At 63.2% G+C, this 47,723-nt stretch carries 37 protein-coding genes, 4 pseudogenes and 1 riboswitch; of the genes and pseudogenes, 17 read left to right on the top strand and 24 right to left on the bottom strand.

The window, feature by feature from the left end; genetic code table 11:
* Nucleotides 1-74: 74 nt before the first annotated feature.
* Together LPA37_RS04470 and LPA37_RS04465 are read right to left on the bottom strand one after the other, a co-directional pair.
* Nucleotides 75-1,133: an aldo/keto reductase gene (locus tag LPA37_RS04470; protein WP_229011742.1), complete on the bottom strand. Its 1,059-nt coding sequence runs from the start codon at nt 1,131-1,133 to the stop codon at nt 75-77.
* 259 nt (nt 1,134-1,392) lie between these two features.
* Entirely contained in the window at nt 1,393-1,641 is a 249-nt protein-coding gene (locus LPA37_RS04465) for a hypothetical protein (protein ID WP_228982624.1), read from the bottom strand.
* Here LPA37_RS04465 and LPA37_RS04460 point away from each other — a divergent pair.
* The 3 genes from LPA37_RS04460 (at nt 1,640) to pdeR (ending at nt 11,624) form a co-directional block, all read left to right on the top strand.
* Complete coding sequence (locus tag LPA37_RS04460; RefSeq protein WP_229011740.1) at nt 1,640-4,690, top strand: autotransporter family protein; 3,051 nt, start codon at nt 1,640-1,642, stop codon at nt 4,688-4,690. The genes LPA37_RS04465 and LPA37_RS04460 overlap by 2 nt on opposite strands.
* A 200-nt stretch (nt 4,691-4,890) precedes the next feature.
* A complete protein-coding gene (locus LPA37_RS04455; RefSeq protein ID WP_229011738.1) occupies nt 4,891-9,390 on the top strand; it encodes a DEAD/DEAH box helicase in 4,500 nt (1,499 codons plus the stop codon).
* Between the two features lie 230 nt (nt 9,391-9,620).
* Nucleotides 9,621-11,624 (top strand): cyclic di-GMP phosphodiesterase, encoded by a 2,004-nt coding sequence (gene pdeR, locus LPA37_RS04450; protein ID WP_228982632.1) that lies wholly within the window; start codon nt 9,621-9,623, stop codon nt 11,622-11,624.
* Nucleotides 11,625-11,732: 108 nt separating this feature from the next.
* Here the strand turns inward: pdeR and LPA37_RS04445 are convergent, their stop codons facing one another.
* A complete protein-coding gene (locus tag LPA37_RS04445) occupies nt 11,733-12,620 on the bottom strand; it encodes a crotonase/enoyl-CoA hydratase family protein (RefSeq protein WP_228982617.1) in 888 nt (295 codons plus the stop codon).
* 120 nt (nt 12,621-12,740) lie between these two features.
* Between LPA37_RS04445 and LPA37_RS04440 the strand changes: the two genes are divergently transcribed.
* Entirely contained in the window at nt 12,741-12,926 is a 186-nt protein-coding gene (locus LPA37_RS04440; protein WP_228982615.1) for a hypothetical protein, read from the top strand.
* 194 nt (nt 12,927-13,120) lie between these two features.
* Here the strand turns inward: LPA37_RS04440 and LPA37_RS04435 are convergent, their stop codons facing one another.
* A complete protein-coding gene (locus LPA37_RS04435) occupies nt 13,121-14,227 on the bottom strand; it encodes a malate/lactate/ureidoglycolate dehydrogenase (protein ID WP_229011736.1) in 1,107 nt (368 codons plus the stop codon).
* Nucleotides 14,228-14,287: 60 nt separating this feature from the next.
* Complete coding sequence (locus tag LPA37_RS04430; protein ID WP_229011734.1) at nt 14,288-15,751, bottom strand: M20 family metallopeptidase; 1,464 nt, start codon at nt 15,749-15,751, stop codon at nt 14,288-14,290.
* A 153-nt stretch (nt 15,752-15,904) separates the two neighbouring features.
* Between LPA37_RS04430 and LPA37_RS04425 the strand changes: the two genes are divergently transcribed.
* From LPA37_RS04425 to LPA37_RS04415, 3 genes are all read left to right on the top strand, one after another.
* Nucleotides 15,905-16,225, top strand: a complete 321-nt coding sequence (locus tag LPA37_RS04425) for a superinfection immunity protein (RefSeq protein ID WP_228982612.1) — start codon at nt 15,905-15,907, stop codon at nt 16,223-16,225.
* 27 nt (nt 16,226-16,252) lie between these two features.
* Nucleotides 16,253-17,407 (top strand): epoxide hydrolase family protein, encoded by a 1,155-nt coding sequence (locus LPA37_RS04420; protein ID WP_228982611.1) that lies wholly within the window; start codon nt 16,253-16,255, stop codon nt 17,405-17,407.
* A gap of 75 nt (nt 17,408-17,482) precedes the next feature.
* Nucleotides 17,483-17,597, top strand: a riboswitch (ZMP/ZTP riboswitch).
* Nucleotides 17,598-17,646: 49 nt separating this feature from the next.
* Entirely contained in the window at nt 17,647-18,279 is a 633-nt protein-coding gene (locus LPA37_RS04415; protein ID WP_228982609.1) for a LysE family translocator, read from the top strand.
* 179 nt (nt 18,280-18,458) lie between these two features.
* Here the strand turns inward: LPA37_RS04415 and LPA37_RS04410 are convergent, their stop codons facing one another.
* The 5 genes and pseudogenes from LPA37_RS04410 to LPA37_RS04390 all read right to left on the bottom strand — a co-directional run bounded on the left by LPA37_RS04410 (nt 18,459) and on the right by LPA37_RS04390 (nt 23,139).
* A complete protein-coding gene (locus LPA37_RS04410; RefSeq protein ID WP_228982607.1) occupies nt 18,459-18,743 on the bottom strand; it encodes a YodC family protein in 285 nt (94 codons plus the stop codon).
* A gap of 880 nt (nt 18,744-19,623) precedes the next feature.
* Nucleotides 19,624-21,123 carry an MFS transporter gene (locus tag LPA37_RS04405; RefSeq protein ID WP_229011732.1) on the bottom strand — a complete coding sequence of 500 codons (1,500 nt, stop codon included), beginning with the start codon at nt 21,121-21,123 and terminating at the stop codon, nt 19,624-19,626.
* 32 nt (nt 21,124-21,155) lie between these two features.
* Nucleotides 21,156-21,782: a TetR/AcrR family transcriptional regulator gene (locus LPA37_RS04400; protein ID WP_228982600.1), complete on the bottom strand. Its 627-nt coding sequence runs from the start codon at nt 21,780-21,782 to the stop codon at nt 21,156-21,158.
* 112 nt (nt 21,783-21,894) lie between these two features.
* A pseudogene (locus LPA37_RS04395) lies at nt 21,895-22,508 on the bottom strand (isocitrate lyase/PEP mutase family protein).
* 205 nt (nt 22,509-22,713) lie between these two features.
* Complete coding sequence (locus LPA37_RS04390; RefSeq protein ID WP_228982598.1) at nt 22,714-23,139, bottom strand: OsmC family protein; 426 nt, start codon at nt 23,137-23,139, stop codon at nt 22,714-22,716.
* A gap of 340 nt (nt 23,140-23,479) precedes the next feature.
* Here LPA37_RS04390 and LPA37_RS04385 point away from each other — a divergent pair, with 340 nt between their 5' ends.
* On the top strand, nt 23,480-23,791 hold the full coding sequence (locus tag LPA37_RS04385) for a DUF4148 domain-containing protein (protein WP_228982597.1): 312 nt from the start codon (nt 23,480-23,482) through the stop codon (nt 23,789-23,791).
* A 137-nt stretch (nt 23,792-23,928) separates the two neighbouring features.
* Here the strand turns inward: LPA37_RS04385 and LPA37_RS04380 are convergent, their stop codons facing one another.
* The 6 genes from LPA37_RS04380 to mreB form a co-directional block, all read right to left on the bottom strand.
* Entirely contained in the window at nt 23,929-24,483 is a 555-nt protein-coding gene (locus LPA37_RS04380) for a carboxymuconolactone decarboxylase family protein (RefSeq protein ID WP_229011729.1), read from the bottom strand.
* A 46-nt stretch (nt 24,484-24,529) separates the two neighbouring features.
* Entirely contained in the window at nt 24,530-25,855 is a 1,326-nt protein-coding gene (locus tag LPA37_RS04375; RefSeq protein WP_229011727.1) for an aspartate aminotransferase family protein, read from the bottom strand.
* 129 nt (nt 25,856-25,984) lie between these two features.
* Nucleotides 25,985-26,845, bottom strand: coding sequence for a MurR/RpiR family transcriptional regulator (locus LPA37_RS04370; RefSeq protein WP_228982594.1), 861 nt, complete (start codon nt 26,843-26,845; stop codon nt 25,985-25,987).
* A gap of 67 nt (nt 26,846-26,912) precedes the next feature.
* A complete protein-coding gene (locus tag LPA37_RS04365) occupies nt 26,913-29,195 on the bottom strand; it encodes an amylo-alpha-1,6-glucosidase (protein ID WP_228982592.1) in 2,283 nt (760 codons plus the stop codon).
* A gap of 181 nt (nt 29,196-29,376) precedes the next feature.
* A complete protein-coding gene (locus LPA37_RS04360) occupies nt 29,377-30,174 on the bottom strand; it encodes an alpha/beta fold hydrolase (RefSeq protein ID WP_229011725.1) in 798 nt (265 codons plus the stop codon).
* A gap of 121 nt (nt 30,175-30,295) precedes the next feature.
* Nucleotides 30,296-31,342 (bottom strand): rod shape-determining protein, encoded by a 1,047-nt coding sequence (mreB, locus tag LPA37_RS04355; protein WP_228982589.1) that lies wholly within the window; start codon nt 31,340-31,342, stop codon nt 30,296-30,298.
* A 608-nt stretch (nt 31,343-31,950) separates the two neighbouring features.
* Here mreB and LPA37_RS04350 point away from each other — a divergent pair.
* Nucleotides 31,951-33,456, top strand: coding sequence for a DHA2 family efflux MFS transporter permease subunit (locus tag LPA37_RS04350; RefSeq protein ID WP_267478092.1), 1,506 nt, complete (start codon nt 31,951-31,953; stop codon nt 33,454-33,456).
* A gap of 66 nt (nt 33,457-33,522) precedes the next feature.
* Here the strand turns inward: LPA37_RS04350 and LPA37_RS04345 are convergent, their stop codons facing one another.
* Entirely contained in the window at nt 33,523-34,275 is a 753-nt protein-coding gene (locus LPA37_RS04345; RefSeq protein WP_229011720.1) for an AraC family transcriptional regulator, read from the bottom strand.
* Between the two features lie 135 nt (nt 34,276-34,410).
* Here LPA37_RS04345 and LPA37_RS04340 point away from each other — a divergent pair, with 135 nt between their 5' ends.
* The 3 genes from LPA37_RS04340 (at nt 34,411) to LPA37_RS04330 (ending at nt 37,054) form a co-directional block, all read left to right on the top strand.
* Complete coding sequence (locus LPA37_RS04340; RefSeq protein WP_229011717.1) at nt 34,411-35,325, top strand: glutaminase; 915 nt, start codon at nt 34,411-34,413, stop codon at nt 35,323-35,325.
* Nucleotides 35,326-35,486: 161 nt separating this feature from the next.
* On the top strand, nt 35,487-36,197 hold the full coding sequence (locus LPA37_RS04335; protein WP_229011715.1) for a PadR family transcriptional regulator: 711 nt from the start codon (nt 35,487-35,489) through the stop codon (nt 36,195-36,197).
* Between the two features lie 38 nt (nt 36,198-36,235).
* On the top strand, nt 36,236-37,054 hold the full coding sequence (locus tag LPA37_RS04330; protein ID WP_229011713.1) for a siderophore-interacting protein: 819 nt from the start codon (nt 36,236-36,238) through the stop codon (nt 37,052-37,054).
* Nucleotides 37,055-37,233: 179 nt separating this feature from the next.
* Here LPA37_RS04330 and LPA37_RS04325 read toward each other — a convergent pair.
* The 5 genes and pseudogenes from LPA37_RS04325 to LPA37_RS04305 form a co-directional block, all read right to left on the bottom strand.
* Nucleotides 37,234-37,547 (bottom strand): annotated as a pseudogene (locus LPA37_RS04325) (thiolase family protein); the annotation flags it as partial.
* 64 nt (nt 37,548-37,611) lie between these two features.
* Nucleotides 37,612-38,017: pseudogene (locus LPA37_RS04320) on the bottom strand (4Fe-4S dicluster domain-containing protein); the annotation flags it as partial.
* Nucleotides 38,018-38,078: 61 nt separating this feature from the next.
* Nucleotides 38,079-38,450: a BON domain-containing protein gene (locus LPA37_RS04315; protein WP_229011707.1), complete on the bottom strand. Its 372-nt coding sequence runs from the start codon at nt 38,448-38,450 to the stop codon at nt 38,079-38,081.
* A 32-nt stretch (nt 38,451-38,482) separates the two neighbouring features.
* A complete protein-coding gene (locus LPA37_RS04310; RefSeq protein ID WP_229011754.1) occupies nt 38,483-39,646 on the bottom strand; it encodes a porin in 1,164 nt (387 codons plus the stop codon).
* A 96-nt stretch (nt 39,647-39,742) separates the two neighbouring features.
* Entirely contained in the window at nt 39,743-40,039 is a 297-nt protein-coding gene (locus LPA37_RS04305; protein WP_229011705.1) for a hypothetical protein, read from the bottom strand.
* 6 nt (nt 40,040-40,045) lie between these two features.
* On the opposite strand from LPA37_RS04305, the pseudogene LPA37_RS27960 reads away from it, so the two are divergent.
* A pseudogene (locus LPA37_RS27960) lies at nt 40,046-40,363 on the top strand (DDE-type integrase/transposase/recombinase); the annotation flags it as partial.
* 33 nt (nt 40,364-40,396) lie between these two features.
* Here LPA37_RS27960 and LPA37_RS04295 read toward each other — a convergent pair.
* Both LPA37_RS04295 and LPA37_RS04290 read right to left on the bottom strand, forming a co-directional pair.
* Entirely contained in the window at nt 40,397-41,698 is a 1,302-nt protein-coding gene (locus LPA37_RS04295) for an MFS transporter (protein WP_229011702.1), read from the bottom strand.
* Nucleotides 41,699-41,909: 211 nt separating this feature from the next.
* A complete protein-coding gene (locus LPA37_RS04290; RefSeq protein ID WP_229011699.1) occupies nt 41,910-42,950 on the bottom strand; it encodes an alpha/beta fold hydrolase in 1,041 nt (346 codons plus the stop codon).
* A gap of 108 nt (nt 42,951-43,058) precedes the next feature.
* On the opposite strand from LPA37_RS04290, the gene LPA37_RS04285 reads away from it, so the two are divergent.
* The 4 genes from LPA37_RS04285 to LPA37_RS04270 all read left to right on the top strand — a co-directional run bounded on the left by LPA37_RS04285 (nt 43,059) and on the right by LPA37_RS04270 (nt 47,598).
* Nucleotides 43,059-44,093, top strand: a complete 1,035-nt coding sequence (locus LPA37_RS04285) for an AraC family transcriptional regulator (protein ID WP_229011696.1) — start codon at nt 43,059-43,061, stop codon at nt 44,091-44,093.
* A gap of 449 nt (nt 44,094-44,542) precedes the next feature.
* Nucleotides 44,543-45,673 (top strand): AraC family transcriptional regulator, encoded by a 1,131-nt coding sequence (locus tag LPA37_RS04280; RefSeq protein ID WP_229011694.1) that lies wholly within the window; start codon nt 44,543-44,545, stop codon nt 45,671-45,673.
* 379 nt (nt 45,674-46,052) lie between these two features.
* Nucleotides 46,053-47,012, top strand: coding sequence for a TauD/TfdA dioxygenase family protein (locus LPA37_RS04275; protein ID WP_229011692.1), 960 nt, complete (start codon nt 46,053-46,055; stop codon nt 47,010-47,012).
* A gap of 106 nt (nt 47,013-47,118) precedes the next feature.
* Nucleotides 47,119-47,598: a 2,4'-dihydroxyacetophenone dioxygenase family protein gene (locus LPA37_RS04270; protein WP_228934658.1), complete on the top strand. Its 480-nt coding sequence runs from the start codon at nt 47,119-47,121 to the stop codon at nt 47,596-47,598.
* Nucleotides 47,599-47,723: the final 125 nt, after the last annotated feature.

Below are 47,723 nucleotides of genomic sequence, written 5' to 3'. Positions count from 1 at the left end.
GCTTTTGCGCTGGAGTCGCGGCCCGCGGCCCCCCTCGGTGTAGCGGCGGACCAATCCGGCAGGCAACGCCGCTTTTATTTTGCCCGCACGGCGGTACCCGACTGCGCCAGCTGTTCGCGACGCTGCTCGCCCTGCCGCGCAAGCATCCAGCCGGGATACTCCGACGGCAGTGTGCTCACTTCGTCGAGCTTCGCCAGTTCATCGGCGGATAGCGTGACCTGCGTCGCCGCGATGTTGTCGTCAAGCTGCTCGATCTTTTTGGCGCCGACAATCACCGTCGTGACCGCGCGCTGATGCAGCAGCCACGCAAGCGCGATCTGCGCAACCGACACGCCTTTGGCCTCTGCAATGCCACGCATCGCGTCGATGCAGTCGAACGCGCGGTCCCGATTGACTGGCGGAAAATCGAACGTCGTGCGCCGGCTGCCTGCTTCGCCTGGCTGGTCGCGCCCATACTTGCCGCTCAGCAGGCCGCCCGCCAGCGGGCTCCACACCATGAGCCCGAGCCCTTCGCCTTGCAGCATCGGAACCAGTTCGCGCTCGAGATCGCGGCCGGCAAGCGTGTAATACGCCTGCAGCGTCTCGAAGCGCGCGAGGCCCAGACGTTCCGCGATACCGAGCGCCTTCACGATCTGCCACGCAGCCCAGTTCGACACGCCGACGTAACGCACGTGTCCATGCTGCACGAGCGTATCGAGTGCGCGCACGGTTTCCTCGACGGGCGTAGCCGGATCGAAACCGTGGATCTGGTACAGGTCGACGTGATCGAGTTGCAGACGCTTCAAGCTCGCCTTCACGCCGTCGATGATGTGAAACCGCGATGCACCCCGCGCATTCGGAAACTCGCCGGTTTGCCCGAACACCTTCGTCGCGACGACGACACTGTCGCGCGGCACCTTGAGATTCTTCAGCGCCTGTCCGGTGATCTGCTCGGAAAGACCTTCTGAGTAGACGTCGGCGGTATCGATGAAATTGATGCCGGCATCGAGCGCGCGACCTACAAGACGCTCGGCATCGGCCTGCTGCAGATCGCCAATCTGTTTCCATATGCCCCCGCCGCCGCCAAACGTCATCGTGCCCAGGCACAGCTCGGAAATGAACACGCCGGTACGGCCCATCTGGTTGTATCGCATCTCAACGCTCCGTGAGTGAAGAAGGCAACGTATGAGAATACTGCACACGTCGAAAGTCTTCATGACGGCCATTGCGCTGAAAGCTTATGGTCAGGAAAGTCTGCCGCGATTGCGTCTGACCCGCGTCTGAACCGGAAACCTGAACATTGAACCGGGCATGCCCGGCATTCAATCGTCATGCTATTAAACGGATTTTGAATTTTCCTGGAATAAACCTATAACTCACTGAACCCGTGGTTGATGCCGCCCTCGCTGTCATTTAACGGAAGGACGTATCAATGAAGCGATCGTTTGAAATCGGTGTCGGCAGCGTTGTCATGCTTGTCGAAATCATCTTCCAGCCCAATGCCGATGCGGCATGCTCGACCACTTCCCCACCCAGCAACACCACCGTCACCTGCAGCGGCGCCAACACGCCTTCCGTCATCACCCCAATCACCAGCACCGGCGTTACGATCAATCTCGATCCGACCACCGCCGCAAGCTTCGTACGCTCGGCGACCGCCATGGGTTTCAGCGTCGATCACGCCAGCACGATCACGAGTAACGGCAATTTCTCGCTGACTGGCAGCGGCGGCACCGGTACAGCGCGTGGCGCGGTACTGCTGGGCGCCACGAACAACAACCAGTTGACGAATACAGCGACAGGCGTGATCAGCACGACGGGGGCATTCAACGACGGCATGGCGGCCAATGGCAGCGGCAACACGCTGACCAACAACGGACGGATCACGACGGCCGGCCCCAACGCCTACGGCATGACTGCGGCGTGGGGGCAAACGAATTCAGGGCAGTTGAATAACACGATCGTGAATACAGGCAGCGTATCGACGTCGGGCAGCAACGCGCGGGCGGCTTCGATTCTCGGCGGCAACGGGATGATCAACAACAGCGGCACGCTTTCGACGACGGGCGCCGGGAGCCCCGCCGCGTACATGCAGGGCAACAACGATAGTCTGATCAACACCGGCACGATCTCGGCGAGCGGCAGCGCCTCGGACGCCGTGTTCTCCAACACAGTTGGATCGAGCTTCACGGCGCAGATCGAAAACCGCGCGGGCGGCAGCATCATCAGCCAGAACGGGTCGGCTATCCGCACGCTCAACGGCAACACGACGATCATCAACGCGGGGTTGCTACAAAGCGGCATCGGCACGGCGATCACGATGGGCAACGGCAGCAACGCGCTGATCCTGCAAACCGGCTCGGTGATCAACGGCAGCGCCGATGGCGGTGCCGGCAGCAATACGGTGACGCTGCAGGGAACCGGCACCGCCGCGAACGCATTCACGAACTTCCAGACGCTGCTGATGCAGGGCACGCAATGGGACTGGACAGGCACCGGCACGTTCACGACAGCGCGTGTGCAAAGCGGCACGCTGAATCTGACCGGCACGCTCGGCAGCACGACGAGCGCGTTCGTCGACGCGGGCGCGACATTGCAGGCAACCTCGCAGAACCTGCCTCTGAACGTGACGGACAATGGGCTCGTGCGCTTCGCGCAGAGCGCTACCGGTACTTACGCGGGTCTGATCGGCGGCACGGGTGTCGTCGAGAAAAGCGGCCCGGGCACATTGACGCTCGCGCCCACGGCAGCCGGCGGCAACACGTATTCGGGCGGCACCCTGATCGACGGCGGCACGCTCGCGGTCGGCGCGGACAACGCACTCGGCGCCGGCACGGGCGGTGTGACGTTCGATGGCGGCACGTTGCAGCTGGCCCAGACGTTCGATCTCGCGGGCACGCGCGCCATCACGTTGAACGGCGGTGGCGGCACGATCGATACGCAGTCGTTTTCATCGACGCTCGCACAGCCCGTGACCGGCGCAGGCGGCCTGACGAAAGCCGGCAGCGGTTCGCTCGTGATGAACGGCACAAGCACCTACAGCGGCGCGACGAACGTCGCGGCGGGCACGCTCGCTCTGGGCGACGCGGCGCACGCCAGCGCGGCGCTGACGGGCGGCGGCAACACAACGGTGGCGGCGGGCGCGACGCTCGGCGGATATGGCAGCGTCACCGGCGCGGTTTCGAACAGCGGCACCATCGCGGTCGCGAACGCACTGCCCGCCTTTGCCGATGCTGCAAACGGCAACTTCACGGTCAATGGATCGCTCGTGAATGCGGGACTCGTGCAGATCGGCGGCAACGGCGTGGGCAACCAGCTGGTCGTCAACGGCAACTACACCGGCCAGAGCGGTGTGGTCGCGCTGAACACGGTCGTCGAATCCGACAATGCCGCCTCGGACAGGCTCGTGCTGAATGGCGGCGCAGGGAGCGGGACCACCAGCCTGAAGGTCACGAACGTCGGCGGCAACGGTGCGCAGACGGTCGCGAACGGCATCGAAATCGTCTCGACAGCGCAGGGCGCGAGCACCACGCCCGACGCCTTCACGCTTGCGGCGCCAGTGAAGGCCGGCGCGTATTCGTACTTTCTCGCGAAAGGCGGCGTGACGGGCGGCACCAGCGACAACTGGTATCTGCGCAATACCGTCGCGCCCCTCCCCTCGGTCGCGGCGCCCGACGACGACACCGGCATACCGGTCGCGGCCGCAGGCACACCGCCGCTGCCCGCCCCGCCGCCGGCGGGATCGGATCCCGTGCCGCTGTATCGCCCCGAAGTGCCGGTCTACGCGGTCATGCCCGCCGTCGCGCGGCAACTCGGCGTGCTGCAGGTCGACACGTTCCACGAACGTGAAGGCGAGCAGTCGTTGCTCACGGAGACAGGCACGGTGCCGGCTGCCTGGGGACGCGTCTGGGGCGGTCACAGCGATTTTCGCGAGGACGGCACCGCCAGCCCCGGTTTCGATGGTTCGGTCTTCGGCGCGCAGGCGGGCCACGATCTCTACGCCGACTCGAACGCGAGCGGTCATCGCAACCACTACGGCCTGTTCGCCGGCTTCGCGCGCGCCACGGGCGACGTCGAGGGTTTCGCGCTTGGCACGCCGAATCTCGACGCCGGGCATCTCTCGGTCGACGCTTACAGTCTCGGCGGCTACTGGACGCATATCGGACCAGGCGGCTGGTACACGGACGCCGTGCTGATGGGCAGTTCGCTCACGATGACCCCGGTCTCGCGCGACAACGTGGGCGCGACGACACACGGCACGGCGGTGACGGGATCGCTCGAAGGCGGGCTGCCGGTTCCGCTCACCACAGGCCTGACGGTCGAACCGCAGGCGCAGCTGATCTGGCAGCACCTGTCGGTGAACGACCTGAACGACGGCATCTCCACAGTCAGCTTCAACAACGGCAACACCTTCCTTGGACGGATCGGCGTGCGTCTGCAGGGGCACTTCGATGCAATGGGTGCGAACTGGCAGCCGTGGCTGCGTGTGAACGTGCTGCGCTCGTTCGGATCGGACGACAAGGCGACGTTCGCGGGCACAACCGTGATCGGCACGACCGTCGGGCAGACCGCCGGCCAGATTGGCGCGGGCGTGGTCGCAAGGATCAGCCGGTCGGCGAACCTCTTCGCGACGGCAAGCTGGCTTACCAACCTCGGCGGCCCCCATCAACGGACCGTGCTCGGCGACGCAGGCGTGCGCTGGGCCTGGTAGGCACGTGGTTGCGTGGTTGCGCGGTTGCGTTTGCCTGCACGCGTGATGAAGCCAGACGGCAGCGCATAAGCCGCTTTTTTCTCGGGCACGATGCCGATACCCGACCCGCACCCGTTTTCGCGGCGCTGGCACGGGTTGCGAAAACCTGCCAGACTTTCAGTTCGACCACCGAAACGGACGGTGCCCGCCGCCCTCTGGAAATGGCACGTCGCGCCCCTACCTACGGCTCCATGACACCTGGCTCTTTCGCAACAGATGCGCTGGCAGGATTTCATCCGGCGCTCGCCAGCTGGTTTCTCAAGACGTTCCCCGCGCCCACCGACGCCCAGGCGGCCGCCTGGCCGCAGATCCGCGGCGGCCGCTCGACGCTCGTCGCCGCGCCAACCGGTTCCGGCAAGACGCTGACCGCGTTTCTGTCGGCCATCGACGAACTCGTCAGGGAAGGCATCGCGAACAATGGCGAGCTGCCCGATGAAACGCTCGTCGTCTATGTGTCGCCGCTAAAGGCGCTGTCGAACGATATCCGCATCAATCTGCAAACGCCGCTCGAAGGCATCGCGAACGAACTGGCCGCGCTCGGCCTGCCCCCGCTCGATATCCGTACCGCCGTGCGCACCGGCGACACCACGCAGCAGGAGCGCACCGCGCTGCGCAAACGCGCGCCGCACATTCTCGTCACCACGCCCGAATCGCTTTACGTGCTGCTCGGTTCCGGTTCAGGCCGTCGCATGCTGTCGACGACGCGCACGGTCATCGTCGACGAAATTCATGCGATTGCCGGCGGAAAGCGTGGCAGCCATCTTTCGCTCAGTCTCGAACGGCTCGATGCGTTGTGCGGACGGCGTCTGCCGCGCATCGGCCTCTCCGCGACGCAAAAGCCGGTTATGGCGGTCGCGCGCTTTCTGACCGGTGGCGCCGTGATCGACGACCCCGCGCCTGCCGACTGCGCGATCATCGACGTCGGTCACGTTCGCGCGCGCGACCTCGCGCTGGAGCTGCCACCGGTGCAACTCGAAGCGGTGATGGCGAACGAAGTGTGGGAACGCGTCTATGACCGTCTCGCGGAACTCGTCGCGCTGCATCGCACGACGCTCGTCTTCGTCAACACGCGACGCATGGCGGAGCGCGCGGCGCGGCATCTGACCGGGCGGCTCGGCAAGGAAGCGGTGGCCGCGCATCACGGCAGCATGTCGAAGGAACACCGGTTCGACGCGGAGCAGCGCCTGAAGCGCGGCGACCTGCGCGTGCTGATCGCGACGGCTTCGCTCGAACTCGGCATCGATATCGGCGACGTCGATCTGGTCTGCCAGATGGGCTCGCCGCGCGGCATCGCGCCGTTTCTGCAGCGCGTGGGCCGCTCGGGGCACCAGGTGGGCGGCATGCCTAAAGGGCGGCTCTTTCCCACCTCGCGCGACGACCTGATCGAATGCGCGGCATTGCTCGACTGCGTGCGGCGCGGCGAACTCGATACGCTCACCATCCCACGCGCGCCGCTTGATGTGCTGGCGCAACAGATCACCGCGGAAGTCGCGAACGAGGAATGGAGCGAAGAGGCGCTCTTCGAACTCTTTCGCCGCGCGGCGCCGTACGCAACCCTCGCGCGCGAGCAGTTCGACGCCGTGCTGCGCATGCTCGCCGAAGGCTATACCACGCGTCACGGCGCACGCGGCGCGCACCTCCATCGCGACGCGGTGAACGGCATGCTGCGCGGCCGGCGCGGCAGCAGGCTCGTCGCGGTCACGTCAGGCGGCACGATTCCCGAGAACGCCGATTACGCGGTGATTCTCGAACCGCAGGGCGTCAACATCGGCACCGTGAACGAAGACTTCGCGGTTGAAAGTCTCGCGGGCGACGTGTTTCAGCTCGGCAATACGTCGTACCGCATCCTGCGCGTCGAAACCGGCCGCGTGCGCGTGGAGGATGCGCACGGGCAGTCGCCGAACATTCCGTTCTGGCTCGGCGAAGCGCCTGGGCGTAGCGACGAACTGTCGATGGGCGTCGCGCGGTTGCGCGGCGAGATCGACCGTCTCCTCGCACCCACACCCGAAACGTCGGACGTTGCACGCGCAACCAGTGTGTTGGCGAGCGATGGCGATGGCGATGGCATCGTCCTCGCCGAAGCCGAAGCCGAAACCGAAACCGCGACGCTCGCGCCGCGGATCGACCACGCGATCGACTGGCTGACCGGACATGTCGGCATCGATGAATCCGCCGCGCGGCAGATCGTCGAATATCTCGCGCGGGCGCGCTCGGCGTTACGCGTTTTGCCGTCGCAGGATACGCTCGTGATGGAGCGCTTCTTCGACGAATCGGGTGGCACGCAGCTTGTCATTCATGCGCCGTTTGGCAGCCGCCTGAACCGCGCGTGGGGTCTGGCGCTGCGCAAACGCTTTTGCCGCACGTTCAATTTCGAACTGCAGGCCGCCGCCACCGAGGACGCGATCATTCTTTCGCTGACCGGCAGCCACAGTTTCGTACTCGATGATGTGTGGCGCTATCTGCATTCGAATACCGCTGAACACCTGCTGATCCAGGCGCTGCTCGACGCGCCGCTCTTCGGCGTGCGCTGGCGCTGGAACGCGACGACCGCCCTTGCGTTGCCGCGCTACAGCGGCGGTCGCAAGACGGCACCGCAAATCCAGCGCATGCGCAGCGACGATCTGCTCGCCGCCGTGTTTCCGGACCAGGCCGCGTGCCTCGAAAACATCGTCGGTGAACGCGACGTGCCCGCGCATCCGCTCGTCGAGCAGACCATCGACGACTGTCTGCATGAAGCGATGGATACCGATGGCTGGCTCGCGCTGTTGCGACGTATCGAAGCGGGCACGTTGACGCTCGTCACGCGCGATCTGCCGGCCCCCTCGCCGCTCGCCGCCGAAATTCTCACGGCGAAGCCCTACGCCTTTCTCGACGATGCGCCGCTCGAGGAACGCCGCACCCAGGCCGTGCTGAACCGCCGATATACCGATCCCGCATCCGCCGACGATCTCGGCGCGCTCGACCCCGAGGCGATCGAAAGCGTGCGTCGTGAAGCGTGGCCGGAAGCGCGCAACGTGGATGAAATGCATGAAGCGCTGACGGGTCTCGCCTGCATCGGCGAAGCGGAAGCACAGCGCAACGAGGGCTGGCCTGGCTGGCTCGATGCGCTCGCCGCGGGCGGACGCGCGACGCGCATGCCGCTGGATCAGGGCGACGCGTTATGGTGGCCCGCCGAACGCCTCACGTGTCTGCGCGCGATCTATCCCGATGCGCCGCTTCATCCGGCGCTCAAGGCACCGAGGGGCTATACCGAAGCGTGGACTGAAGACGACGCCATCGTCGACGTCGTGCGCGCACGCATGACTGGATCGGGGCCGCTGCCCGTCACGCGGATCGCGGGTCCGCTTGCGTTGCCCGCATCGCGCGTGGCCCAGGCGCTGGTGCGGCTCGAAGCAGAAGGCTACGTGATGCGCGGCCGTTTCACGCCTGGCGCAAGCGAGGAAGAATGGTGCGAACGGCATCTGCTCGCGCGTATCAACCGCTATACGGTGAAGCGGCTGCGTCGCGAAATCGAGCCGGTGGAGCGGCACGATTTCATGCGCTTTCTGTTTGCGTGGCAGCACCTGACACCCGATACGCGCGGCGAGGGACGCGACGCGCTGGCGGCGGTGGTCGATCAGCTCGAAGGATTCCAGGCCGCTGCCGGCGCGTGGGAAGAAGACATCCTGCCCGCGCGTCTCAAGGACTATTCGATCACGGCGCTCGACGAACTGTGCCGTTCCGGCAAGGTGGTGTGGACGCGCCTGACCGGACGCACGAAGGTAGCGAGCGCGCCGGTGCGCAGCACGCCGGTCGTGTTGTTGCCGCGCCGGAACATGAACATCTGGAGCGCGCTCGTCGATACGTCGAAGCCACTGACATTGTCGGCGCGCGCGCAGCACGTGTACGACGCGCTAAAGGAACACGGCGCGATGTTCTTCGACGAGTTGTTAAACGACGTCCATGGCCTCAAGATCGAACTGGAAAACGCGCTCGGCGAACTGGTCGCCGCCGGTCTTGCGAACTCCGACAGCTTCGCGGGTTTGCGCGCGCTGCTCAAACCGGTCGCGAAACGCAACGCCTACTACGGTAGCCGCCGTCCGCGCGGCGCGGGCGCGCTGATCGGCGGCATGGACGACGCGGGTCGCTGGGCGCTGGTGCGGCGGCGCGTAACGCAGCCCACCGCGGAGATTTCCACCCCACCAGGCCGCACGCCGCCCACCGATCCCGAGGTGCTCGAACATATCGCGATGACGCTGCTGTGCCGCTATGGCATCGTGTTCTGGCGTCTGCTCGAACGCGAGGCCGACTGGCTGCCGCCATGGCGCGAACTGCTGCGCACGCTGCAAAAGCTCGAAGCGCGCGGACTCGTGCGCGGCGGGCGTTTCGTCAACGGACTCGCGGGCGAGCAGTTCGCGCTGCCCGAAGCGATTCCCGTGCTTCGCGAAATACGCCGCCATGCGAACGATGGTGCTTTTATCTGCGTATCGGGCACCGATCCGCTGAATCTCGCCGGTACGTTGTTGCCAGGCGACAAGGTGCCTGCGGTGAGCGGCAACCGTCTGCTGTATCGCGATGGGGTGCCGGTGGCGACGCTTGTCGCGGGTTCGTTCGGCTATCTCGCCGATTTCGACGCGCAAACACGCGATCGCATGCGAATTGCGCTGATACAGCGCGGCTAGTGCCGCGCATCGCATCGCACCTCAAGCCGCGCAGCCGCATCCCCATACCTGGCTTTAAACCTGCAAATCTGTTAAAGAAAAGGGATTCGCGCGTCGTTAACCCGTTACGAACCCCGTCATTCGGCCACCTGGATACAATGAAGCCAATCTTCGACGGAAGACCGTTTGCCGCCCGACCGCTCGCCAGCGTGAATAACGAGCCGGATGGCGGAGCCTGTCCGGGGGACTCAATGCAGGACGACCAGGATCATCAGGTGCTTTTTGCACACTTCGGCACGACCAGCCCATGCTGGCGCCTGTCGAAAGACAGCAACGCGCTGGAGTTGACCGCGGAAACCGGAGCCGGCCCCGCCGACGTCGCCATCGCCCTCACCGTCCAGCAGGCCGCGCAGATCCGCCGCCTGACCGGCATTACCTCGAACCTGATCCTCGATATTCGTCTGTTCGGCGAACCGTTGCGCCTGCATCTGGTTGGCCGGAAGCTGAACGGCTCCTCGTGGGCCGGCACGGCGTCCGCCTATTCCGATACCGAATCCGTCGCGCGCGATCTGGTGCATGGCCTGTCGTTTGCCGAACAGGTCGTGTCGGAAGTCAATTCGCTCGTCGTGATTCTCGACCAGGCGGGACGCATCCAGCGCTTCAATCGTCTCGGCGAAGAACTGTCCGGCATGAAGGAAGAAGACGTTATCGGCAAAAACGTCTGGGCGCTCTTCATGTCTTCCGAGGACGGCGCGGCGTCGAGCTTCAATATCAGCGGATTTTTCAACCGCGGCGTGTCGTACGAAGTCGAGCGGCTCGTGAAAACCGTCCACGGCGAGCGTCTGTTCCTGTTTCGCAACAAGTTCGTGAAAAGCGGCAGCGGTGTCGACGAGCAGTTCCTGATCTGCTCGGGCACCGACATCACCGAGGAACGCCGCGCCCAGGCACGCCTTTCGGAGCTGGCCAATACCGATTCGCTCACGGGCCTGCCGAACCGCAACGCGATCCAGGACCGCATCCGCCTGGCGATCGAATCCGCGAAGGAAGGCGAATCGACCGGCATTCTTTTTCTCGATCTCGACAACTTCAAGAAGGTCAACGACCACTATGGACATGTGTTCGGCGACCGGCTGATCCAGGACGTGTCGTCGGCGATCCGCGGCTGCCTCGATGCGGGCGATACGCTCGCGCGGCTCGGCGGCGACGAATTCATCGTGCTCGCGGTCGACGCGACCCGCTCCGCACTCGAAGCGACCGCGCAGCGCATCCTCGAACGGTTGCGCACGCCGTTCAGCCTCGGGCTCGTCGAGGTCTACACGGGCTGCTCGATCGGTATCGCGCTGTGCCCGGAGCATGGCGACAGTCTCGAATCGGTGATCCGCTCCGCCGACACCGCGATGTACGTTGCGAAAGACGAAGGCAAGCGCACCTGCCGCGTGTTTTCTCCGGAGATGGACCACAAGGTCGCCGAGTACATGTGGCTCGATACGAACCTGCGGCGCGGCCTCGAGGAAGGCCAGCTCACCCTGCTCTACCAGCCGAAGCTGGAGCTCGCCACGGGCGTCGTCAGGAGCGTCGAGGCGCTGGTGCGCTGGAATTCGCCGGAGCGCGGCCAGATCCAGCCAAACGAGTTCATCGGTTATGCCGAGGAATCCGGCCTGATCGGACCGCTCGGCCGCTGGGTCATGCAGACCGCGGCGCTGCAGGCGGCCGCGTGGAAAGCGCAGGGGCTGGATCTGCGCGTGGCGATCAACGTCTCGGCGCGGCAACTGGTGGATACCGCCGTGGTGCGACATTTCCGCGAAGCGCTCGAACGCGCGGATCTCGAAAGCTGTCTCGTCGATCTGGAGCTGACGGAAAGTTGCCTGATCGAAGACGAAGCCGCCGCGATCGACCTGATCACACAATTCCGCGAACTGGGCGCGCAGGTGCATCTGGACGATTTCGGCACGGGTTATTCGTCGCTGTCGCAACTGGGCCGGATTCCGCTCGACATGATCAAGCTCGACCGCAGTTTCGTGCGCTCGATCGACGCCGACAAGAAGGCGCAGGCGCTGGTGCGCTCGATGGTGGCCGTGGCGCAGGAACTGGAACTGAAAGTGGTCGCCGAAGGGATCGAAACTGAAGCCGAAGAAGTCTTCATGAAGGGGCTCGGCGTCGAATACGTGCAGGGGTTCCGTTATGCCCGCCCGATGCCCGTCGCGGAATTCGAGGCGTGGTTGCGCGACAGACAGAAAATCAGGCTCATCGCCTGACAGCCTGCTGTCGCGCTTACTGCTACTGCCATTACCGGTTACCGTTTTCTGTTGTTGCCGGCCGTGCTGGTTCGGATCCGGGTGCGGCCATGGCTGACGGGATGAGCACTACGCCACGTTCGCGCTCGGCGCCGGGCTCGCGCGCAGATTCGACGTGCGGCGGTTCTGCACCATCACGAGACGTTCCATGAACGCGAGATCCTTTTCCTCGATCGTGAACGCCGCCTCGACCCAATCCTCCGTGATCTCCATCAGCTCGGCTCGCGAGAGCTGCAGCACGCGTTGACGCGCCCGCATCATCGCGCGAATGCCGTTCAGCTTCGGGCGCATCGTATCGATGAAGGTGCGCGTGGCGATATATGCCTCGCCCGGTTCGAACAGCTGGTCGACGAGCCCGCGCGCCGAATGCCATTCCGCCGTGTGCGATTCGCCGACACCGATCAGTTCCTCCGCAAGGCGCATGCCCGCCTTGCGCGCGACGAGCGAATAGCCACCCATGCCCGGGAACAGATTGAACGCGATTTCGGGGAAGCCCATGCGCGCGTCGTTCTGGGCGAGCAGGAAATGGTGTGCGAGCGCCGCCTCGAAGCCACCGCCGAGCGCCGTGCCCTCCACCATCGCGATCGAGATCGCGCCGGTGTCGAAACCGCGCGCCGCCGCATGCACACAATCGACGCAGGAACGCGCATAGGCCAACAGCTCCTCGCGCTTGCCGGTACGGATCGCATCGGAAAAAAAGTCGAGATCGCCGCCGACGTTGAATATCGACGGAATCAGCGAGCCGGTCACCCAGAAGTCGATCGGCAGCTTCGACTCACGCGCGGAACGCGCGAGGCTCAGGATGTCATGCACCAGCTCAATGTTGAAACACGGACGTGGTTGAGCACGCAACATCATCCACATGATGTTGCGGCCTTCTTCGTAGTAGGCGGAAATTTGCGACAGATTGCCAGCTTCCAGGAAAGGACGGCAGGCGTGATGGTTACGGAGATTCATTTTTTGGTCCTCATCAGGTATTTTAAATACGGGTAAAGCAATGGGAGCCTAAAACAGACCGGAATCCCGTGGGGAGCGGGGGCGAACAGAACATGGCAAATCCCTATATGGATTTCATGCTTGCTAAAGGAAGAAACGGATGCGTGTCGAACTGAGCCGCCCCGTCGGCACACGATTTCACGCGTACCGTGGCGCCTTGGCGACGCCTGCGGCACGCTGGAGGAAAACTTCCAGACGCGCGATGAAATAAAGCTGATTGAAAGAATTCAGCGAGATGATGGTGGCAAGGCCCACATTTTTTATTGAATTTGCATAGGTAAAAATTCCGCTTTTCGACAATATGTGGCGAATTAAGGAATTGGTACGCAAAAAGACGCGTTTGTCCTCATTGCAGACAATGCGCTTTATAGATATGGGAATAGACGGGGAAGCGGACGGCCCGGCCGCGCAATCCGGCGGATTGCGCTTTCATCAAAAGCCGACGGTGCCCGCGGTGGCGTTCAGTAGAGTTTTTGCGCCCACGTCTCGACGTCGGACGCCGGCATGCCGGCGTCGCGCGCGGCATCGAGGATCTGTTGCCACGTAGCCGGATCGACCGGCACACCCTGGGCGCTACGCTCGCCGCGCGTGGCACGTTCCGGCTCACCCGGCACGAAAATACGCCCGGTGCCGGCTGCGAGCGGCGACGCTTTTACCCATTCGACGAACGCGTCCGCTTCTGCTTCGGCGTTTGGCGCATCGAACGCGTTGGGGTCGAGGATCACCGACAACATGCAGTTGACGATCGCGTTCGTCGTGCCGAGCGTATCGGCGTGCGTGGTAAAGCCGCCGGACAGCGCGCCGCCGAATATCTCGCACATCGCCGCAAGACCAAAGCCCTTGTGGCCGCCCATCGGCGTCAGCGATCCGAACGGCGCTTCCATCATCACCCGGGGTTCGACGCTCGGACGCCCTTCGTGATCGATCAGCGAGCCCGGCGGCGTCTCCTTGCCCTGGTTGAACGCCACGCGCGCCTTGCCATACGCGATCGCGCTGGTGGCGAAGTCGAGCACGAGCGGCGGCTTGCCCGCGCGCGGGAACGCAGCGCAAAACGGATTCGTGCCGATGCGCCGGTCCGTGCCGCCGAACGGTGCGACAAGCGGATCGCCCGCCACGTTGACAAAGTGAAACGACACCAGCCCGGCTGCGGCGCACTGTTCGGCCCAGTGGCCGATGCGCCCGATGTGATGCGCACCGCGCAACCCCACTGCGCAGACGCCCAGCTTTTTCGCGCGCGCGACGCCGAGTTCCATCGCCTCGAACGCAACGACCTGGCCGAAGCCCCTGTTACCTTCGACGGTGAGGACCGCGCCCGCGTCGCGCACGACCTGCGCATGCAGGTTCAGCTTGAGCTCGTTATCGCGCATCGACGCCACGTAACGCGGAATCATGCCGACGCCGTGCGAATCGTGCCCGGTCAGGCTGGCCGCAACCAGATGGTCGGCGACCAATGCGGCTTCGCGCGGCGCACTGCCCGCCGTCTCCCAGATCGCACATACGAACGCGTGCAGTTGAGCGGCATCGATACGCAGCGGCATCGGTTGTTTCGTAGCGTGCGGGGCGTTCATCTCGTTGCGCCGTTAGTGGTCTGAATAGTCTGGATGGCCTGAAAAATTGCTGGCACGTTATCAGGGGGCCGCCGCGATCACTTCGGCGACGGTGGCCGTCAGCTTCTTCGCATACGGCACGTGCAGGAATTCGTTCGGGCCGTGTGCGTTGGATTTCGGGCCAAGCACGCCGCACACCATGAACTGCGACTGCGGAAAGCCTTCCTTCAACACGTTCATCAGCGGGATCGTGCCGCCCTGCCCGATGTACGCGCAGTCCGCGCCGTAGTGCTGCTGCGATGCGCCATTGAGCGCGGACGCGAGCCACGGCGCGAGGTCCGGCGCGCTCCAGCCGGTGGCCGCACCCTGATCCGGCCTGAACGTGACCTTCGCGTTGTACGGCGGATCGAATTCGAACAACGCCTTCAGGGTGGTCACGGCCTGCGCGGCGTCGATGAGCGGCGGCAACCGCAGCGACAGCTTGAATGCCGTGCGCGGGCGCAGCACGTTGCCCGCATCGGCAAGCGAAGGCAGGCCGGCCGCGCCCGTCACCGAGAGCGACGGACGCCACGTCGAATTCAGCAGTGCTTCCTGCGGATCGGTCGTGGTGGGCAGTACCTGACGGCCATCCTGGCCGCAGGCCCATGGGATCTTCTTCCATACGTCGTCGCCGAGAATCCGCGCGGTGGCTTGCGCTTCGCGCAGCCGCCCAGCCGGAATCGCGCAATGAAAACCCTTCGGCAGCAGATTGCCGGTCGACGCGTCTTCGAGACGTTCGAACAGCTGGCGCATGATGCGAAAGCTCGATGGCGTGATGCCGCCATAGCCGCCCGAATGAATGCCTTCGTCGAGCACCTGCACTTCCAGGTCGCCCGCGACGAGACCGCGCAGCGACGTGGTCAGCCACAACTGGTCGTAATTGCCCGCACCCGAATCGAGGCAGACCACGAGTCCGACCTTGCCGAGTCGCTCGCGAAGCGCATCGACGTACGGCAGCAGATCGTAGCTGCCCGATTCCTCGCAGGTTTCGATGATGCCGACGCAACGCGAACGCTCGACACCCTGCGCATCGAGCGCTGCCAGCGCGGTCAGGCTTGCGTAGATCGCGTAGCCGTCGTCGGCGCCGCCGCGGCCGTACAGCTTGCCGTCCTCGAGTTTCGGCGTCCACGGGCCGAGGTCGTTGCGCCAGCCTGAGAATTCCGGCTGTTTGTCGAGGTGACCGTACAGCACGATGGTCTCGGTGCTGCCTGAGCGCGTCGCCGCTGTTTCGAAGAAGATCACCGGCGTGCGGCCCGGCAGGCGCACGATTTCCAGCGTGAGACCGCGTACCGGCTGCTGTTCGGCCCATTGCGCGGCGTCGGTCACGACGCGTTCGATATAGCCGTTTCCGACCCAGTCCGGATCGAACGCGGGGCTTTTGGCCGGTACCGCGATGTAGTCCGTCAACGCGGGCACGATCTCGTCGTTCCATTTGCGCTCGACGAACTCCCGAAGCGCCTGGTGATCGACCTGCTGAGCCTGCTGGGTGGTGTCGTCAGAAATCATGATGGCCCTCCGCGCGTGCAAAACGCCAATCATAGTCCTCGCACGACGATCATGAAACGCTTCATGACGCGCGCCATCCGTTCGACAGGCGCGATGCACGATCACCGCGTTCGCGCGACAATCGCCAGACACGCCACGCGCCCAGGAGCCGTCATGGGAGTCAGCCTGATTGTTCAGGCCATTGGAGCCGCGATCGCGCTTGCGGTCTATTTCCTGCCGGCGATTCTCGCGGACCGTCGCAAGCGCCGCGACGTGCTCGTGATCGCGCTCTTCAACGCCGTGCTCGGATGGACGGTGTTCGGCTGGGGGCTCGCGCTCTACTGGGCGCTGCAGCCGAATCCACCCGTCAACGTCGCCGGTGAAGTGGTCGCGACGCGGCGTAGCGCGGCGATGCGCGGATTTTCGAAGCAACTGGTCGAGCGTGTACGGATGCGCGCGTCGCGCGCCGCGACGCGCGACCGGCCCATGAAGTAGCCACACGACACTCACCAGAGAGACTGGATGGAAACGACACCGTTCCTCATTGCGATTCCCGAAACGCAGGTACTCGCGCTCAGCGCGCGGCTGGAGCATACGCGCTGGCCCGATCACTACGACGGCTCGCCGTGGGCGCTCGGTGTCGATCCTGCGTATGTGCGCGAACTCGCGCAGTACTGGGCGAAAGGCTACGACTGGCGCGGCGCCGAGCAGCGCCTGAACCGCGAACCGCAGTTCGTCGCGCAGGTGGGCGGCCTCAATATTCATTATGTGCATCGGCGGGGCGTCGGACCGAGGCCCTATCCGCTCGTGCTCACACACGGCTGGCCGGGGTCGTTCATCGAGTTCATGGAACTGCTGCCGCATCTGTGCGATCCGGCGTCGGTCGGCGCGGACCCGGCCGATGCGTTCGACGTCGTAGTGCCCTCGCTGCCCGGCTTCGGCTTTTCGGAGCGGCCGGCGAAACCGGGCACGTCAGCATTCGCGACGGCGGACCTGTGGGCCGGACTGATGCACGGGCTTGGCTATGAACGCTTCGGCGCGCAGGGTGGCGATCTCGGCGCGGCGGTTTCGATTGCGCTTGCGTTACGGCATCCGCAACACGTCGACGGCATCCATCTGAATTACCTGCCCGGTTCATACGAGCCCCCGCTTACCGCCGGCGATCCGCCCATCACACCGCGCGAACAGACCTTCCTCGACGCGAAGGCGACGTGGGCCGCGCTCGAAGGCGGCTACGCGCACGTGCACAGCACGAAGCCGCAGACTCTCGCCACTTCGCTGAACGATTCGCCTGCGGGCCTGGCCGCATGGATCGTCGAAAAATTCCGCACGTGGAGCGACTGCAACGGCGACATCGAAAGCGTGTTCTCCAGGGATGAGCTGCTGACGAACCTGTCGCTCTACTGGTATACGCAGACGATCGCGTCGTCGATGCGCTTTTACTGGGAGATGCGCCTGAAGCCGCTGCGTTTCACGCACGGAGAACGGGTGCGTCCGCCGCTTGGCTTTGCGCGCTTTCCCAGGGAAATCAGCCGGCCGCCGCAATCGTGGATCGAACGCGTGTTCGATCTCACGCAATGGGCCGACATGCCGCGCGGCGGGCACTTCGCCGCGATGGAGCAGCCCGCGCTGCTGGCCGGGGAGATCCGCCGGTTTTTCAGGCCGCTGCGGCGCTGACAGCGTGCCGGGCACCGCGCGATGCTTCTGTTGCGCGCCGCTTCTCGCGCGATTCGTTCACACGTGAAATAATGCCGTGATCCGCGCGACTGGCGCTGAAAGATGGAGACACCATCGGGAAACGCGGACCGTGAGCACGGTGATGTCGTTACGTGCGCTCTCGTTCTAGCCGCGCGCCTGGGCATTGCCTGATCGTTGTGGATCACTCCGCTACCGATAACTTTTCACGGAGCCATGCAATGCCGCATCTTTCCAGTCTCCTGGCCTTCGGACTCGTCTCCCTCGGGATGGCGCTCACGCCCGGCCCGAACATGCTCTACCTGATCTCGCGGTCCATCTGCCAGGGCCGCACGGCGGGCCTGATTTCACTTGGCGGCGTCGCGCTCGGCTTCGTGTTTTACATGCTGTCCGCGGCACTTGGTATTACCGCGCTGCTGCTCGCGGTGCCGTTCGCGTACGACGCGCTGCGCTTCGGCGGTGCGCTCTATCTGCTGTGGCTCGCGTGGCAGGCCGTGAAACCGGGTGGCCGCTCGCCGTTCCAGGTGCGCGATCTTCCCGCTGACGGGCCCCGCAAACTCTTCGCGATGGGCTTCGTCACGAACATGTTGAATCCGAAAATCGCCGTGCTGTATCTGTCGCTGCTGCCGCAGTTCATCGATCCGCAGCACGGCAGCGTGCTCGCGCAATCGCTGACACTCGGCTCGGTGCAGATCATGATGAGCCTGAGTATCAATGCGATCGTCGCAATCATGGCGGGATCGATCGCGGTGTTCCTCGCGAAACGTCCGGCGTGGATTGTCGTTCAGCGCTGGCTGATGGGGACGGTGCTCACCGGGCTCGCCGTGAAAATGGCGACCGAGGCGCGTCGCTAGCGAGCCTGACGTACGTTATTACGTCAAGACGCGCGTGAAGCGGAACAACGTTGAGCGGCCGCGCGGAAGCGGCCGTTTCAGGAACGTCTCACGATGCAGCAGCCCGACGCGGACGGGCGCGCCGGCGTGAGCGGATGAAAAGAATGACGAAAGCGCGGACAGACGGCGTCGACGCGCAATCAGCGTCCGTAACCGAATCGCACGAACCGCTGCTGTAACTGCACGGAGCCGGCGGAGATGGAGCGCGGCTCGGGCCGCACGCGGTCGAGCGCAAACACGTCCTGGCGCAATTCGCCATGCTCGTCGAACCACTGGCAGACGAGCCAGCTCCCTTCCGCCAGCGCAACGGGCCCCACATGGGTCACGGTCATGCGCGCGCCGCCTGATTTCAGTGTCACCACGTCACCGACGCGGTAGGTGTCGGGTTGCGGCGTATCGGCAGTGTCGAGGGTAGCAGTCAACATAAGTATCCCCGGTACGAATAGATCAATTGCGCCCAGCTGTCGATGCCGCGATGCGTGAACCTGAAACAGGCCACCTGGCGCTGTGTACGACGGGACGCCCCCCACTGACGGGCTCCGTTCATTCAGCAGCAGGAACGACAGTCTGGTCTGGAACGTCAAATCAGGCTTTTCGGCGATACAGCGAGCGATGCGAAGGAATATGCAAAGCGTGAAACTTGCATGAAACACAGGACATGGTCGAAGCGGAACTGCCGTGGCTATCCCGAGGTCCGGAATTCATGCAACGCGCAGACAACACTTAAGCAGATTTTGAATGTGAACCGCGATTCAAGCACTGTCGTTCACAAAATCGGACTTCGCCTTCAATCCAGACCTTCGAATCCCGATCGCCGGACTGACGTTAAATTCAAAATGCCCGCCAAGATTAACAATCGAATTTTATCCAGGCAAGTGTTTTTTCAATCAATACGGTTTATTACTTTCAGGAACAGATTGAAACATACTGCTGCGCAGGCGGAACGTAACATGCCAGTCAGTGATGCGCCGCCGCAAAAGTCTTGCGGGCAGGCGCACACAGGTTTTCGCAGTCGCGCGCAATTTACATGAAATTCCGGCTGACGGCCTTCTCGTGTCGCAACGATTCCCGGATTCCGTGTCTATTATTAATAAAATTACCACCATGGCTTTCGCGAAGCAGGGTTTTTAATCATCCCTGAACACGCGATGCATACGTGGATTTCTTAAATCCATTAAATATTCACATGAAATCTGGAAATCGTTTTCGCGTCGCAGTAAATGACCCTGACGATTTTGTCATCCGTATGTCAATCAGACGGCTCATCTTTAATTAAAGCGTCATTGCAATCCGGGTTCATCCGGATCACGCATGCCGCGCCGCGATCCGCTGATGCCGGACCAGCAGCATGCTCAAGGCAATGCAGATGAACAGCAGCACGGTAGTGATGCCAATACAGACCTGGAACGCGTGCGAATACGCAGCGGCCATCGTCTGATGCCCGAGTACGCCGAAGAACACCCCGCTGATCGCGGCCGTGCCGAATGCGGCGCCGATCTGCAACGTCGATGAAACGATGCCGGAGGCGAGGCCCGCCTTTTCCGGCACGACCTCGGCGAGCACGATGCGCATCAGCGAAGGCAACACGAGCCCCTGGCCGATCCCCACACAGACGAGACCCAGATAGAAAACCGGTTGCGGAGTCGCGCTCTGGCCGGCGGCCCATGTGACGACCGAAAAGCCCGCCGCCAGCATTGTGAACCCGAGTGTCAGCACATGGCTGCCGATGCGCCGCACGATCGCCGGCGACATGAACGGGCCCACGATAAAGCCCGTCGCGAACGGCATGATGGCGATACCGGAAGCGAACGGCGTCCAGTGCAGGCCGGTCTGCAGATAAATGCCGTAGGTTAGAAAGAACGCGCTTTCACAGTAAAACAGGAACGCCAGCACAAGCCCCGTTGCGAATGCTGGATTGCGGAACAGCTTCAGGTCGACGAGCGGATGGCCGCCCGCGCGTTCGATCCGCCGCTCGACGGCGATAAAGAGCGCGAGCACCGGCACGCTGAGCGCGAACATCACGAAGGTCCATGCGGGCCAGCCGGCTTCGCGCCCATGCGTCATCGGATAGATGACCAGCATCAGCAGCAGCGACAGCAGCCCGACGCCCTTCAGATCGACACCGGTGCTTTCGGCCGGCTGGCTCTCAGGCACGAACCGCCATGTGCCGAGAAACGCCAGGATACCGACTGGAATGTTGAGCAGAAAGATGATTCGCCAGTCGAGGCCGAACGGATGATAGGTAATCAGCGCACCACCGCCGAGCTGCCCGACGATCGACGAGAGCCCGAAAACAAAGCCGTAAAAGCTCATCACCCTGGTTTGCTGGTGCGTCGGCACGACGGCGCGGATCGTCGCGAGCACCTGAGGCGCCATCACGGCGGCGGCGATGCCCTGCACGATGCGCGAAAGCACGAGCATATGGCCGCTCGTCGCGAAGCCGCACAGCGCCGACGCGAGTACAAAGGCCGCCATGCCGCCCATGAACATGCGCTTGCGGCCAAACAGATCGCCGAGGCGGCCGCCGGTGATCAGCAGCACCGCGTAGGCCGACGCATACGCCGACACGATCAGCTGCAACTGGGCGTCGGTGGCCTGCAGGCCGGTATGGATCGACGGCAGCGCGAGATTGACGATGAAGTAGTCGAGCGGCGCGAGAAAGGCGCCGATGAACAGCACGGTCAGCGCGGGCCCCTGTCGCTCGAACCGCTGCGGCGCAGCCGCCGCACGGGAACCGGGTGCGCCGGCCCCTGCCGGGCACACCGCCACACCCGATGCAGAAGGCTTCAAGGATTGATTATTCATGACCGATCGTTCAAAAATTAGCGAAAAAAAAATCAGACGAGCGCGCGCATGGCGAGATCGACGATGGAGGTCAGTTGCTGCTCGTCGCGCGGCGTTTTGCCGAGCACGCGCAGCCCTTGCGTGATGCATAACAGGAATTCACCGACGGATTTTTCATCGAGCGTGGCGTTAAAGGCGCCGCTTGCCTGCCCGCGGATCACCGCCGCCGATAGCAGCGTGATGGTACGTCGCTGAATGGATTCGATACGCTCGCGCAACGCGATGTCGTCGGCCGACATCTCGAGTGTGGCGTTGGTAATGAAACAGCTGCGTTGCGCATTCAGCGCCGACGCGGCGCGCGCGTGGTGCATCAAGGCGTTGCGCAGCGCTTCTTCGGGCGGCACGTTCGCGCTCAGACGCTCGGCGAGCCGGGCAATCGAGCCGTCCGCGTAATGGTCGAGCGCGGCCAGCAGCAACCCGTGCTTGTCGCCGAACACGCCGTACAGGCTGCCACGCAGCACACCGGTCGCCTTGCAGAGATCGTCGACCGACGTGGCGTGATAACCGTGGTTCCAGAAAACCTCGCTGGCGCAGGCGAGCACCGTCTGCGTATCGAACTCGCGCGGGCGGCCACGGCCGGGTGAGGCAGACGGTTTTCGGGAGATGACGGGCTTACTCATGGCCCGTATATTATGACTGGTTGTTCAATAATTCAAGGGCTCTGGTCGCGGAGCCGGCATGCAGCCATACGCCAGGGGTGCGCGGCGGCGTGCGGATCGCCGCGCGTCGTCCCTACTTCGCACCCCACGTATGCGACGCTTTCGCGAAAAGCGCGTTGATATCGGCGTTGCTGGCCGCGTCGCTGGAATACGTAAACGTGCCGTGCTCCATGATTTCCCCGGCCGCCCGCACCAACGCGCCGAGCGCCGCGCGCGCCAGCGATCCGCCCACACTGATACGCCGCACGCCGAGCGCGGCGAGATCCTCGACGCTCAGTAGCGCGCCCTGCAATCCCATCAGCACATTGACCGGACGGTCGACGGACCGGACGACTTCCGCGATGTCCTCGCGGCTCTTCAGGCCTGGCGCGTACAGCACGTCGGCGCCGGCTTCCTGGTACGCCTGCAGGCGCCGGATCGTATCGGCGAGGTCCGCGCGGCCGACCAGATAGTTCTCGGCGCGGGCGGTCAACGTGAAGGGAAACGGCAGCGCGCGTGCCGCTTCGACTGCGGCGCGCACGCGTTCAGTGGCGAAATCGATCGCGTACAGCTCGTCGCGAGCGCCTTGAAGCCCGCGAGCGCGAGCAGCCGGGCGCTGCCGATGTCCCACGGGTTGGGAATGACGAACGTCTCCTTGTTCTCGTGATACGTCCTGAGAAGCTGGGCTTTTTCTGACTGTGATTTCATCGCGGATTCCGTTGAAGTTCGACGGGCGGATTCATGCAACCGTGCATCACGGTCGCCGCATACGGCGCGTGTTCACACGAATCCGGAAAGACGCTGTCGGGCCGGAGGTTCAGCGGCCCGGCGGGCGCGGACGGACCGGAACCGGTCCGGATGTCCGCGCCGCCCTGACGTCCGGTCACTACGCAAACAGGCCTGCAACCCGCACTCAACTTTCGAGCGTCGCGTTCATCGAGACCTTGGCGTTCAGGACCTTCGAGATCGGGCAGCCCTTTTCCGCGTCGCCCGCGGCTTTGTCGAACGCTGCCTTGTCGGCGCCCGGAATCCTGACCTTCACGTCGAGGTGAGATGACGTGATCGCGAAACCGCCGTCCACCTTGTCGAGCGTGACCGTCGCCGTCGTGTCGATGCGTTCGGCCTTGAGATTCGCCTTGCCCAGTTCCGCCGACAGCGCCATCGAGAAGCAGCCCGCATGCGCAGCCGCGATCAGTTCTTCAGGATTGGTGCCGACGCCGTTTTCGAAGCGCGTCGAGAAAGAGTATTGCGTCTCCTTGAGAACCGTACTTTCGGTGGAGATCGAGCCCTTGCCGTCCTGCAGGCCGCCTTGCCAGACTGCTGATGCCTTGCGCTTCATCGCTTCTCTCCAGTAATGCGCTGCCTGCACAGCCGCGATTCCCTTTCCATCCTTCCGCAGCGGTTTCGCCCTGGGGTTCTGCGGATCGGCGGAATGTCATGTGCGCCGTGCGTCGGACAGGCGTGGGCGTAGACCGCTCTTCATGATAGGCGCTTCCCGATGTAAGCGCCGTGACGTGATCCTCTCACCCACAGTGGCGCCGCCATTATTTCAAGCTTCGTAACAATGCTTATCCCAATTCGCGCTTTTTCACACGGAGACTGCGGAATAGACTTGATTCAACGGTTCAGGCAGGGCAATTAAGCCACAAAGAACCCATAATCAAACCCTGGAGGTTGTCATGAAATCCCTTCTTTCCGCAGCACTGATTGCATCCGTTCTCGCTGTTCCTGCCGTCTCGTTCGCTCAGCAGTCCAACGCGCCGCTGACCCGCGCACAGGTTCGCGCAGAACTGGTAGCCGCGCAGAAAGCGGGCTTGCTCAACCAGAATGACACGAACTATCCGAAGCTGTATTCGGCCCAGACCGCCACGCCCGCTTCGGTGACGCCGCAACAGAATGAGGCAGTGGGCGGCGTGAAGACTTCGACGTCGCAATCGGGCAGCCGCCCGGAGCTCGAAAACGGCATCTTCGCGACGTATCGCGGTAACTAAACGCGGTAGCTGAGCGAGCGGCTGGCGTAACAGCCAGCAAGCGTCGAGCAGTAAAAGAGACGCCCCGACTGGCCATGCCAGTCGGGGCGTTTTCGCATTCCACATTCTGCATTCCGCGCCGGTTTGTGCGGTAAGGCTTATTCCGCGAACGGCAGGCTCTCCTGCCCCTCTGCACGCATGCCGAACACGTTGAGCGTCATCGCGACCAGTGCGTAATAGCCGAGCAGACCGACGAGATTGATCGTCACCGTGTGTCCAAAGCGCCCGACGGTCTTCGTATAAGTTGCGTCGGATACACGTTTCGTCTCGTACAGTTCGCTGGCGAAATCGAAGATGAGCGCGTCGTCGGTGTTGTCGAACGACGGACGCTGGCCGTTGCGGATCGCTTCGGCGACGGCTTCCGGCACGCCCGCTCCCAGCGCGACCGGATGATGGATGTACCACTCGGCCTGTGCCTGCCAGCGTTGTGCGGTCACCAGGATCGCGAGTTCGGAGAGGCGCAGCGGCAGCCCCGTCTGGTAACGGCAGAACGCGCCCAGCCGTTGCGCATGCTGCGCGAGTTCGGGGCTGTGAATCCAGCCGGGGAACGGTCCGTTCAGATTGCCGCGCGGCCCCGACAGGATTTCGTCGAGCACGGCTTTCTGTTCAGGCGTCGCGCGCGACGGGTCGAAGTCAGGCAGACGGCTGGTCATGGTCGGTTCGTGTCAGGTCGTGATGAAAGTGCGCGGTTATCAGGCATCAGGCGGGCAACGCGGCATCGATTGCATCGGCGAGCCGGCCGACGATGTTGCCGATGTCGCCCTCCGTGCAGATAAACGGCGGCGCGAGCAATACATGATCGCCGTTTTTTCCATCGACCGTGCCGCCCATGGGATACACCATCAAGCCGCGTTGAAACGCTTCGGCCTTGATCCTTGCATGAAGCTTCAGTGTGGCATCGAACGGCGTCTTCGTTTCGCGGTCGCGCACCAGTTCGACGCCGACAAAGAGACCCCGGCCGCGCACGTCGCCGATATGCGGATGCTGCGCGTAGTGCCCGCGCAGCAGCGCGCGCAACTGCTCGCCGCGCGCGCGGACATTGTCGAGCAACGCGTCTTCGGCAATCACGCGCTGCACTTCGAGTGCGGCCGCGCAGGCCGTGGCGTGCCCGATATACGTGTGACCGTGCTGGAAAAATCCCGACCCACCGGTAATCGTCCGATAGATCCGGTCGCTCACGAGCGTCGCGCCGATCGGCTGATAACCGGCGCCGAGACCCTTCGCGATGGTCAGCAGATCGGGCGCGACACCATCTTCGTCGCACGCATACAGATAGCCGGTGCGCCCCATGCCCGACATGATTTCGTCGAGGATCAGGAGCACGCCGTAGCGGTCGCACACCGCTCGAATCTTGCGGAAGTACTCGCGTACCGGCGGCACCGCGCCGGCCGTCGCGCCCACGACGGTTTCCGCGACAAAGGCCGCGACCGTATCGGGGCCGAGCGTCAGGATCTTCTGTTCAAGTTCGTTGGCAAGACGCTGCGCGAACGCTTCTTCCGTTTCGTCCGCGCGCTGCTCGCGATACGCGTAGCACGGGCTCACGTGATGCGCCTCGATCAGCAATGGCAGAAACGGTTCGCGCCGCCATGCATTGCCGCCGATCGCGAGCGCGCCCAGCGTGTTGCCGTGATAGCTCTGCCGGCGCGCGATGAAATGGCGCCGCTGCAATTCGCCCTTCTCGACGAAGTATTGCCGTGCAAGCTTGAGCGCCGCTTCGATTGCCTCCGAACCGCCCGAGACGAAATACACATGGTCGAGACCTTCCGGCGCGTCGGCCACCAGACGGTCGGCGAGTTCCTCGGCCACACCGGTTGTAAAAAACGAGGTGTGTGCGTAAGGCAGTTGCCGCGCCTGCCGGTTCATCGCATCGATCACACGCTGGTTGCTGTGCCCCAGACACGAAACAGCCGCGCCGCCGGAGGCATCGATATAACGCTTGCCGGTCGAATCGATGATTTCAATGCCGTCACCAGCGACGGCTACGGGCAATGCCTTCTTCGGCATCCGGTGAAAGACGGTGGACATGCGATTCCTTTTGACGAGCGGGGAGTTTCAACACGCGATGTGCATTTATACATCATCGCAACATATGTTGTCAAAACGGATGCCGACACATCAAATGAATACCGGACCGAAGCGAATCGCAATCTGGAATCAGGCGACGTAAGCGCCCTTCGCATGCAGCGCGCGCTCGGCCTGTTCGAGCTGCTCGACGGCGCCCGCGCCTTCGAGTGCCAGCAGATGCGCGACCAGCGATTCGGCGATCGCCGTGGCCGCCACCAGCGATGGAAAGAACGACGGGCTCTCATGCGAAAAGATCAGCACCTTGTCGGCGTTCAGCGCGATCGGGGACACCGCGCTGTCGGTGATGGCGATCAGCTTGCTGCCTTTTTCGAGTGCCGCTTCGGCAACGCGCACGGCTTCGACCGAATACGGCGCGAAGCTGATCACGATCGTCGCGCTGTCCCGATCGATACCGCGCAACTGCATTTCGAGTGTGCCCGCTTCACCGGTAAGCAGCGACACCGATGAGCGAAACAGCCGGTAGCCATACACCAGCCCGAACGCGACGGCATAGCACGAGCGAAACCCGCCGACGTGCACGTGCGGCGCGCGCCGCAGCACGCGCGCGGCCTCGACGGTAGTGCGTGCGTTGTGAGCCGCGGTCAGTTCGAGATTGTGTTGCTGCGCGACGAGCAGGTCGTGTGCAAGCGCATCCTTGGCGCTGGCCTTGACGAGCGAACGCGCACGGCTGGTGAGCGGCTCCGGCCGCGTGCGCACGCGTGCGACGAAAAGATCGCGCAGTTCGTTCCAGCCGGGAAAGCCGAGTTGCTGTGAAAGACGCACGAGCGACGCCGGTTGCACATGCGCGCGCTCCGCCACCTTGCGCATCGAGGAAACCGCGACTTCGTCGGGATGATCGAGCAGAAATGCCGCGCCCATCTGGAATTGCGGGCTCAGTTCGGAGAAGCGCGCCCGGATCAGGGCGGCGAGCTGGTCGAAACTGTCGGGCATGCGATGTACCGGGAAGGAGGATGACAACAAATGTTACCACCCGGGACATCGCATGCGCCGCGTCGTGCTATAGCAACGCCACCACTCTGACATCGCCCTGTTCCGCCGAAGCCACGACCTTGCCGGCCACGCGCGTGAACGTGATCGTCACCGACGCATCGCCCACGCGCAGGTCTCCCACTTCGAGCCAGTCGATACCATCCGGCAGCATCGGCTGTTCGATCAGGACTTCGCGTTTTTCGGCGTCGATCGTGATGCCGAGACACGCTTCCAGCATCATGAACGGCGACCCCGCGGCCCACGCCTGCGGCAGGCACGCGACCGGATAGGCCGTGGGCGGTTCGCCGCGACGACGCGGGAAGCCGCAGAAGAGTTCGGGCAGGCGCATATCGAAGTTCACCGCCGCCTGGAAGAGCGCCTGCAGCAGCCGCACTGCCGCGCCCTTCGCGCCGTAACGCGCGAGGCCGCGCGCGCACAACGCGTTGTCGTGCGGCCAGACGGAACCGTTGTGATACGCCATCGGGTTGAAACGGGCCTGGTCGGCGGCGAGCGTGCGCACGCCCCAGCCGGTGTGAAAGAGCGCCGATTCGAGACCGCGTGCCACCGCTTCGCCGCGCTCCTTCCCGGCGAGCCCGAACGCCAGCAGATGCCCGGCGTTCGATGCCATCACGCGACACAGATCGCCATGACCGTCGAGCGCGATACCGTAGAAGCCCATGTCTTCCATCCAGTACTTCTCTTCGACGCATTCGCGAATCGACCACGCGCGCTTTGCGTAGCCTGCGGCCTCGTCAGTCAGGCCGCGCAGTCTGGCGAAATGTGCCATCGTGTCGAACGCGGCGCTCGCGTAGGCCTGTACCTCGACCAGCGCGATCGGGCCGTCGGGGAAGTGTCCGTCAGCGTGAAAAACGGAGTCGTGACTGTCTTTCCAGCCCTGGTTTGCCAGACCGCCATCGGACGCGCGCTGATAGTCGAGCAGGCCATAGCGATTCTTGTCGCACACGCCCGAGACCCACGCCGCGGCGCGCACGAGTGCCGGCCACAGTTCGTCGATCAGGCCGCGATCGTCGGTGCGCGCGACGTAGGCGCCGGCCAGCACGATAAAGAGCGGCGTGGTGTCGACGCCGCCGTAGTAGAGCGCGAACGGCACCTCGCCGGTCGCGGCCATTTCGCCCTTGCGCATCTCGTGCATGATCTTGCCGACTTCGGCATCGCGAAACGCGGAATTTTCGCGTGCCTGATGTTCGGCGAGAAAGCGCAGCACGCCGCGCGCCAGGCCCGGTTGCAGCCACAACGTCTGCAACGACGTGATGACGGCATCGCGGCCAAACGGCGTCGAGAACCACGGAATGCCCGCGTATGGATACGGCCCGGTCGCGAGGTCCGTGGTCAGCAGGCCGAGGTCGGCGAGCGACCGTTCGATCCACGCATTAAAGAGCGGATTGCTGGAGCGCACGCGCGCCGTCACACGGCGCCGCTCGCGCATCACGAGATGGGCGTCGACGAGCGCGGCACGCACAGCCGCGCGTCCCACGCGCGGTCGCGCGGTGTCGATCTGCGACAGGTGCGTTTCGCTCGTGCCATGCGCCGGTTTCGAAATCTGCGCGCTCGCGACGGCCGCACCGTGCGCTTCGACCTTGACCGCAACTGAAAGATAGATCGACACGCACGCCTGCGCCGGCAGTTGCACCGAAAAGTCAGCGCGGTCGGCGAGCAGTTTGATGGGCGTCGGTGAAAACGCGATGCGCACGCGGCGCGCGACGTTGTCGAGCCCGACATAGCCGAGCAGCACCTCGCCGTTCTCGACGCGCGGCGCCTCGATCGTGCCCTGCTTCGGACGCTTGAGGCCGCGCACTTCGAACATGTCGCGGAAATCGCTCGCAAACGAAATGGACAGAGGCACGACGGCATCGCTCGTGCCGTAGTTCGTCAGTTCGATGGCTTCGTTCAGCACGGTGCCGGAAAGCACACGCACGCGCTCGACGTGGATCACGCCTTCGGGTGTGCTCGTGCCGCCGAGCGGCGGCAACGGACGATTCGTCAGATGCGCGGTAAACGCCGTGTTGTCGCTGCTGACGCTGCCCGAGAGCAGCGAAGGCGCACGGCCGCCGAACGTGAGACGCAGCGCCGACAGCACACGCATGTCGTTAACAAAAAGCCCGTCGTCGCGGCCCGTGATATCGCCGAGCGGGTCGTTGACGATAAACGTATCGCCCGATTTCAGCACGTACTGGTTCGCGGCCGCAACCGGGAGGTTTTCCGGCGGAATGAAAACGGCATCCGCATCGGGCGCGTTCACGTCCTGCTGGCCCGCATGCGACAGTCCACCGAGTGCTTCTGGATCCTGCATCAACTTTTCTCCTTCCGGTTAGCGTCGTACCGATTGTAGAAGGTCTTCGTGAATCGCACGAATAGAGGACGCTTGCGATATATCAGGATTGAACGGCAGACGGGCGGTTTCGCGGTATACGCGAACGGCGCGCCGCGACGATAGCGATAAACCATCGGTACCCATGCGAAGCATCCGCGCTTCAGCGCGTCGTGCCGACGCCGACGTCGCTGATCATTCCATCGATATAGCGATTGAACGCCGCGGGGTGCGCGAGGTTCATGCCGTGCGAGGCGCCTGCCACCGTTTCGCGACGCGCATCGGGCAGCCATGACGCGAGGGCATCGACCGCGCGATGGAACATCAGGGGGCTTTTCTCGCCGTCGATCAGCAGCACCGGACAGCGGACACCCGCGGCATCGTCGGGTGTGTAGGCCGGCAGCGGATCCTGGAACTGCGGCGCGAGCGTATGTGCGTTGTCGGTTGCCATGCGGCGAAAACCGGCGGTGCTTTTCGCCCAGAAACCCGGACGGCTCACCGAATCGACGAAGAGTTGCAGCCCGGCTTCCACGTCGCCCGTCTCGATCAGTTGCGCCGCGCGGGCGCGCAGCGCGTTGACGGGTGCCGGCAGCGTCGCGGGCGGTCGCCCGGCGATCTGCAGCGGTCCGCCCGGATCGGCGAGCGTCAGGGTTCGAACGTGCTGCGGATGACGCCGCGCGCAATGAAAGGTTACGCAGCCGCCGCGCGAATGGCCCACGACGTGCGCGGGCCCGGCCCCCAGACGGTCGATGAATTCCGCGACTTCGTCGGCGTGCTGGCTCCAGCTGAACGGCATGCCGGCCGGTGTTTCCGTGGCGGGCCAGTAGTGCGTGAGGCTGACCGCGACGCACCGGTAGCGGGCCGACAGGCCGCTCATCTGCGGTTGCCAGTAACGGTAGTCGCACAGCGAGCCGTGGACGAACAGCAGCAGCTCGCCGTCACCACGCGCCTCGTAAGGCATGCGTAAGCCGTTGCTCAAGGTAACGAGCGGCAGCGATGAAACAGGATCGGGAGAGTTCACAAATGGCAAATGGAAGCGGCGCGCGCGCCGCCTGCAGTCGTACTGCGTGCGCCGCGCGCGCTCAGTCGAAAGCGTGCGAATGCAGCAGTGTAGACGCCGCGCCCGCGCCGCGCACGGCGCACGTCAGTGGCTCGTCGGCGACGCGTACGTCGAGGCCCAGCTGGTTCGCGAGATAACGGTCGAGATTCGCGAGCAGCGACCCGCCACCCGTCAGCACGATGCCGCTGTGGGCGATGTCCGTCACGAGTTCCGGCGGCGCGCATTCAAGCGCCATTTTCACCGCGCCGATTACCTGTGCGAGCGGCGAGACAATCGCATCGGCGATGTCCTGGTTCGTCAGCTGGACGGTACGCGGCAGGCCGTCGTCGAGGCTGCGGCCGGTTGCGTTGATGCGCTCGGTCGGCACGTCGCGGATCGCGGTGCCGATGGTCTTCTTCACGTGCTCCGCGGTCTGGTCGCCGATCACGACGCCGTAGACGCTGCGCACGTAATTGACGATCGCGAGATCGAACTGGTCGCCGCCAACGCGAATCGAGCCGCTATACGCCATGCCGCCCAGCGCGATCACGCCGACTTCCGTCGTACCGCCGCCAATATCGACAACCATCGAACCGGTCGCTTCCGACACCGGCAACCCGGCGCCGACGGCCGAGGCAAGCGATTCGCCGATCAGGTTCACTTTCCACGCGCCAGCCGCGGTCGCGGCTTCGCGGATCGCGCGGCGCTCGACCTGGGTAGCACCTGCCGGCACGCAGATCGTGAACGACGCACGGCGGCCGAAACGCGGCACCGTGCTCGACATGTCGACGAACTGGCGGATCATGTGTTCAGCCGCGGCAAAATTCGCGATCACGCCATGACGCATCGGGCGTACCGCTTCGAGATTGCCAGGCACCCGGCCGAGCAGCTGCTTGGCTTCCTTGCCCACCGCCGCCACCCGCTCCTGACCGGCCGGCGCGTGCTTCTGGAAGCACACCACGGAAGGCTGGTTGAGCACTACGCCGTCGTCCTGCGTATAGATGAGCGTATTGGCCGTGCCGAGGTCCACAGCCACGTTCGGGCTGAAGAACCGTTTGAAGAAGGATTGTTGCGGCATCGCGCGGGCCATGGGCAGGCTCTACTGGTGTAAGCGGCCGTCCGCTGCCGGAGCGGCCAGATGTCCGTCGGCATTGCGTCGAGCCTTGAGAGGCGGGCCACGATCGCGCGTCAGGTGCTTTTTTCGGGCTATTAACCCATTAACGGCACCCCGCTCAAAAAACTTGAGGGGGCGCGCGATTTTACACAAAATTACACTTGGAATTAAATTATTACCGATTGGGATAATGCCTAAACGCCCACTGTCAGAGTGTTTTTTACGTCGATCATCAGATTTTGCGTGAAATATCGGGTGATATTGCAGTGCGCGACGCGATATAGCCGCCGCCATACGCCCGAAATCCTTTCAAACTGAAACAGGCGCCCTGTTCCGGATGCGCCAGTGTCCGCGCGCGCCACATGGGCTCCCGATTGCAGGTATCCTTTTCACGCCTTTTTCTATTGCTGCTCCATGCGTCGCATGGAAGCGTTCACTGGACTGGATTGGAGAATCGCTTGAGTCAGCCTCCTGCCCCGCCGGGTTCATCCGGTTCGCCCGGCACTACCGCCGGGCCGGCCGGGCCTCGTCCGTCAGGCCCACCAGGGCAACCCGCCGCGCCCGCGCCGCTTCATGGCGCCCAGCTGGCGCTCGCGACATTTGCCGTCGCACTCGCCACGTTCATGAATGTGCTCGACTCGTCGATCGCCAACGTGGCGATTCCGACCATCTCGGGCAACCTCGGCGTATCCGTCGATGAAGGCACGTGGGTCATTACCGTCTTTGCCGCGGCCAACGCCGTGTCGATTCCGCTGACCGGCTGGCTCACGCAGCGTCTCGGCCAGATCAAGCTGTTCGTGGGCGCGATCCTGATGTTCTCGTTATCGTCGTGGCTATGCGGGATCGCGCCGACGCTGCCCATCCTGCTCTGCGCACGGGTGCTGCAGGGCGCCGTCGCCGGGCCGCTGATTCCGCTCTCGCAGGCGATCCTGCTGAGCTCGTGGCCGAAGGAAAAATCATCGACGGCGCTGTCGCTCTGGGCGATGACCGCGACCGTCGGCCCGATTGCGGGTCCTGCCCTCGGCGGCTGGATCACCGACAGCTATTCGTGGGCGTGGATTTTCTACATCAATATTCCGGTCGGCATTTTCGCGGCGGGCGTGACGTGGATGATCTACCGTCATCGCGAAAGCCCCACCCGCAAGCTGCCGATCGATGTCGTCGGCCTTGGGCTGCTGGTCGCCTGGGTCGCCTCGCTCCAGATCATGCTCGACAAGGGCAAGGATCTGGACTGGTTTTCGTCACCGTTTATCGTCGTGCTCGGCCTTACGGCGGTGATCTGCTTCGCGCTCTTTCTCGTGTGGGAATTGACCGGGGAAAACCCGATCGTGGATCTGCGTCTTTTCAAACAGCGCAATTTTCTCGGCGGGACGATTGCGATTTCGGTCGCCTACGGCGTGTTCTTCGGCAATCTCGTGCTGCTGCCGCAATGGATGCAGGAGTATCTGAACTACCGCTCCGTCGATGCCGGCCTCGTGACCGCGCCGCTCGGCATCTTCGCGGTGATTCTCGCGCCCGTGATGGGGCGGGTGCTGCCACGCTCGGACGCGCGCATTATCGCGACGCTCGCGTTTGTCGGCTTCGCGATCGTCTTTTATATGCGCTCGAAGTATGTGATCGAGATCGACACCTGGCATCTCGTGCTTCCGACGCTGCTGCAGGGCATTCCGATGGCGATGTTCTTCGTGCCGCTCACGGCGATCATCCTCGCCGGGCAGCCGCCCCATAAAATACCGGCGGCCGCAGGGCTGTCGAATTTCGTGCGGGTGTTCTGCGGCGCGGTCGGGACATCGATTGCGACCAACACCTGGAATAACCGCACGGTGCTCCATCACGAACGGCTGACCGAGCGCGCCAGCATCAATAATCCCCTCTTCAACCAGCAGATCGATTCGACGCAGTCGCTGCTGCATCTGGATACGCAATCGGCGCATGCGCTGTTCGATTTTCAGGTGAATACGCAGGCCGCGATGATGGGGCTCAACGACATCTTCTTTATCTCGGCGATCATTTTCATCCTGATCATTCCGCTCATCTGGATCACGCGGCCGGGCAAAGGCGGCGGTGGAGGCGCGTCGGGCGCGCATTGACGCGGCGCTCAAGATCTGTGTGTTTCAGCAGGCCACGGCCATGCGTCATGCGTCACGCGGCGGCGCTCAGCGGAAATACCGCGCGGGCGTTTCACCCAGCGCCTGCCGGAACACCGCGATAAACGACGACACGTCGTTATATCCCACCTCCAGCGCCACCTGTGTGACGCTCGCGCCGTAACCGAGCCGCGCCAGCGCGCAGAGCAGGCGCAACTGCTGGCGCCACTGGCCGAACGTCTGCCCCGTCTCCTTCGAGAAAAGACGCGCCGCCGTGCGCGCGGTCACGCTGGCGGCCTCGGCGAGATCGTCGAGGACGTCGGGGCATGCGGGGTTGGCAAGCAATGCGTCGGCGATATGCTGGGCCCGCAGGTCCCTCGGCCAGTTCAGCGCGAGCGGCACGGGCGCGAGCAGCGGCAACTGGTCGAGAATGACGCTCACGATGCGGGCCTGCGGCCCTTCGGGCGGATAATCGGCGCCGAATGCGCTGGCGGCCGTCAGCAGCGCGTCGGTCAGCGGATCGACGCTCACCACGCAGCAATGTTCAGGAGCCGGCGCCGCATCGCCGTCGACGTACAGCGTGCGCAGCGCGGCGTCCTTCGCGCACGACACGCGATGCAGCACGCCGGCCGGCACCCACACCGCGCACTTCGGCGGCGCGACCCACATGCCGGCTTCCGTGCGCACCGTGAGCACCCGATCACGCGCTCCGACGAGTCGCGCCCGCGCGCCCGTGTGCCAGATGCCCGCGCCGGCCAGACACCGCTCCGCCATCACGAAGACAGCGCCGCCAACCGGTTCCGGATCGATCACATCGTTCATGGTTGTCCGTTTTGCCCTGCCGATCGATAAAACGGAGCAAATCTAGCATGCCAGACGAAGGCGCGCAGCATTTCCGCCGACGCGCCGCCAGCCCCGGGTTACCGCTAGAATCGCGACTTTCAAGCGTGCTCACCCATGAACTATTCCGGCATCCTCGACCAGATTCATCGCGATCTCAAGCCCTGGCTGGGAAAGGGGCGCGTCGCCAGTTACATCCCCGAACTGGCGAATATTTCCGCTGAGCGCTTCGGCATGGCGATCGTCCGCACGACCGGCGAAGTGTTTCGCACCGGCGAAGCCGACACGCGCTTTTCGATCCAGAGTATCTCGAAGCTGTTCGCCTGCACGCTCGCGTTCCAGCTGCTCGGCGACGACCTCTGGCAGCGCGTCGGCCGCGAGCCGTCGGGCACGGCGTTCAACTCGCTCGTGCAGCTGGAGGCCGATCAGGGCAAGCCGCGCAACCCGTTTATCAATGCCGGCGCGCTGGTCGTCACCGACGTCCTGTGCCGGCGGTTCGTGAAGGCGGAGACGGCGCTGGTGGAATTCATCCGGCGCCTTTCGGGCGAGCGCGCAATCGGCTACGACTCAGCGGTCGCGCAATCGGAGCTGCAGCACGCTCACCGCAATCGCGCGATGGCGCATTTCATGGCGAGCTTCGGCAATCTGACGATGCCGCCCGACCTCGTGGTCGACGCATACACCCGTCAGTGCGCGATTTCGATGAGCTGCGTCGAACTGGCGCGCGCGGCGCTATTTCTCGCCAACCGCGGCCTGGTGCCTTCGACCGGCGAACACGTCGTCGACGCCAGTTCGGCCAAACGGCTCTCCGCCCTGATGCTAACCTGCGGCACCTATGACGCCGCCGGCGATTTCGTCTACCGCGTCGGACTGCCGGCCAAAAGCGGCGTCGGTGGCGGCATCGTCGCGGTGCTGCCCGGCGAAATGGCGGTATGCGTCTGGTCGCCGGGGCTCGACGCGAACGGTAATTCGCTCGCCGGCACGCTCGCGCTGGAATGGCTCACCACGTTCACCGAACAGTCCATTTTCTGACCTGACGCCGCGCCAGATCTGGTCGCGGCGGATATCCCCCGCTCTTTCCCGCGATCGGGCTGCGCAAGGCGTCGTCACATCCTTTTCGACAGATTCGCCTTGACACTATGTCTTTCGATATATATCTTAAGATATGTTTTACGACAAACGGAGCCCCGACCATGCGTCACCACCCTCATCACGATCATTCATCCTGGCACGACCGCCAGGCCTGCGCCGAGCGCTTTTCATGGCAATCGCTGCATGCGCTCTGGCACGCGATCGGACGTCAGCATCACCGGCGCGGCGGCGGCCCGTTCGGGGGTGGGCCGTTCGGCGGCGGCCCTGGCGGCTTCGGCGGTGAAGGCGACGGCTTTCCGCGCGGCCGCCGCTTCACGTCCGACGATCTGCAACTGCTTCTGCTCGCGCTGCTCGCGGAACGGCCGAGCCACGGCTACGAACTCATCCGCGCACTGGACGCGCGCTCGAACGGCTTTTACTCGCCGAGCCCCGGCATGGTGTATCCGGCGCTCACCTATCTTGAAGAAGTCGGTCACGTCACCGTCGAAGTCGAAGGCAACCGCAAGCGTTACGCGCTGTCGGAAAGCGGCCAGCAGTACCTCGGGGACAATCGCGAACGCGTCGACCTGATGCTCGCGAAGCTCACGCATATCGGACGCAAGATGGATTCGGTGCGCCGCGCGTTTGCCGGCGAGGAACCCGCCGACCCGAGCGAAGGCGGCTGGGTGCCCGAACTGGTCGCGGCGCGGCGCGCGCTGAAAACCGCACTGGTGCTGCGCACCAGTGCAGCGCCCGACGAACAGCGCCGCATCGCCGCGATCCTCGCGCGCGCCACGGCCGAAATCGAAGGTAAAACCGGCAGCGCGCCTTGAGCGCCGCGCCGGAACCTCATCTAAATGGAAAACCTCTCATGCTGAATACAGGTACCGATCTGGCGGTGGTGCGCGTGCGCCATCCGCTGAAATTCCGTCTGCTTCAGGTGGCGCGCGTCGAACCGCTGACGCCGCATCTCGTGCGCATCACGCTAACCGGCGAAGACCTGGGCGATTTCACGTCGGCATCGTTCGACGACCACATCAAGGTGTTCTTCCCCGCGCCCGGCGAGGACAAGCCCGTGCTTCCGGTCGTGGGCCCGGATGGCCCCGTATTTCCCGAGGGCCAGCCGCGTCCGGTCGCGCGTGACTACACGCCGCGCCGCTTCGATCGCGAAGCGGGCGAGCTTGTCATCGACTTCGTGATTCACACGGTCGGGCCGGCTTCGGACTGGGCGCGCGCGGCGCGCGTCGGCCAGTATCTCGGCGTCGGCGGGCCGCGCGGTTCGTTTGTGATCCCGCAGGGCTTCGACTGGCATCTGCTGATCGGCGACGAAACCGCGTTGCCGGCGATCAGCCGCCGGCTGGAAGAGTTGCCGGCCGGCACACGTGTCGCGGCCGTGCTGGAAGTGCGCGATCCGTCGGCACGCATCGAGTTCGCGACGCAGGCCGATCTGTACACCGTGTGGTGCTATCCGGACGATGCGGACGATCGCGAAAGCACGCTGCTGGACACCGTGCGCGAGACGTTCCTGCCGGAAGGCGAAGGCTATGTGTGGGCAGCCGGCGAATCGGCGGCAATCCGCGCGGTGCGCCAGCACCTCACGACTGAATGCGGTGTCGACAGATCGCGCATCCGTGCAGCCAGTTACTGGAAGCGCGGCGCGGTGGCCGTCCACGAAGCGATCGATGACTGACGATCCACGCCGCGGATCATCCATGGAAACCGGTGACGACGCCCGTCGCCACCGGCCATCACAGCTACATGAATAAAAACCAGGACGTCATCAATGGATGTCTTAGCTCCAGCCCGTGAACGCGCCTGCTGTGACTTCTGGCGTTGACCCAGTTCACCATCATCATGGTCTTCATGGTGATCGTTCAGTACGCCTGGCATCATGTCGATCAGATGCGCATTGCCCATCCGCACGCCAAAGCGTGTGTCGGGAGTGATGTAGGGCGCACGGCTCATGTTTTCTGCACCGCCACCTGGGGCAACGTCGGCGTCACCCAGCAGAATGGCTTGCGCGGCGGAGATATTGGCCTGCCTGATCGCCGGCAATCCCGGCACGTGCCAGCACCTCTCGCACTACAGGCAGCGAACTCCGTCGGCGGCACGTCTTTCAGGCTTCCGCCGAACTTCCCAATGGCGGTGCGTACACCACTCACAATAACGACTTCTCTTTGCACGTCACACTCCTTGACTTAGATGGTGCATGCAAACATCGTTTTTGATGCCCCGCTTATCGACTTTCATATTTGGGCAATTCGGATCACCGCTGTCCTCAGGTGTCATCCACACGATGTTCTGTGTCAGGTCCTTGATATCGCCGGTCTTGCAATGCACGCAGTTCTGCGCATTGATCACGAGACGCTCGCTGCCGTCGTCGTTCTTGACGAACTCACATACGGCCGCGGGGCAGCAGCGCGACCGGACCCGCATAGGTCTGTCAGTTCACGTTGACTGGCACTGACGGATCTTTCAGCGTCAAGTGCGCCGGCTGGTTCTGCTCGTGATCCGTGTTCGAAATGAACACCGACGAGAGCCTGTCGAAGGTCAGCTTGTCATCCGGCTTCGGCTACGTGATCGGCTTGCATTGCGAAGCGGACTTGAGGATCTCGTGATCCGGATGCTGATGATGCAGCGTCCACGGCACGTTGAGTGCGGCGGGACCGACTCATTCGTCGGCCCCGCCGCACTGCCGTTCCGGCTGCGGCAGCTTACATGCCGCCAAATGGTTTTTGCACGGTCAGCTTGCTGGTGACCGACGTTACTCCGGGAACGCCCTTCGCGATTTCCGCGACCCTGCCCACCTGGGAAGCGTCCGTGACCGAACCGGTCAGGGTTATCGCGCCGTCTTTCGCGGTGACACCGATATTGCCGGCATTGATGTCCTTGTTCTTCGAGATGGCGTTATAGACCTGGCGGCGCAGGGCACGATTCGCCTTTCTTCCTGTGGCCGGCATCGCCGAGGCAGCCATTGCCGATGCGCCCGGCGCACTGGCCGGCTCGCTCGTCTGGGACCACGCGGTCAAAGACGTTGCAACGACTACGACTCCAACTGCCAGCCTGAATGCCTGAATGCTTTTCATAGATCGCTCCGGTTGCGCGTTGGGGTTCGGAATCAGAAGGTATGACGAAGGCCGATCATGGCCGCCGTGGTGGACTTGCCCGGGGCGACGGGGGCGCCATAGACGACCGTCTGGTTCATGGTGCCATCGTTGTTGACATACCCGACCTGTGCGTACGTCTTCGTCCTCTTGGACAGGGTGTATTCGGCACCCACAGCGACTTCGCTTGAGTGATTTGCCGAATGGTTCCGGTCCTTCAGGTAGTAGTAGCCCGACGTGACCTTGAAGGCCGGGTTGAACTGGTAGCCGAGGCCGCCTGACGCCATTTCAAAGTCCGCGGTACCGGGATTCGCCGGATTCTTGCCGACACCATACGAGCCGGATACTGAAAATCCGGCGATCGTGTACATCGCACCAAAATAATAGAAGCGATTGTTGGCCAGACCTGTCGCGGGCACCGCCGGCCCCGTCGGATAGTTGATCGGGAACGGATTGGTGTCGTGCCCGTTGTAGTACACGGCGGCAAGATTCAGCCCGTAGTTCGAATACTTGAGTACGGCCGACTCGCGCGTGCCCCCCTGGAACTGGCCAGCGACCCCGCCTGGCGCGTACTCGAGCGCGAGCGATGCACCATGGAATTTCGGCGAGTTGTAGACGAGCGCGTTGCTGTCATACAGCGCGCCGATCGGGGCGTTCGTACTGGTGCCGGGCCATCCGGCCGCCTGATTCACACCAAGCCACGCAGTCAGGATACTGCCGAAGTACTGTGCACCACGGACATCGGTTTCCGACATCGCGTAGATCATCGGAATGATCTGCCGGCCGGCGTCGAACGTGCCGAACGGCGTGGATGCACCGACCGTCGCGAACTGGTTGAAGAGCGCAGTCGAGCCCGGCGTGTCGCCGAGACCAAGCTTGCCGGTCGTGGTGTTGAATACACCCTGCAGCTTGAAGGTAATCTTGTAGCCGGCGCCGATGTCTTCACTTCCCTTCATGCCCCAGTAGCTGGAATAGATCCCGCCGTCCTTGAGCTGATAGACATGCCCGAGATTCGGCGCATGTGGCTGAAAGGATGCAGCCGAGGTGCTTTGATATAGAAATCCACTGTCGAGTACGCCGTAAAGCGTGACCGACGATTGGGCATGGGCAGCGGTGGCGAACAGCACCAGCGCAGCAGGGCTGCTCAACTTCAACTTCGACTTCAACCTGAACTTCATTTTCATTTTGTCTCCTTCGGTTTTGGGGCGCCGATTTACCCGCGGCGCTTGTGGGTTATTGCCTGAATAAAACTGTGTTGGGGCGGCGTCGGTGCGTCAGACCGACAGGTAGTAATCCCCGTACTGCTCGCACAACTGGTGCCCGGTGACCTTGCCGGTCGCGCCGGGTGGGCGCGATTCGACGAAGACCATCGGGTCTGGCTTCCACCACTTCGCAATCTGGCCGTTAAAGAAGGCGAGCAGTCCGGCCGTGGTGAGAGTGCTGCCCAGTTCCTTCACAATCAGGAACACTGACTGTCCGTCCCACTTCGGGTGCGGCGCGGCGATGCAGACCGCGCTTGCGATGCCGGGGGCGCAGACACCCTGCGTTTTCGGTGTGGATCGATGATCCATTCACCGCCGGAGACAACCACGCTGGATGGGTATGCCGCCTCGTACCGGGCGTTGCGCGAAATAAGAACCAATGGTCTGCTGCCTGCATACGCGAAGGTCCGCTCCTCAAAGTACCTGAACAAACTGATCGGACAGGATCATCGAAACATCAAGACGTGAACGAATGTGACGACCGGATGCAAACGGGTCAGGAATGCCGCGACCACGATTTCAGGCATCGGGTTGGCACATCGCATTCGCAAGGGTCACCCCGGTCACTCCGCTCTCGCGCTAGAGGACACCGCTGCGCCCGCCATCTGGAATGCTGTCCTGTTCGATCGATAAGGTATCCATATTTATGTGAAAGCGTCGGTCACTTCAGCTATTTTCACTATGACATTGCGCGCCCCGCAAATAGCGCAAGCCAATAAACAAGGCGACGGCGGACGCGATGCCAGCGAGTGGCAATAGTTGCAAGGCGGCTCCCAGGCCCAGCCGGTCTGCCAATATTCCCGTCACAACGGAACCTGGCGCCAGCCCAAGAACGTTGAAGGCGAGAGCGAGCGTTGCCATGGCTGTACTGTGAATCGCCTTGGGCGTCAGATTCGCAACCATCGCACCGGCCGAACCGAGAATCCCCGCGCTAAAGAACATTGCCAATGCGATGATAGCGAGTTGAATTGTGCCGACGGGAAACTGAAATGCCGCGAACAGCAAAGCTCCACAGGTCAGGTTATAGATGATCGCCAGGATTATCTTCCGTCGCGGAGAATCACGGCCCAGGCGATCGGACAGCGCGCCGCACAGGGGCATTCCAAATGCGCCGCAAAGGACAAAGATGGCGGCTATGCCCCCCGCCTTGCTCAGTGGCATGTCATAGACCCGATTCAGGAAACTCGGCAGCCAGGCAAGCAGGCCACCGCTGATGAAGAGCTGCAGCCCACTGCCGAAATAGACGCAGATCAACACCGGCGAGGAGAACAGGTCTTTCAGCACCTGCCCGATGTGAACGGTCGCCCGCGGCTCAATTTTCCTGATGCCGGTTGACTGGCTTTTCTCCCCTTCGATCCGCGCCGAACTGGCAACCATCATATAGAGCAGGGTCAGCGCGATGCCAAAGACTGCCATGCCAACGAACGCAGTCCGCCAACCGAAATGGCTTGCCAGTGAACCGCCAAGCCCGATCCCCATTACCGACCCGACCATGCCGCCCGCAAAGAATGCGCCAGCCACCGCAGACGTATGGCGGGGCGGAAACATACTGATGAGAATGGCCAGGCCAACACTGGCGTAAGCGGCTTCGCCGACACCGACCAGAAAGCGCGCCGACAGCAACGTGAAGTAGTTGTGCGACAGGCCGCACAGCAAGGTCGCGATGCTCCAGATCGCCGCCATGACCGTTACGCTTCGTACGCGACCCCACCGGTCGGCGGCAAGTGAAATGGGGAACGCCAGGACGCCAACAGCCAGCGAGACAATGCCGCTGAGCGCGCCGAGCTGGGTGTCGGACAGTCCCCACTCCGCCTTGATTTGCGGAAAGACTGCGTTGAGCACTTGCCGCGACATATAGTCGGACAAGAGCAGTCCGAATGTCAGCGCAAAAATGACGCATGCATAGCCGCGAATGGCCTGCGGCCGCTCACCGTCACCGCACGCTGTTTCCTGCATATTCACTGCCATAATTCTGTCTCCTGATATTTGCTGCTGCTAATACCATCTGTGCGCAGCTTTCTTTTTTTCAGTTCTGCGGCGCGCGGCGGTGTGTGTCTGGCTTCCCCACTGCCGCTCATTCACGCTGCTTGCGCTCAGGGATAGTGAAACCTGCCCTGTGCGCAAGCAGCCATGTCGCTGGACGCCCGGATACAGGCATCGCAGCCGGACAACCTGGACGCTAGCGCTTGAACTGCTCGAGAAATTCCAGGAGCAGTTCGTTTACCTGATCAACACTTTCTTCCGCCGCGGCATGGCCCACGCCGGGTAGCAGCACCTTCTTCTGCAGTCCGGGCAGCCAGGTGTCGAGGCGGTCGTAGATACCGCGGATTTCGACCGGTTCGATCGAAGGGTCGGCATCGCCACCGATGAACAGGCTCGGCTGGCGAACCACCGCGCCGTCCAGAAACGCTGTGATTTCCCAGTTCCGGTCGCGACAGCGATAGTAGTTAATGGCGCCGGTAAATCCCGTGCGCGTGTATTCATCAACGTAGTAGTCGATCGCCCGCGCGCTCAACCAGGACGGGAACTCCTTCGGCTCAGTGAACGCGTTGAGAAGGGGCTCGCCGGCTTCGACGAACAGGCGCCAGCGTTCGGCGCCGACGGCGCTGCCGGAGACCGAGTAGTAAATGCTGCGCAATGTCTTGCGCGGATCACTGGCGAACTCGCGATCCGGTTTGTCGATCTGCTGGAAGTACAGGTGGTGGTACACCCTGCCTTTCGCCATTTCCTGCAAGCCGATGGTCGGCTGGACCTTTCCACGCGGTGGCACCGGGGTATTGAGCATCACGAGGCCGCGGAACAGATCCGGCCTCAGCATGGCCGCCGCCTGAGATACCCATGCGCCGAGGTCGTGTCCGACGATCACCGCGGAGGTTTCACCCAGGGCCGCCATCAGGCCAACCATGTCGCCGACGGCCTGGCTCATGTCGTAGGCTTCAATGGAATCTGGCCGGCCGGTTTGCCCAAATCCCCGCTGATCGGGGACGACGACCCGAAAGCCGGCCGCGGCCAATGCCCCGATCTGGCGGCGCCACATGTACCAGAGGTACGGAAAGCCATGCAGCAGAATGACGAGCGGGCCCTCACCCTCGTCGATGTAGTGCATGCGAATGCCGTTGACTTCGGCAAAGCAGTGGTTGAATGCGGCGGGGTCGTCGGCATCCACCTGCCCGGTTGCGGCGCGAGGTTGACCGATGTACGTTGCGGCGCTGGTGTCCATTGTCTATATCCGTCTGTTGAAGTTCCCGGCCTCCAAGGTAGCTCTGACGTGAGTTCCCTACTATACTTAGCAGGACATAAGCTTGATTAATTGGGACAGGTGACGTCCGTGCATACCCTGACGCGAAGTGCCAGCCTTACCGACTATGAACACGTGGCCCGTTCAGCGGGGCTCGATCCGCTCCGCATGCTGCGGATGGCCAGGTTGCCGGCCACGGTCCTCGACGATCCGAACATGATGATCAGTGTCGATTCGGTGGGGTGGCTGCTGGAGGAGTCGGCGCGCCTGTCCGGTCAGGAGGCCTTTGGCCTGTTGCTCGCGGAAACCAGAAGTCTGGCCAATCTGGGGATGCTGGCCCTGGCGATTCGGGAAGAGCCAACGCTGCGCGCAGCAGTGCAATTTTTCGCCCGCTATATGCGTCTGCACAACGCCGGTGTGCAATTCCGGCTTGACGATGCGGGCGACGTCGCGCTGCTGCATGTCGCTGTGAATATGCAGGGGCATGGCGTCTGGCGCCAGGCTATCGAACAGACGACCGGTGTTGCATTGCGGACGTTGAGAGCGCTGGCCCACGACACCTTCCGGCCGGCAAAGATCAGTTTCACCCACGCGCGGCCCGCCAGCCTTGAAGTGCACCGCCGCGTGCTGGGAACAGCGATCGAGTTTTCACAGGAATGCAATGCCATCGTTTGCCGCAGCCGCGACCTGGACATGCCCATCCCTGCGGCAGACCCGGCGCTGAAAAGCGAGATGAAACGATGGCTGGACATGCAACTGGTGGGCCTGCGCGACGGGCCGACGCAGCGGACGCGCCAGATCGTCAGGATGCTGCTGCCAGCAGGACTGTGTTCGGTCGATCAGGTCGCCCAGCATCTTGGCATGCATCGACGCACCCTTAACCGGCACCTGGCGGCCGAGGGCGAGAGTGTCACAACGATCATCAATGCGGTACGGGCTGAACTCGCCGAGGAGTATCTGACCAACAGCGAGCGCAAGTTGTATGAAGTCGCCGAACTACTCGGCTTTTCCTCCGCCTGTGAACTTTCTCGCTGGTTCCGCGGCGAGTTTGGCAAGACACCCTCGGATTGGGTTGCCCATTACCTGGAGCGCAAGGCGACCGCCGGATCCACCTCGCGTAAGTAGGAAAGGCAGATTCGAGGACGTTCGAGGCGTCCCTTCGTCATCCCGGCTAGCCACGCGGCCTGAGCCGGCCGCACCCTGCACATTCCTGACGTTACAGATCCCCGCCTGCTTCCGCGATTGCCGGCTGTACCACCCGGACTGCACGGGAGCGTTGTCGCTATCGGCTTTCCAGCGATGGGCTCTGGCCTCGCGTCCCAATATGCAACGAAATTGTCGCGCTGAATCAATAGCACCGCGGCCGCACTGCCTATTATGACTCCGTGGCACCGATGGCACGATGCCCCTGCCGTGCTGACATAGGCCAGCTACATCTGCCGGACACACACATGGTTCGCCGCCGCACAAGCACAGATTGGAGACGTCAATGACAACAACCGCGGCAACCCAGGACGCGACTTCACAAGCCACATTCGCGTCACCGGCCATCGTGCGGCCAGCATTCGATCAAGGTGCGGATCTGCACGCCCGCCATCGGCGCCGAAATCAGCAATATCAGCCTGGCTGATGCCGCCCTGGATCACCTCGTGAAATCGGGACAGCCCGGGCATACCCTGGCGCGCAGTGCGAGCCTTACCGACTATGAACACGTCGCCCGTTCGGTGGGGCTCGATCCGTTGCGTATGCTGCGAATGGCGAGACTGCCGGCCACCGTCTTCGACGATCCGAATCTGATGATCAGTGTCGATTCGGTGGGATGGCTGCTGGAGGAGTCGGCGCGCCTGTCCGGTCAGGAGGCCTTTGGTTTGTTGCTCGCGGAAACGAGAAGCCTGGCCAATCTGGGGATGCTGGCGCTGGCTGTCCGGGAAGAGCCAACGCTGCGCGCAGCAGCGCAATTTTTCGCCCGCTATATGCGTCTGCACAACGCCGGCGTGCAATTGCGGCTTGACGAGCCAGGCGACGTCGCGCTGCTGCAGGTCGGCGCGAATATGCAGGGGGGGCATGGCGTCTGTCGTCAGACGATCGAAATGTCGACCGGCATCGTATTGCGGGTGTTCAGGGCATTGAGTGGCGATACTTTCCGGCCGATAAAGATCAGTTTCACCCACGCGCGGCCCGCCAGCCTTGAAGTGCACCGCCGCGTGCTGGGAACAGCGATCGAGTTTTCACAGGAATGCGATGCCATCGTTTGCCCCAGTCGCGACCTGGACATGCCCATCCCTGCGGCAGACCCGGCGCTGAATTGCGAGATGAAACGATGGCTGGACATGCAGTTGGCCAGCCTGCGCGACGGGCCGGCGCAGCGGGCGCGCCAGGTCGTCAGGATGCTGCTGCCAGGCGGACTGTGTTCGGTCGATCAGGTCGCCCAGCATCTTGGCATGCATCGACGCACGCTTAACCGGCACCTGGCGGCCGAGGGCGAGAGTGTCACAACGATCATCAATGCAGTACGGGCTGAACTCGCCGAGGAGTATCTGGCCAACAGCAAACGCAAGTTGTACGACGTCGCGGAGCTCCTCGGGTTTTCCCATGCCGGTGACTTCTCGCGCTGGTTCCGCGGTCGATTTGGCAAGACACCCTCGCAGTGGGCCGCCCATTCCCGGCAAAGCACGGCGGCAGCCGGGCCCATCTCGCCCAGGTAGGAAGCAGGAAAACAGGTTCGGAGTCGGCCCACGCGTCCCTCCATCATTCGCGCCTGCCACACTCACTGCCTGAACCTGCCGCACTCCGCACGTTCCTGACGTTACTGATCCCGCCCGACCCCGCGATGACCCGACTACGTGCATCGCCGCCCGGAAGCACCCGAGCGGTGTTGCTAGCCGCTTTTTAGCCACGCCCTGGCCTGGTGTCCCAATTTGCAAGGAAATTGTCGCGCTGAATCAATAGCATCGCCGCCGCACTGCCTATTATGAGTTCCGTGGCACCGATGAAACGATGCCCCTGCCGTTCTGACAGGGGCCAGCTACATCTGCCGGACGCACACATGGCTCGCCGCCGCACGAGTACAGATTGGAGACATCAATGACAGCAACCGCCGTACCCCAAAACACTTCTTCACACGCCGCGCCCGTGGCACCGGCCATTGTCCGGCCATCTGTGCGCCAGCATTCGATCAAGGTGGAGATCTGCACGCCCGCCATCGGCGCCGAACTCAGCAACATCAGCCTGGCTGACGCCGCGCAGGATCCTGAGGCTATCGCCGAAATCCGGGCGCTGTGGCTGAAGCACAAGGTCCTGTTCTTCCGCGATCAGGACATCACGCCGATGGAGCAACAGAATTTCGCTGCGCAATTCGCCGAACTGGAAGCCCATCCCGTTGCGCCTAGCCATCCGGAGGCGGACAAGTTGCTGATGCTGTACCGCAATCTCGAGACCAACAAGCAGAACATGGTCGAAAAGATCAGCCGTGAAAACCTCTGGCATACCGATGTCACCTTCAAGAAGGCACCGCCGCGCGGCGCGGTGTTGCGCTGCGAACTGTGTCCGGAGACCGGCGGCGACACCATATGGTCCAACATGGTGATGGCCTATGAAAAGCTGCCCGAGGCCATCAAGCAACGAATCGATGGCCTGTACGCCAAGCACGATGCCGAGCACGCCTTTTTCGCCCAGATGCCGATCGAAGAACGTCACACGATGGCCGCGAAGAACCCCGCCGCCGAGCATCCGGTCGTGCTCACCCATCCCGAGACGGGTGAAAAGGTGTTGTTCGTCAATACGGCGTTCACGACCCATTTCTCGAATTTCTACACCTTCAAGGATGTCCGATGCGGCCAGGACTTCATGCCGGAAGCTAATCATCTGATGAACTATCTGATTTCCCAGGCAGCGATTCCGGAATACCAGGTCCGTCTGAAGTGGAGAACCAACACGGTTGCCATGTGGGACAACCTGCTGGTTCAGCACTACGCCGTGTCGGACTACGGCAACGAGCCACGAAAGATGCTGCGCGCCACGCTCACGGGCGCCCCGCTGGTCTAAGGCGACAGTTTCATCCGGCGTATCCAGGGCACCCGCCCATCAGGGACAGACGGGCAGCCCCGGTACGCTTACCAGGTTTGACCCCCACTACAAAATGGAGACAGAAATGCTTCACGAACAAGTCGACACCTCGCTCATCGATGGCGATTCGCTGCCGTGGGTACCGTTTACGCCCTATGCGGACAACGTCCTGCTGAAGTACTTCAAGCTTGACCCGATCCGCGGTGAAATCATCGTGATGATGAAGGCACCGATGGACATGCAACTGCCCAGACACCACCACACCGGCACGGTTCTCGTCTACACGATCGAAGGCAAGTGGAAATACAAGGAGCACGACTGGATCGCCGGACCCGGCGACGTCGTGTACGAGACCGCCGCGTCGACCCACACGCCTGAAGTCGTCACCACCGGAAGCGGAGACGGCTACATGGTCACGTTTATTCAGATGATCGGCGATCTGATTTTCCTCGACGAGAACGACAACATCATCGCGATGGAAAACTGGAAGACCTCGCTGCAGCGCTATCTTGCTTACTGCGAGCAGCATGACATCAAGCCGAAAGATCTCACGGCATTCAATTGATCTGAAATTCATGAGGATTCCCGATATCCGCGGGGTCCTCATGACACTCAGTGCGTCGCCCGCAAGACGCACCAGACAGTCCGGTCACATCAGGACTGCGGCACCAGGCCGGGTTATCGCAGGTC

Source organism: Paraburkholderia gardini (assembly GCF_907164545.1).
In the GTDB taxonomy this organism is placed as follows: domain Bacteria; phylum Pseudomonadota; class Gammaproteobacteria; order Burkholderiales; family Burkholderiaceae; genus Paraburkholderia; species Paraburkholderia gardini.
The sequence above is the reverse complement of the archived record's forward strand: the minus strand, read 5'-3'. Positions and strand labels throughout refer to the sequence as shown.

Bases quoted from the DNA above. Each gene is read 5' to 3' on its own strand.
- LPA37_RS04470 (WP_229011742.1), bottom strand. From the start codon at position 1,133: ATGCGATACAACCAGATGGGCCGTACCGGCGTGTTCATTTCCGAGCTG.
- LPA37_RS04460 (WP_229011740.1), top strand. From the start codon at position 1,640: ATGGGTTTCAGCGTCGATCACGCCAGCACGATCACGAGTAACGGCAAT.
- LPA37_RS04465 (WP_228982624.1), bottom strand. From the start codon at position 1,641: ATGGCGGTCGCCGAGCGTACGAAGCTTGCGGCGGTGGTCGGATCGAGA.
- LPA37_RS04455 (WP_229011738.1), top strand. From the start codon at position 4,891: ATGGCACGTCGCGCCCCTACCTACGGCTCCATGACACCTGGCTCTTTC.
- pdeR (WP_228982632.1), top strand. From the start codon at position 9,621: ATGCAGGACGACCAGGATCATCAGGTGCTTTTTGCACACTTCGGCACG.
- LPA37_RS04445 (WP_228982617.1), bottom strand. From the start codon at position 12,620: ATGAATCTCCGTAACCATCACGCCTGCCGTCCTTTCCTGGAAGCTGGC.
- LPA37_RS04435 (WP_229011736.1), bottom strand. From the start codon at position 14,227: ATGAACGCCCCGCACGCTACGAAACAACCGATGCCGCTGCGTATCGAT.
- LPA37_RS04430 (WP_229011734.1), bottom strand. From the start codon at position 15,751: ATGATTTCTGACGACACCACCCAGCAGGCTCAGCAGGTCGATCACCAG.
- LPA37_RS04425 (WP_228982612.1), top strand. From the start codon at position 15,905: ATGGGAGTCAGCCTGATTGTTCAGGCCATTGGAGCCGCGATCGCGCTT.
- LPA37_RS04420 (WP_228982611.1), top strand. From the start codon at position 16,253: ATGGAAACGACACCGTTCCTCATTGCGATTCCCGAAACGCAGGTACTC.
- LPA37_RS04415 (WP_228982609.1), top strand. From the start codon at position 17,647: ATGCCGCATCTTTCCAGTCTCCTGGCCTTCGGACTCGTCTCCCTCGGG.
- LPA37_RS04410 (WP_228982607.1), bottom strand. From the start codon at position 18,743: ATGTTGACTGCTACCCTCGACACTGCCGATACGCCGCAACCCGACACC.
- LPA37_RS04405 (WP_229011732.1), bottom strand. From the start codon at position 21,123: ATGAATAATCAATCCTTGAAGCCTTCTGCATCGGGTGTGGCGGTGTGC.
- LPA37_RS04400 (WP_228982600.1), bottom strand. From the start codon at position 21,782: ATGAGTAAGCCCGTCATCTCCCGAAAACCGTCTGCCTCACCCGGCCGT.
- LPA37_RS04390 (WP_228982598.1), bottom strand. From the start codon at position 23,139: ATGAAGCGCAAGGCATCAGCAGTCTGGCAAGGCGGCCTGCAGGACGGC.
- LPA37_RS04385 (WP_228982597.1), top strand. From the start codon at position 23,480: ATGAAATCCCTTCTTTCCGCAGCACTGATTGCATCCGTTCTCGCTGTT.
- LPA37_RS04380 (WP_229011729.1), bottom strand. From the start codon at position 24,483: ATGACCAGCCGTCTGCCTGACTTCGACCCGTCGCGCGCGACGCCTGAA.
- LPA37_RS04375 (WP_229011727.1), bottom strand. From the start codon at position 25,855: ATGTCCACCGTCTTTCACCGGATGCCGAAGAAGGCATTGCCCGTAGCC.
- LPA37_RS04370 (WP_228982594.1), bottom strand. From the start codon at position 26,845: ATGCCCGACAGTTTCGACCAGCTCGCCGCCCTGATCCGGGCGCGCTTC.
- LPA37_RS04365 (WP_228982592.1), bottom strand. From the start codon at position 29,195: ATGCAGGATCCAGAAGCACTCGGTGGACTGTCGCATGCGGGCCAGCAG.
- LPA37_RS04360 (WP_229011725.1), bottom strand. From the start codon at position 30,174: ATGCCTTACGAGGCGCGTGGTGACGGCGAGCTGCTGCTGTTCGTCCAC.
- mreB (WP_228982589.1), bottom strand. From the start codon at position 31,342: ATGGCCCGCGCGATGCCGCAACAATCCTTCTTCAAACGGTTCTTCAGC.
- LPA37_RS04345 (WP_229011720.1), bottom strand. From the start codon at position 34,275: ATGAACGATGTGATCGATCCGGAACCGGTTGGCGGCGCTGTCTTCGTG.
- LPA37_RS04340 (WP_229011717.1), top strand. From the start codon at position 34,411: ATGAACTATTCCGGCATCCTCGACCAGATTCATCGCGATCTCAAGCCC.
- LPA37_RS04335 (WP_229011715.1), top strand. From the start codon at position 35,487: ATGCGTCACCACCCTCATCACGATCATTCATCCTGGCACGACCGCCAG.
- LPA37_RS04330 (WP_229011713.1), top strand. From the start codon at position 36,236: ATGCTGAATACAGGTACCGATCTGGCGGTGGTGCGCGTGCGCCATCCG.
- LPA37_RS04315 (WP_229011707.1), bottom strand. From the start codon at position 38,450: ATGAAAAGCATTCAGGCATTCAGGCTGGCAGTTGGAGTCGTAGTCGTT.
- LPA37_RS04310 (WP_229011754.1), bottom strand. From the start codon at position 39,646: ATGAAGTTCAGGTTGAAGTCGAAGTTGAAGTTGAGCAGCCCTGCTGCG.
- LPA37_RS04305 (WP_229011705.1), bottom strand. From the start codon at position 40,039: ATGGATCATCGATCCACACCGAAAACGCAGGGTGTCTGCGCCCCCGGC.
- LPA37_RS04295 (WP_229011702.1), bottom strand. From the start codon at position 41,698: ATGGCAGTGAATATGCAGGAAACAGCGTGCGGTGACGGTGAGCGGCCG.
- LPA37_RS04290 (WP_229011699.1), bottom strand. From the start codon at position 42,950: ATGGACACCAGCGCCGCAACGTACATCGGTCAACCTCGCGCCGCAACC.
- LPA37_RS04275 (WP_229011692.1), top strand. From the start codon at position 46,053: ATGACAGCAACCGCCGTACCCCAAAACACTTCTTCACACGCCGCGCCC.
- LPA37_RS04270 (WP_228934658.1), top strand. From the start codon at position 47,119: ATGCTTCACGAACAAGTCGACACCTCGCTCATCGATGGCGATTCGCTG.